The 55,057-nt window shown below is 30.3% G+C and carries 53 protein-coding genes and 1 riboswitch; of the genes, 41 read left to right on the top strand and 12 right to left on the bottom strand.

What is annotated here, in order from left to right; translation table 11 throughout:
- Positions 1-73: 73 nt before the first annotated feature.
- The 11 genes from JMO20_RS02650 to dnaA all read right to left on the bottom strand — a co-directional run bounded on the left by JMO20_RS02650 (position 74) and on the right by dnaA (position 12,006).
- Positions 74-868, bottom strand: a complete 795-nt coding sequence (locus tag JMO20_RS02650; RefSeq protein ID WP_202707925.1) for a SigB/SigF/SigG family RNA polymerase sigma factor — start codon at positions 866-868, stop codon at positions 74-76.
- Complete coding sequence (locus JMO20_RS02645) at positions 865-1,272, bottom strand: ATP-binding protein (protein ID WP_202707924.1); 408 nt, start codon at positions 1,270-1,272, stop codon at positions 865-867. The genes JMO20_RS02650 and JMO20_RS02645 overlap by 4 nt, the downstream gene beginning before the upstream one ends.
- A 10-nt stretch (positions 1,273-1,282) precedes the next feature.
- The gene (locus tag JMO20_RS02640) at positions 1,283-1,600 is read right to left on the bottom strand and encodes an STAS domain-containing protein (protein WP_202707923.1); all 318 of its coding nucleotides are present in this window, start codon (positions 1,598-1,600) and stop codon (positions 1,283-1,285) included.
- A 178-nt stretch (positions 1,601-1,778) separates the two neighbouring features.
- Entirely contained in the window at positions 1,779-2,678 is a 900-nt protein-coding gene (ablB, locus tag JMO20_RS02635; protein ID WP_202707920.1) for a putative beta-lysine N-acetyltransferase, read from the bottom strand.
- 188 nt (positions 2,679-2,866) lie between these two features.
- The gene (gene gyrA, locus JMO20_RS02630) at positions 2,867-5,332 is read right to left on the bottom strand and encodes a DNA gyrase subunit A (protein WP_202707919.1); all 2,466 of its coding nucleotides are present in this window, start codon (positions 5,330-5,332) and stop codon (positions 2,867-2,869) included.
- 163 nt (positions 5,333-5,495) lie between these two features.
- A complete protein-coding gene (gene gyrB / locus JMO20_RS02625) occupies positions 5,496-7,406 on the bottom strand; it encodes a DNA topoisomerase (ATP-hydrolyzing) subunit B (protein WP_202707917.1) in 1,911 nt (636 codons plus the stop codon).
- 14 nt (positions 7,407-7,420) lie between these two features.
- The gene (gene remB, locus JMO20_RS02620) at positions 7,421-7,711 is read right to left on the bottom strand and encodes an extracellular matrix regulator RemB (protein WP_202707915.1); all 291 of its coding nucleotides are present in this window, start codon (positions 7,709-7,711) and stop codon (positions 7,421-7,423) included.
- Positions 7,712-7,757: 46 nt separating this feature from the next.
- Positions 7,758-8,870 (bottom strand): DNA replication/repair protein RecF, encoded by a 1,113-nt coding sequence (gene recF / locus JMO20_RS02615; protein WP_202707913.1) that lies wholly within the window; start codon positions 8,868-8,870, stop codon positions 7,758-7,760.
- Between the two features lie 131 nt (positions 8,871-9,001).
- Entirely contained in the window at positions 9,002-9,223 is a 222-nt protein-coding gene (locus JMO20_RS02610; protein WP_202707912.1) for an RNA-binding S4 domain-containing protein, read from the bottom strand.
- Positions 9,224-9,320: 97 nt separating this feature from the next.
- A complete protein-coding gene (gene dnaN, locus JMO20_RS02605) occupies positions 9,321-10,427 on the bottom strand; it encodes a DNA polymerase III subunit beta (protein ID WP_202707910.1) in 1,107 nt (368 codons plus the stop codon).
- Between the two features lie 232 nt (positions 10,428-10,659).
- On the bottom strand, positions 10,660-12,006 hold the full coding sequence (gene dnaA, locus JMO20_RS02600; RefSeq protein ID WP_202707908.1) for a chromosomal replication initiator protein DnaA: 1,347 nt from the start codon (positions 12,004-12,006) through the stop codon (positions 10,660-10,662).
- A 647-nt stretch (positions 12,007-12,653) separates the two neighbouring features.
- Here dnaA and rpmH point away from each other — a divergent pair.
- From rpmH to JMO20_RS02405, 39 genes are all read left to right on the top strand, one after another.
- Complete coding sequence (gene rpmH, locus JMO20_RS02595) at positions 12,654-12,788, top strand: 50S ribosomal protein L34 (RefSeq protein ID WP_202707906.1); 135 nt, start codon at positions 12,654-12,656, stop codon at positions 12,786-12,788.
- Between the two features lie 58 nt (positions 12,789-12,846).
- Positions 12,847-13,191 (top strand): ribonuclease P protein component, encoded by a 345-nt coding sequence (gene rnpA, locus JMO20_RS02590; protein ID WP_202707904.1) that lies wholly within the window; start codon positions 12,847-12,849, stop codon positions 13,189-13,191.
- Positions 13,191-13,403, top strand: coding sequence for a membrane protein insertion efficiency factor YidD (yidD, locus tag JMO20_RS02585; RefSeq protein WP_202707930.1), 213 nt, complete (start codon positions 13,191-13,193; stop codon positions 13,401-13,403). Before rnpA ends, yidD begins: the two co-directional genes overlap by 1 nt.
- A 15-nt stretch (positions 13,404-13,418) precedes the next feature.
- Positions 13,419-14,168, top strand: a complete 750-nt coding sequence (locus tag JMO20_RS02580; protein ID WP_207753413.1) for a YidC/Oxa1 family membrane protein insertase — start codon at positions 13,419-13,421, stop codon at positions 14,166-14,168.
- Positions 14,168-14,809 (top strand): RNA-binding cell elongation regulator Jag/EloR, encoded by a 642-nt coding sequence (gene jag, locus JMO20_RS02575; RefSeq protein WP_202707902.1) that lies wholly within the window; start codon positions 14,168-14,170, stop codon positions 14,807-14,809. The genes JMO20_RS02580 and jag overlap by 1 nt, the downstream gene beginning before the upstream one ends.
- A 105-nt stretch (positions 14,810-14,914) precedes the next feature.
- Complete coding sequence (mnmE, locus tag JMO20_RS02570; protein WP_202707900.1) at positions 14,915-16,297, top strand: tRNA uridine-5-carboxymethylaminomethyl(34) synthesis GTPase MnmE; 1,383 nt, start codon at positions 14,915-14,917, stop codon at positions 16,295-16,297.
- Positions 16,298-16,321: 24 nt separating this feature from the next.
- Positions 16,322-18,232: a tRNA uridine-5-carboxymethylaminomethyl(34) synthesis enzyme MnmG gene (gene mnmG / locus JMO20_RS02565; RefSeq protein WP_202707898.1), complete on the top strand. Its 1,911-nt coding sequence runs from the start codon at positions 16,322-16,324 to the stop codon at positions 18,230-18,232.
- Positions 18,225-18,941: a 16S rRNA (guanine(527)-N(7))-methyltransferase RsmG gene (gene rsmG, locus JMO20_RS02560; protein WP_202707896.1), complete on the top strand. Its 717-nt coding sequence runs from the start codon at positions 18,225-18,227 to the stop codon at positions 18,939-18,941. Before mnmG ends, rsmG begins: the two co-directional genes overlap by 8 nt.
- A gap of 132 nt (positions 18,942-19,073) precedes the next feature.
- Positions 19,074-19,868 carry a nucleoid occlusion protein gene (noc, locus tag JMO20_RS02555; RefSeq protein ID WP_202707894.1) on the top strand — a complete coding sequence of 265 codons (795 nt, stop codon included), beginning with the start codon at positions 19,074-19,076 and terminating at the stop codon, positions 19,866-19,868.
- A gap of 442 nt (positions 19,869-20,310) precedes the next feature.
- Entirely contained in the window at positions 20,311-21,675 is a 1,365-nt protein-coding gene (hydG, locus tag JMO20_RS02550; RefSeq protein WP_202707892.1) for a [FeFe] hydrogenase H-cluster radical SAM maturase HydG, read from the top strand.
- 13 nt (positions 21,676-21,688) lie between these two features.
- Positions 21,689-23,047, top strand: a complete 1,359-nt coding sequence (hydE, locus tag JMO20_RS02545) for a [FeFe] hydrogenase H-cluster radical SAM maturase HydE (protein WP_202707891.1) — start codon at positions 21,689-21,691, stop codon at positions 23,045-23,047.
- A gap of 11 nt (positions 23,048-23,058) precedes the next feature.
- Positions 23,059-24,276: a [FeFe] hydrogenase H-cluster maturation GTPase HydF gene (hydF, locus tag JMO20_RS02540; protein ID WP_202707890.1), complete on the top strand. Its 1,218-nt coding sequence runs from the start codon at positions 23,059-23,061 to the stop codon at positions 24,274-24,276.
- A gap of 684 nt (positions 24,277-24,960) precedes the next feature.
- Positions 24,961-25,734 carry a ParA family protein gene (locus JMO20_RS02535; protein ID WP_202707889.1) on the top strand — a complete coding sequence of 258 codons (774 nt, stop codon included), beginning with the start codon at positions 24,961-24,963 and terminating at the stop codon, positions 25,732-25,734.
- Positions 25,735-26,604, top strand: a complete 870-nt coding sequence (locus JMO20_RS02530; RefSeq protein ID WP_202707888.1) for a ParB/RepB/Spo0J family partition protein — start codon at positions 25,735-25,737, stop codon at positions 26,602-26,604. It begins immediately after the preceding gene.
- A gap of 598 nt (positions 26,605-27,202) precedes the next feature.
- The gene (locus tag JMO20_RS02525) at positions 27,203-27,643 is read left to right on the top strand and encodes a hypothetical protein (protein ID WP_202707886.1); all 441 of its coding nucleotides are present in this window, start codon (positions 27,203-27,205) and stop codon (positions 27,641-27,643) included.
- 208 nt (positions 27,644-27,851) lie between these two features.
- A complete protein-coding gene (locus JMO20_RS02520; RefSeq protein WP_202707885.1) occupies positions 27,852-28,169 on the top strand; it encodes a carboxymuconolactone decarboxylase family protein in 318 nt (105 codons plus the stop codon).
- 197 nt (positions 28,170-28,366) lie between these two features.
- Positions 28,367-29,257 (top strand): PhzF family phenazine biosynthesis protein, encoded by an 891-nt coding sequence (locus JMO20_RS02515; RefSeq protein ID WP_202707883.1) that lies wholly within the window; start codon positions 28,367-28,369, stop codon positions 29,255-29,257.
- 953 nt (positions 29,258-30,210) lie between these two features.
- Positions 30,211-30,699: an NADH-quinone oxidoreductase subunit NuoE family protein gene (locus JMO20_RS02510; protein WP_202707881.1), complete on the top strand. Its 489-nt coding sequence runs from the start codon at positions 30,211-30,213 to the stop codon at positions 30,697-30,699.
- 132 nt (positions 30,700-30,831) lie between these two features.
- Entirely contained in the window at positions 30,832-31,200 is a 369-nt protein-coding gene (locus tag JMO20_RS02505) for a (2Fe-2S) ferredoxin domain-containing protein (protein ID WP_202707879.1), read from the top strand.
- 70 nt (positions 31,201-31,270) lie between these two features.
- Positions 31,271-32,896: an NADH-quinone oxidoreductase subunit NuoF gene (gene nuoF / locus JMO20_RS02500; protein ID WP_202707877.1), complete on the top strand. Its 1,626-nt coding sequence runs from the start codon at positions 31,271-31,273 to the stop codon at positions 32,894-32,896.
- 92 nt (positions 32,897-32,988) lie between these two features.
- A complete protein-coding gene (locus tag JMO20_RS02495; RefSeq protein ID WP_202707875.1) occupies positions 32,989-33,357 on the top strand; it encodes a (2Fe-2S) ferredoxin domain-containing protein in 369 nt (122 codons plus the stop codon).
- A 236-nt stretch (positions 33,358-33,593) separates the two neighbouring features.
- Positions 33,594-35,384, top strand: coding sequence for an NADH-quinone oxidoreductase subunit NuoF (nuoF, locus tag JMO20_RS02490; protein WP_202707873.1), 1,791 nt, complete (start codon positions 33,594-33,596; stop codon positions 35,382-35,384).
- Between the two features lie 12 nt (positions 35,385-35,396).
- Positions 35,397-38,078 carry a formate dehydrogenase subunit alpha gene (gene fdhF, locus JMO20_RS02485; protein ID WP_202707871.1) on the top strand — a complete coding sequence of 894 codons (2,682 nt, stop codon included), beginning with the start codon at positions 35,397-35,399 and terminating at the stop codon, positions 38,076-38,078.
- A gap of 17 nt (positions 38,079-38,095) precedes the next feature.
- Positions 38,096-38,587: a MogA/MoaB family molybdenum cofactor biosynthesis protein gene (locus JMO20_RS02480; protein ID WP_202707869.1), complete on the top strand. Its 492-nt coding sequence runs from the start codon at positions 38,096-38,098 to the stop codon at positions 38,585-38,587.
- A 10-nt stretch (positions 38,588-38,597) separates the two neighbouring features.
- A complete protein-coding gene (gene mobA / locus JMO20_RS02475) occupies positions 38,598-39,200 on the top strand; it encodes a molybdenum cofactor guanylyltransferase (RefSeq protein ID WP_202707867.1) in 603 nt (200 codons plus the stop codon).
- Positions 39,201-39,289: 89 nt separating this feature from the next.
- The gene (fdhD, locus tag JMO20_RS02470; RefSeq protein ID WP_202707865.1) at positions 39,290-40,072 is read left to right on the top strand and encodes a formate dehydrogenase accessory sulfurtransferase FdhD; all 783 of its coding nucleotides are present in this window, start codon (positions 39,290-39,292) and stop codon (positions 40,070-40,072) included.
- Positions 40,041-40,161: riboswitch (molybdenum cofactor riboswitch) on the top strand. Its footprint overlaps the gene before it by 32 nt.
- 149 nt (positions 40,162-40,310) lie before the next feature.
- On the top strand, positions 40,311-41,159 hold the full coding sequence (locus tag JMO20_RS02465; RefSeq protein WP_202707859.1) for an ABC transporter substrate-binding protein: 849 nt from the start codon (positions 40,311-40,313) through the stop codon (positions 41,157-41,159).
- A gap of 137 nt (positions 41,160-41,296) precedes the next feature.
- Positions 41,297-41,986, top strand: a complete 690-nt coding sequence (locus JMO20_RS02460) for an ABC transporter permease (protein WP_202707855.1) — start codon at positions 41,297-41,299, stop codon at positions 41,984-41,986.
- Positions 41,987-42,634: an energy-coupling factor ABC transporter ATP-binding protein gene (locus JMO20_RS02455; protein WP_202707854.1), complete on the top strand. Its 648-nt coding sequence runs from the start codon at positions 41,987-41,989 to the stop codon at positions 42,632-42,634.
- Complete coding sequence (locus JMO20_RS02450) at positions 42,621-43,847, top strand: molybdopterin molybdotransferase MoeA (RefSeq protein ID WP_202707853.1); 1,227 nt, start codon at positions 42,621-42,623, stop codon at positions 43,845-43,847. Before JMO20_RS02455 ends, JMO20_RS02450 begins: the two co-directional genes overlap by 14 nt.
- Before the next feature lie 15 nt (positions 43,848-43,862).
- Complete coding sequence (locus JMO20_RS02445) at positions 43,863-45,758, top strand: molybdopterin biosynthesis protein (protein WP_202707852.1); 1,896 nt, start codon at positions 43,863-43,865, stop codon at positions 45,756-45,758.
- 107 nt (positions 45,759-45,865) lie between these two features.
- Positions 45,866-46,822 carry a GTP 3',8-cyclase MoaA gene (moaA, locus tag JMO20_RS02440; RefSeq protein WP_202707850.1) on the top strand — a complete coding sequence of 319 codons (957 nt, stop codon included), beginning with the start codon at positions 45,866-45,868 and terminating at the stop codon, positions 46,820-46,822.
- A 4-nt stretch (positions 46,823-46,826) separates the two neighbouring features.
- Positions 46,827-47,297, top strand: a complete 471-nt coding sequence (gene moaC / locus JMO20_RS02435) for a cyclic pyranopterin monophosphate synthase MoaC (protein WP_207753412.1) — start codon at positions 46,827-46,829, stop codon at positions 47,295-47,297.
- A gap of 1 nt (position 47,298) precedes the next feature.
- On the top strand, positions 47,299-47,748 hold the full coding sequence (locus tag JMO20_RS02430) for an MOSC domain-containing protein (protein WP_202707848.1): 450 nt from the start codon (positions 47,299-47,301) through the stop codon (positions 47,746-47,748).
- Between the two features lie 65 nt (positions 47,749-47,813).
- The gene (locus JMO20_RS02425; protein ID WP_202707846.1) at positions 47,814-47,954 is read left to right on the top strand and encodes a hypothetical protein; all 141 of its coding nucleotides are present in this window, start codon (positions 47,814-47,816) and stop codon (positions 47,952-47,954) included.
- Positions 47,955-48,141: 187 nt separating this feature from the next.
- Positions 48,142-48,687: a beta-class carbonic anhydrase gene (locus JMO20_RS02420; RefSeq protein ID WP_202707844.1), complete on the top strand. Its 546-nt coding sequence runs from the start codon at positions 48,142-48,144 to the stop codon at positions 48,685-48,687.
- 18 nt (positions 48,688-48,705) lie between these two features.
- Positions 48,706-49,545: a formate/nitrite transporter family protein gene (locus JMO20_RS02415; RefSeq protein ID WP_202707842.1), complete on the top strand. Its 840-nt coding sequence runs from the start codon at positions 48,706-48,708 to the stop codon at positions 49,543-49,545.
- A gap of 362 nt (positions 49,546-49,907) precedes the next feature.
- Positions 49,908-50,543, top strand: a complete 636-nt coding sequence (locus tag JMO20_RS02410; protein WP_243414610.1) for a cyclodeaminase/cyclohydrolase family protein — start codon at positions 49,908-49,910, stop codon at positions 50,541-50,543.
- 256 nt (positions 50,544-50,799) lie between these two features.
- Entirely contained in the window at positions 50,800-52,488 is a 1,689-nt protein-coding gene (locus JMO20_RS02405) for a PucR family transcriptional regulator (protein ID WP_202707840.1), read from the top strand.
- A gap of 64 nt (positions 52,489-52,552) precedes the next feature.
- On the opposite strand, the gene JMO20_RS02400 is transcribed toward JMO20_RS02405, so the two are convergent.
- On the bottom strand, positions 52,553-53,245 hold the full coding sequence (locus JMO20_RS02400) for a cyclase family protein (protein ID WP_202707838.1): 693 nt from the start codon (positions 53,243-53,245) through the stop codon (positions 52,553-52,555).
- A gap of 637 nt (positions 53,246-53,882) precedes the next feature.
- Between JMO20_RS02400 and ftcD the strand changes: the two genes are divergently transcribed.
- Positions 53,883-54,812, top strand: coding sequence for a glutamate formimidoyltransferase (gene ftcD, locus JMO20_RS02395; protein ID WP_202707836.1), 930 nt, complete (start codon positions 53,883-53,885; stop codon positions 54,810-54,812).
- Positions 54,813-54,841: 29 nt separating this feature from the next.
- Positions 54,842-55,057, top strand: a 216-nt coding sequence (locus tag JMO20_RS02390) for a formate--tetrahydrofolate ligase (RefSeq protein WP_202707834.1), incomplete at its 3' end; no start/stop codon positions are given.

Raw genomic sequence — 55,057 nt, 5'->3', positions numbered from 1 at the left:
TTGTGACGACTCTTAATACTATAACAGCATTATTATTCTTTGTCAAATGTTTTTTTGTTTTTTTATTATATTTCTAGAGACTTTGTATTTTTTCAAGTTCACCTCTAAATTTTTTGATTATTTTCTTTTCTATTCTAGACACAGTCATTTGAGATATTCCCATTTCTTCTGCTATTGATACTTGAGTCTTTCTTTTAAAATATCTATCCTTTAATACCTTTTTTTCTCTATCTTCCAATTTGCTAATAGCTTGTTCCAGAAAATCATTGTTTTCAATTCTACTAAAATACACATCATCTTCCCCTATTAGTTGAGATAAACTAATATCTTTATCATCTCCATTGGAGTCTAAGGATAAATCTAATGACTTAGGGGTATATACTTTACTTGCTTCCATTGCTTCCAAAACTTCCTCTGATGTACAGTTTAAATATTCTGCAATATCATCAACAGTAGGAGATTTTTGTAACTTCTGACCAAGTGTCAATTTAGCATTATTGATTTTCTTAGAAAGCTCTTGTATTCTTCTAGGTACTCTAATTGACCATCCTTTATCTCTAAAATACTTTTTAATTTCTCCTATTATTGTTGGTGTAGCAAAACTTGAAAATTCATATCCTTTTTCTATATCATATCTATCTACTGCATATATAAGACCAACACAAGCAATCTGATATATATCATCATAATCTATACCTTTATTAGTATATTTTTTAGATAATATCTCTGCTATGTATAGATGTCTTTTAATTAACTCATCTCTTATTAAATTGTCTCTATCCTTAGCATATTTTGCAAATAGCTCTTTTGTATTTATATCCTTAAAAGCTACATTACCTTCTTTAACATTAGAAAGCCTTGTTGTCATTGGGCAACATCCTCTATTCTTTTAATCATTTTCAATTCTTTAATTCCAGAATCATCTTTCATTTCAACTTCATTCATTAAAGACTTTATAATAAATAAACCTAGACCTTTTTCTGCTAATTGTTCATTATCCTGCTCAGATATTTCACTTCTAACAAAAATAGTCATCTCATTATCATTAAGTATATATTCTATATCAATATTAGTATTTGTTAATTGACTTTCAAGAATAATCGTACAAGCCTCAGCTACAGCAACTTTGATATCATCAATTTCTTCAATATTAAAACCTAATCGATTTGATATTGCAGACGTGGTTAGCCTAACAACCCCTACAAATTCTGGCTTATTAGGAATACTAATTTTTATATTATCATTATCATATATTTTTAATTTTTCAGACATATACTATTTTTCACTCCTTAATTATAAATACCTTATTTAATCCTGTAATGTTAAACAACTTCTTAATATTAGCTTTGATATTTATAATCTTAATATTATGTTCATTTTCCTTAAGTTTTTTTAACGCACTTATCAGTACTCCAAGTCCTGTACTATCAATATATTCTAATTTTTCTCCATCAATAGTTATATCTGCTCTTTTTTCTTCAATTATTTCATTTAAGATTTCCTTAAAATTAGGTGAAGTATATATATCAAGTTCACCTGTAGGCTTTATTATCCAGCATTGATTTTCATCATTAAAGTTCTTTATAACTTCTAGTGCCATAAGATACCTCCTCATAAATCTAAATTGTTAGTTAAATTGTACGTTTCTTTAGTTATGATTATTATTACATTTATAACGTTAAATTTCAACAATCTAATATTCTAGTTTTAAATTTTTTTAAAATAAATTTTAAAAGGGAAAAAAGAAAATCTTTTAGATATATTAAATTTACGTACAGTTATATCTTTTTTACCCATAAGTTCATGTCTTCAAACTTTCCACATATATTACAATTATTAATTAATCTTCCTGTATATGAATATCCTTGTTTTTTAAAGACTTTATTCATCCCAAAAGATACTGATCTAGCAATAGAATACAAACACACTATATCTCTTTTTATCATTTCTTTTTCTAAATTATTAATAATAATACTCATAAGACCTTTACCTCTATGTTTGTTGTTTGTAGCACAATCAGTTATTTCTGCATTCTTATGCAAGGTATCCATATCAGCTGAAGCAGCACTTACTATTTGACCTTTATGTTCTATATACATAAAAAGAACATCATTTTCCATTAAAGTGTTTACATAGTTCATATTATTTAATGGAATGGGGTAAGTTTTAAATACTTCATCATATAGCTTTACTATCTTAGGTATATCTTCTTTCTTAGCAATCTTTATTTCATAATCTTTTTCTAATTTAACAGAGTCATTATTCGATTTAAAGTTAGTAAGCTTTTCAATTATCTCATTTTCTTTTTCTATTGTATCACTATCTCTTCTAGAGCTTGTATAAAACTTTGATAAACAATATCCATGCTCTCCATTATAATAATATTTAAAAATACCTTCTAAAATATATCCATAAGCCATAAATTCTTCCCAGTCATCTGAAGTAGCTTTAATAAAAACTTTATCAAAACTATTTTCCTTTGCTATAAAATCAATTCTTTGAGCCATACCCCTATAATTTTTACCATCATAATTTACTACCTTTAATCTTTTATTAAAGTAATCTATTACTAATTTTAGATAATAATCTTCCTCTTGTATCTCATATGTTATGCTGTATACATTACCATGTATTGTAGATTTCTTTCCTTTATTTAAAGTTAAATCAATTATTTCCATTCTTAGTACCTCCGACTTTTTATTTAAAACTTTTATTTTAATATGTTCCTTAATTAATAAAATAGGACATATAAAGTATATGTAATGTCTACACACTATATGTCCTTATGTCCTTATTTCTATTATTAAAATATGTTAATTTCATTATTAATAAATTATAGGGTACTCTAGTACCCTATATTAATTATCTATTCTTCATCACTTTCATCTAAATCGTTATCTTCTTCATTATCTTCAGTTGCTACTTTAGCTATTGAAACAACTATATCATCTTTACCTAATCTCATTAAACTAACGCCTTGAGTATGTCTTCCCATACGAGAAATTCCTTCAACTTTAAGTCTAATTACTATTCCTGAGAAGCTAATTATCATCACTTCATCTTTCTCATCTACAACTTTTGCTCCAACTAATTCTCCAGTTTGTTGCTTAACGTTATAGGTTTTAATTCCCTTTCCACCTCTAGTTTGAGTCCTATATTCATCTAGAGATGTTCTCTTTCCTTGACCTTTCTCACTAATTACTAAAAGATCTTTATTTTCTTCAACTAGACCCATACTTACTACTCTATCATCTCTATTTAACGTAATAGCTTTAACACCCATTGAATTTCTACCCATATCTCTAACATCATCTTCATTAAATCTAATAGACATCCCTTGGGAAGTAATTATCATAATGTCATTATTACCATCAGTTCTCTTAACACTAATTAATTCATCATCTTCCCTTAAATTAATAGCTATTAGACCACTTTTTCTGATAGAATTATACTGATCTAATCTGGTCTTTTTAATCAATCCGTTTTTAGTAGAAAAGACTAGATAATCCTCATCATTAAACTCTTTAATTGGAATTATCGCAGCTATTTTTTCTTTTGAATCTAATTGTAAAAGATTTACTATAGCAGTTCCTTTAGCCTGTCTTTTAGCCTCAGGAATCTCATAGGCTTTTAAAGTATAAACCTTCCCTTGATTAGTGAAGAATAATAAATCATCATGAGTTGAGGTGATAAATAAGTGCTCAACAAAATCTTCTTCTCTTGTTGTAAGAGCCGAAACTCCTTTGCCACCTCTTCTTTGGATTTTATAAGTATTTTCAGGTAATCTCTTTACGTATCCAAAATGAGTTAATGTTATTGCAACTTCTTCTTCCTTAATCATATCTGCAATATTTATGTCATCAGTAGAAGGCCTAATTTCTGTTCTTCTATCGTCACTATATTTTTCTCTTATTTCTAACATTTCTTCTTTAACGATATTATATATTAACTCATCACTTGCTAATATTTCTCTAAGTTTATTAATAAGTTTTATTAATTCTTCATATTCTTCTTCAATTTTCTCTCTTTCCAATCCAGTAAGCTTTTGAAGTCTCATATCTAAGATAGCCTGAGCTTGTTTTTCACTTAACCCAAACTCACTCATTAATCCATCTTTAGCTTCTTGAACACTTGAAGAACCTCTAATCAATTTTATTACAGCATCTATATGATCTAATGCTATTTTGAGTCCTTCTAGAATATGGGCCCTAGCCTCAGCTTTATTAAGATCATATTGTGTTCTCCTAGTTATAACCTCTTTTTGATGATCTAAATAATGTCTTAATACCTGCTTTAAATTTAATACTTTTGGCTCATCATTTACAAGGGCAATTATAATTATACTAAATGTATCCTGCATTTGAGTATGTTTATAAAGATTGTTTAAAACCACATTAGGGTTTGCATCTCTCTTTAATTCTATTACAATTCTCATTCCATTTCTGTCTGACTCATCTCTCAAATCAGAAATACCTTCAAGCTTTTTATCCCTTACTAAATCAGCTATCTTTTCAATCAATCTAGCCTTATTAACTTGATATGGTATCTCATCTACAATAATTCTATTTCTATTCTTACCATATTCTTCTATCTCAGCTTTAGCTCTAACTTTAACTTTGCCTCTACCAGTTCTATAGGCATTCTTAATATCCTCTATTCCCATTATCATAGCTCCCGTAGGAAAGTCTGGACCTTTAATAACAGTTAAAAGCTCATCAACGCTTACTTCAGGATCATCTATCATCATAATTGCTCCATCAATGACTTCTCCCAAATTATGAGGTGGTATAGAGCTGGCCATACCTACGGCTATACCAGAAGAACCATTCACTAAAAGATTAGGAAATTTACTTGGCAATACCTTAGGTTCATTTAAAGTTTCATCAAAGTTAAGTCTATAATCTACAGTTTCTTTATTAATATCTCTTAATAGCTCTGTTGATAATTTTGCCATCCTTGCTTCAGTATAACGCATGGCAGCAGCTCCATCACCATCAACTGAACCAAAGTTTCCGTGCCCATCTACTAATAAATATCTAGTTGAAAAATCCTGTGCAAGTCTAACCATAGCATCGTAAACAGCTGTATCACCATGGGGATGATACTTACCTAAAACGTCCCCAACAATACGTGCAGATTTTCTATGGGGTTTATCAGGAGCTAATCCTAAATCATTCATAGCATAAAGAATTCTTCTATGAACAGGTTTAAGCCCGTCTCTAACATCAGGCAAAGCTCTACTCACAATTACAGTCATAGCATAATCTAGATAGGACTTTTTCATCTCATCAGCTATATCGATTGGAATAATTTTTTGTGCTTCATTACTCATAAATATCCTCCTTAGCCATTTTGTTAAATAAAACATATTGATATGTTTTATTTATAGCTATTATTGGTAAAACCTAGATTATATTTCAAAGGTTAAATAGCTATTCAAAATGAAGTTCTCATGACTTTTTTGTAAACTACATTTATTACTATACTTTTTAAGGCTATATATCAAGATTCTCAACGTATTTAGCATTATCTTCAATAAATTCTCGTCTTGGTTTTACCTTATCACCCATTAAAGTAGTAAATATTTCATCTGCAGCAACTGCATCTTCTACGTTAACCTTAAGCATAATACGCTTTTCTGGATCCATAGTTGTATCCCAAAGCTGTTCAGGATTCATCTCACCAAGACCCTTATATCTTTGAATTGAATAACCTTTTTCACCGATTTCTTGTAAAACCTTTTGTAATTCTTTCTCGGTATATGCATAATATTCTGCTCTACCTTTTTTCACCTTATATAAAGGCGGTTGAGCTATATATATATGTCCTTCCTCTATCAAAGGTCGCATATATCTATAAAAAAATGTCAGTAATAGCGTTCTAATATGAGCTCCATCAACATCGGCATCGGTCATAATTACAATTTTTCCATATCTTAGCTTATCCATATCGAAGTCATCACCTATACCGCAACCAAAAGCGGTTATCATAGCTTTGATTTCAGCAAAGTTCAATATTTTATCTAATCTAGCCTTTTCCACATTCATAATTTTACCTTTTAGTGGCAAAATAGCTTGAATTTTTCTATCTCTACCTTGTTTTGCCGAACCACCGGCAGAATCACCCTCGACTAAGAAAACTTCACATTTATCTGCATCTTTTTCAGAGCAGTCTGCTAATTTCCCAGGCAATGATGAGCTTTCTAAAACATTTTTTCTTCTAGTCAATTCTCTAGCTTTTCTAGCAGCTTCTCTAGCTCTAGCTGATCTTAGGGATTTATCTATAATAATTTTTGCATCTTTAGGATTCTCTTCTAAAAATCCATCTATAGATTCTGTAACTAAACCCTCAACAATACCTCTCATCTCACTGTTTCCTAATTTAGTTTTCGTTTGTCCTTCGAATTGTGGCTCAGATAGCTTTACAGAAAGTATTGCAGTTATACCTTCTCTTATATCTTCACCGGATAGATTTTCATCTTTTTCCTTTAAGATACCATTTCTTCTTGCATAATCATTTACTGTTCTTGTTAAAGCACTCTTTAATCCACTTAAATGAGTACCTCCTTCATGCGTATTAATGTTATTAGCAAATGAATGTATATTTTCACTATATGCATCTGTATACTGGAGAGCTAGTTCTGCAGTACAATTATCTCTTTCTCCTTCAGTATATAAAATATTCTTATGAATCGCAGTCTTATTCTTATTTAAATGCTTAACAAAAGCCTTTATACCACCTTCATAATAAAATTCACTCTTCTTATCATTTCTTTTATCCTCAATAGAAATTCTTATGCCTTTATTTAAAAATGCTAATTCTCTTAATCTATGCTCTAAAGTTTCATACTTAAAGATAATTTCATCAAAAATTAATGAATCTGGTTTAAAAGATACTATAGTACCATTTTCTTTAGTCTCTCCAACAATTTCTAGAGGTGTTAGTGGTACACCTCTCTCATATTTTTGACGATGTATTTTACCTTCTCTTCTTACTTCAACAATTAACCATTCAGAAAGAGCATTAACAACTGATACACCCACTCCATGAAGTCCTCCTGATACCTTATAAGCACCGTTATCAAACTTACCTCCAGCATGAAGAACTGTTAATACAGTTTCTACAGTAGATTTCCCTGTCTTAGGATGTGTCTCCACGGGAATACCACTTCCATTGTCAGTAATAGTTACTGAGTTATCTTCATTTATAATTACTTCTATTGTATCGCAAACATCTGCTAACGCCTCATCTATACTGTTATCTACAACCTCATAAACCAAATGATGTAACCCTCTAGGTCCAGTACTTCCTATATACATACCAGGCCTTTTTCTTACTGGCTCCAATCCTTCTAAAACTTGAATTTGTTCAGCTCCATAATTTCTTGTATTCTGATTTTCAGGCATGTTTATCCTCCAATCTATATATTATTAATAAAACCTGCTCTTTTGGCTAAAGTAGTAGAAGATATATTTGAAGAATAAATGATACTTGTCCTTATATCAGCTCCATTAGCCTTATCTTTTTCTACTTTTTCAGTTATTATATAGGATTTAATTCCTTTTTCAACAATATTATATATAAAACCTTCTTCCTTAGCTATCTTAAAAAACTCTTTGGTGTCATTTGATTTAAAGGCTGTTTTAGCATCTACTATAGCAATAATATCCATAATAGGTATTACAAAATCCTTTCCTAAGTGTAAGAACATATACTATCCTCCTTTGACACTCAAATATCATTTGATTTATTGTCCACTAATAAGTCTCTATAACTTTTCCATCTTTTATGTAGTATATACTCTTGGTCAACTTATTAAATTCATTTATATCTATATCATCTGTAGAAGTTATAATAGTCTGTATATCTTTGAAGGTAGATACCAAGTATTTCCTCCTATTTAAATCTAATTCTGATAGAACATCATCTAATAATAAAACTGGATATTCTCCAACTGCTTGTTTTATAAGCTCTACTTCTGCTAGTTTTAGTGACAATGCTGATGTTCTTTGCTGTCCTTGAGAGCCAAAGGTTCTTATATCTATATTATTTACTAATATTTTAATATCGTCCCTATGGGGACCAAATCTTGTTGTGCCCCGTTCTATTTCTTTATCTATGTTTTTCTTTAATGTATTTAAAAAGTTATTTTGAATTTTCTGTTTATCATTACTCTCTATTTCAAAAGAAGACATATATTCAATATCCAATTCTTCTATACTACCTGTTATTTTTCTATGAATATCTTTAGATATTATAGAAAGCTGTTTTAAAAAACTTAGTCTCTTTAATAGTATCTCTGTACCTACATCAATTAATTGTGAATTCCAAACGTCTAAAAGCTTTTTTTTACTTTTATCATACTGAATTATTTTTAACAGATTATTTCTTTGAGTAAGAATTTTATTATATCGTCCTAGGTTATATCTATATCTTGGGCTAATTTGTGAAATCTCATTATCTAAAAACATTCTTCTTTGATTTGGTCCTTCTTTTACTAACTTTAAATCCTCTGGCGAAAATATCACCACATTAAATGCACCATATAAATCAGATATTTTATCTACCTCTACTTTATTTATTCTCGCTGTTTTTCCCTTATTACGTTCAAATTTTATTTCTAGCTTTTTATCAAACTCCTCATTAATAACATCTATGCCAATATAGGCTTTATCCCTAGAAAGATTTATTAATTCCTTATCAATACTTGTTCTATATGATTTACCTGTAGAACAAATATATATTGACTCCAATAAATTTGTCTTTCCCTGGGCATTATTCCCTATAAATAAATTTAGTCTACTATTGAGTTTAATATCAAGGTTTTTATAATTTCTAAAATTAATTAACTTGATGCTATCTACATACACATATAGCACTCCTTAAAAAGTATATTACAGCAACTATATTTAAATATACTAATTCTTTAATTTATTATTTGTAACTATATTTAATTATTTCATAAATTAAGTTATATATCTATAATACTATAGCCCATAATCTACAATTTATCAACTATTTGAAAAATACCTTGTCCCTCTATCTCTATTTTATCATTTTTGATAAGTTTTTTCCCTCTTTGAAAACATATTTCATTATTAACCTTTATTTGCCCTTCTTTTATAAGTATTTTTGCGTGTCCTCCCGTTTGAGCAACTGCTATATATTTAAGAAATTGATCTAATCTTATATAGTCAGTGTCAATTGTAACTCTCTCTATCATTTCAACATCTCCTTAATTTTAATTAATATTCTCAAATATATTACGTTTAAGTCCACTATAAAGTAAAGACACCTTAGCAAGGTGTCTAGAAAAATTCTTAATTATCACTAGCAAGTCTGACTGGTAAAATCAAATATGTATAGCTATCGTCACCAACTGGCTTAAGAATACATGGACTTATATTGCTAACAAAGTTCATCTCAATCTCTTCGCTATCTATTACCTTTATTCCTTCTAAAATATATTTTGAATTAAATGCGATTTTTATATCATTTCCTTCAAGTTCAATTGGAATATCTTCATGTATATCTCCAATTTCAGAGTTAGAAGTAATAACTAAGTTTTCATCAGTAATATCTAACTTAACAAGATTATTCTTACCTTCCCTTGCTAATAATGAAGCTCTTTCTATACTCTCTTGTATATCTTTTGTCTTTACCTTCACTTTGGATTTATATTCATTTCTAATAATATCATTGTAGTTTAAGAATTGGCCTTCTATTAATCTTGATATAATTACAGTATTCCCCAAATCAAATAAAATATGGCTGGATGTAAATCTTACATTTATGTCAGCATCATTATCATCTAATATTTTATTTAATTCATTTAAGGTTTTACTTGGTATAACAACTTTAACATCTTTTTGACAATTAATTTTAATATTTTTTAATGCAAGTCTATAGCCATCCAAGGCAACTAAAGCTGCTTCATTATTATTTACTTCTAGAAGTGCGCCTGTTAATATCGGTCTAGTTTCATCTTGAGCTGTAGCAAAAACCGTCTGTTTTATCATTGTTCTTAATAGATCCTTAGGTATATCCAGAGAAATTTCATCTAGTAACTTTGGTAATTGTGGATATTCTACTGACGACTGTCCTATTAGTTTAAATTTAGAATTTCCACAATTAATATAAACGTTATTATCGTCTCTAACTTCTATTTCCACAGGAAAATCTGGCAATTTTCTTATCATATCTCCAAAAATTCTAGATGTTATAACTATACTTCCTTCTTGAATAATCTCACAATTTATATTAGATTCTATTCCTAATTCTAAATCAGTACCTGTAAGAGTCAATTTATTATTCTTAGCCTCAATCAATATACCATTTAATATAGGTAAAGTTGTTTTTGAAGAAATTCCTTTTTGAACAATATTTATAGCTTTAGCAAGTTCTTTTTGGTTTACTTTTACTTTCAATTGTGGATAACCCCCTTCGAGTTTTAATCATAATAATATTAACTAAACTTAGTAGTAATAGTAGTAGGTCCTGTGGGTATGTGGATAAGTGTATAAAACAAAGAATACTAGTGATTAGTCTTGTTAATAAAGTGTATATTAATTTGTTCAATTTATCCACATTATTAAGATAAAAATATTTTATTAACAAGAGTCATAATTAATTAACATGATATCAACAGGACTTTGTAGATTATTTTCCTTTAATTTCACTTATTATATTTTCAATTTTTTCTTTAAAATCTGAATTATTTTTTATGTCGTTAGAAATTTTTTCATAAGCATGAATAACTGTTGTATGATCTCTTCCACCAAATTCATCACCTATCTTAGGCAAGGATAAATCCGTCAATTCTCTAGATATATACATAGCTATTTGTCTAGGATATGCAATGGCTCTAGTCCTTTTCTTTGATACTAAATCTTCAGTTTTAATACTGAATTTATTTGAAATTACTTCTTTTATGAGCTTAACATTTACTTCTTTAGGCTTATTTTCAGATATTATATCCTTTAAAGCTTCAGCTGCCAGCTCAACGGTTATTTCTTTATTAGTTAATGATGAATAAGCAGCTATTCGAATTAAAGCTCCTTCAAGCTCTCGAATATTTGATTGTATTTTAGTTGCTATATATTGAGTAACATCATTAGGAACCTCAATATTTTCAACATTTGCTTTTTTTCTTAAGATTGCTATTCTAGTTTCTAGATCCGGAGCTTGTATATCTGCAATCAAGCCCCACTCAAATCGAGATCTTAATCTGTCTTCTAGAGTAGGTATCTCTTTAGGTGGTCTATCACTTGAAATAATAATCTGTTTGCTAGCTTCATGAAGGGCATTAAAAGTATGAAAAAATTCTTCCTGTGTTCTTTCTTTACCAGCTATAAACTGAATATCATCAATAAGTAATACATCTACATTTCTATATTTAGTTCTAAATTGAATATTTTTATCATCTCTTATAGAGTTAATTAACTCATTAGTAAACTTTTCAGATGATACGTATACAACCTTTGATTCTGGGTTTTGATTTAATATATAGTGGCCAATAGCATGCATTAAGTGAGTTTTACCTAATCCTACACCCCCATATATAAATAGAGGATTATATGCTTGTGCAGGTGCTTCAGCAACAGCTAAAGATGCTGCATGTGCAAATCGGTTACTATTACCTATTACAAAGGTGTCAAAAGTATATTTAGGATTTAATTGTGACCTAGAAGTTAGATTTTCTATTACCTCTGACTTGTTGTTATTATGTGTATGTCCTGAATCCTTTGAAATCTCTTCACCAGGGATAGTAAATTTGATTTCATAATCTTTTCCTGAAACTTGCTTAATAGCATTTTTTATTAATGTCATATATCTCGCTTCTAAAATTCCCTTTGTAAACTCGTTTGGAGCTCCTAAAACAATTAGATCATCATTAACTGTTATTGGATTAATAGTTTTTAGCCAAGTGTTAAAACTCACTTCAGTTAATTCTGTTTTAATGAGGCTTAAAGAATCGCTCCAAATATCTTCTAAATTCGAACCCATGATACATCCTCCTATTCATCAGAATTATTGTCAATTTCTAAAAGATTTATAACTTATCTTAAATATCAAAAATATTTTTAGATAATATATCAACAGAGTTGTCCACAAAAAAATTTTAAAAAGAACTATTTTAATGAATAATATTTATTAACAAGGATAATATAAAAATTGTGGATAAGCAGTTAATATTAGTTTTTAATGACAAATAATAATAATATAATAAACAATATACACAATAAAGATTTATTTATAAATGTGGAAAAAAAAATTGTTAAAAACTATAAAATAACAGTTAAAAAAGTAAAAAAAGAACTAAATTTATAAAGTTATGCACAACTTTATCCACAGAATGTGTATAAAAAAAGAAATGTGAATAAATAATCCACATAGCATTCTTATATTATCAAAAAAAATATAAATTATCAACAAGAACATCAACATATCCACAAGCTTAACAGTATGTTGAAAAAATTATTAACAATAAGTTTATAATATAAATTCTTGACATCAATAGTTGATATGACTATAATCAATAGTAGTGTCTACTTTTTGCGGAGGCTTTTTAAAGCCAGATAAAAATAAAAAAAATGATATATATATACATTAAATGTTATATATAGGTGTTGTGCCGAAGGGGGTGTATTTACGTGAAAAGAACTTACCAGCCTAAAAAGAGACAAAGAAAGAAAGAGCATGGATTTAGAAAAAGAATGAAAACTAAGTCTGGAAGAAATATATTAAAGAGACGTAGACAAAAAGGCAGAAAGAAATTGTCATCATAAGGCCGCTTATTGTGGCCTTTTTGTTCAATTAGAGGAAGTTTTAAGGAGCTTTAAATATATGAACAACTATGAAAGTTTAAGAAATAATAAGGACTTTAGAAATGTATATGATAAAGGAAAGTCCTTTGCTAATAGATATTTAGTAATGTTTTACCTGAAAAATAACATGGAAATTAGCAGGGTTGGCTTTTCTGTAACCAAGAAATTAGGAAATGCCGTTGTGAGAAATAAAGTTAAAAGAAGGATGAAAGAAAGTTATAGAATAAATTCCAATAAATTTAGGAATGGCTATGATATAGTTTTTCTTTCTAGGGTTAAGGCCAAGGATGCTAATTTTAAGGAAATAGAAAGTGCTATATTACACATAGGTAAATTGGCTAAATTAATTAAAAAAGGTGAATAATTGTGAGAAAAATACCAATAATCCTAATAAAACTGTATCAAAGGTATATCTCACCTTTAAAATCCAGAAGCTGTAGATTTTATCCAACTTGTTCTGAATATTCTATACAAGCTATAAAAAAATATGGAATAATAAAAGGTGGAATAAAAAGTGTGTGGCGGATTTTAAGATGCAATCCTTTTAACCCAGGAGGATATGATCCTTTAGAATAATGAGGGGGTTAGTAAATGATTGATATTTTTGCAAAGCCATTAGGGGCTTTACTTAGAATGATATTTGACTTTGTCACGAATATTGGTTTAGAAACAGAATATATATCTGCTTATGCTATAGCAATTATATTAACGACTATTATATTTAAATTAATTCTATTGCCATTAGGTATTAAGCAATCAAAATCAATGAAAAAGATGCAGGATATACAACCAAAAGTAAAAGAAATACAGGAAAAGTATAAGAACGACCCACAGAAGCAACAAGCAAAAACTATGGAGCTATATAAAGAACATAATGCAAATCCTTTCGGTTCTTGTTTACCACTTTTAATCCAAATGCCAATACTTATTGGTTTCTTTAGAGTTTTAAGAAACCCTGCACCTATATTTGAAGCAGGCGAGATGATTTCTAAAGGATATGTATTTCAAGATGCCACACTTTACGAGCAATTAAACAAGTCTTTTTTATGGATTTCAAATCTTAAGGATCCAGATCCTGTGTTATGGGGATTACCTTTATTGGCTGCTATAACAACTTTCCTTCAAAGTAGAATTATGAGTAGTAAATCAGCTGGTGGAGATGAAAAGGCTCAACAAACTCAGAAAACAATGAATATGGTTTTCCCTGTTTTAATTTTAATTATGTCAAGAAGTTTTCCTGCAGGTTTGGCTTTATACTGGGTAATAGGTAATATATTCACTATTGTTCAGCAATTGATTACGAACAGAACAATGGGTGGAGTTAAGGAGGAATCTAGTTAATGAAGTCTGTAGTTAAAACGTCGAAAACTGTAGAAGAGGCTATAGAGGATGCTTTAGCTGAATTAGATGTCGAAAAGGAAGATACCTCTATAGAAGTACTTGAAGAGCCAAGTAAAGGATTATTTGGACTAATTGGTACTAAGGATGCTAAGGTTAGGGTTACTGTTGTTCATGACCCTATTGAAATTACTGAGAATTTTTTGAATGCCCTTTTAAATAAAATGCAAATTAAAGGTAAAATTAAAGCAGAAAAGAAAGGGAAAGATTTACATGTTGAAGTAGAAGGTGTAAATGATTCTGACATGGGAATACTTATTGGAAAAAGAGGGAATACACTGGACTCTATTCAATATCTTCTTAGTTTGGCTATTAATAGAGATAGAGAAAAGTATATTAGGGTTTTATTAGATTCTGAAAATTATAGGAAGAGAAGAGAAGAAACACTTATAAGACTTGCTAAAAAAATGGCTTCTAAGGTTAAGGCAACTAAAAGAAGAGTAAAGCTAGAGCCTATGAATCCCTATGAGAGAAGAATAATTCATTCTACTTTACAAAAGGACTATGATATTGAAACTCATAGTGAAGGTGAAGAGCCATACAGAAAAGTTGTTATTGAATATAAGAATAAAAGGAAATTTTAGTAAACCCAGTTTTTACACTGGGTTTATATTATGTTAATAATAGTTTTTTGGTATAATAATATAATATAAAAATAAATAATAAACTTAAGAAAAGAGGTGACAGAATTGGATAATGATACTATTGTTGCTATTGCAACGGCACCTGGCGAAGCTGGAATTGGAATAGTTAGATTGAGCGGTAAAAATTCCATAGGTGTAGCTGATAAGATATTTCAAGGAAAAAGAACTAATAAACTAGTTGAGGCAGAGTCAAGGAAATTAAATTACGGGCATATAGTCGATCCTAAAAATGGAGATATAATTGATGAAGTTCTATTGGTTTATATGAATGGACCACATACATATACAAGAGAAGATATTGTAGAAATTAATTGTCATGGTGGAATAGTTCCTGTAAGAAGAATTTTAGAGATTTGTTTAGAAAATGGTGCTAGAATGGCAGAGGCAGGAGAATTTACAAAGAGGGCTTTTTTAAATGGTAGAATTGACTTATCTCAAGCTGAAGCAGTGATGGATTTAATAAGTGCTAAAACTGATACTAGTTTTGATGTATCATTAAATCAATTGGAAGGTAGCTTATCATCCGAGGTAAATGACCTAAGACAAAATCTTTTGGAGATGCTTGCTCATATTGAAGCTTCTATAGATTTTCCAGAGCATGATGAAGAGTATGCAACATATAATCAATTAAAGGAGAATGGAACTAAAATCTACAATAGTATAGAAAGATTATTGGATACTGCTTATACTGGAAAAATACTTAGAGAAGGATTGAAAACAGTTATTTTAGGTAAGCCTAACGTAGGTAAATCATCATTAATGAATAGAGTTTTAAAAGAAAGTAGAGCCATAGTAACTGATATACCAGGTACTACAAGGGATATTATAGAAGAATATGTAAATATTAAAGGAATACCATTAAAGATAGTTGATACTGCTGGGATAAGAGAAACAGAGGACGTAGTAGAAAAAATAGGTGTAGATAAAGCAAAGAATTTAATAGGTAAAGCTGATTTAGTGATTGCAGTTTTTGATATTTCTGATGATTTAAATAGTGAAGATATGCAAATTATTGATTTAATTAAAAACAATAAAGCCATAGCTCTATTAAATAAAACTGATTTACCTAATAAGGTTTCTCAGGAAGAGATAAAGAAGCAATTACCTAATGTTAGGATAATAAATACTTCTATGATAACAGGAACGGGAGTTGAAGTTTTAGAAGATACAATAAAAGATATGTTCTTTAGCGGAGAAATTAAATCTAAAGATGAAACTATAGTAACAAATGTTAGACATAAGGACCAGCTTCAAAAAGCACTAGAAAATATTAAGGACGGATTAAATGCAATAGAAATGGAGCTACCCTATGATTTAATTGAAGTTGACTTGAAGAATTGCTGGGAAAACTTAGGTGAAATAACTGGAGATACTGTTGGTGAAGATCTATTAGATAAAATTTTTCAAGATTTTTGTATTGGTAAATAGTTAAAAATACGAAGGAGGATTTATATGGGAAGTTCCGCCATATATTACGGAGGAGACTATGATGTTATTGTAGTAGGAGCTGGTCATTCAGGATGTGAAGCTGCTTTGGCCCCTGCTAGAATGGGAAAGAAAACTTTAATGCTAACAATGAGTATAGATTCAGTTGCCCTTATGCCATGCAATCCAGCCATTGGAGGAACTGGTAAAGGACATTTGGTAAAGGAAATAGATGCCCTTGGTGGAGAAATGGGAAAAAATATAGATAGAACATTTATACAGAGTAGAATGTTAAATACTTCAAAAGGACCGGCTGTACATTCATTAAGAGCTCAGGCAGACAAGGAAAGATATTCATCAAATATGAAACAGCTATTAGAGAGTGAAGACAATCTTACATTAAAGCAAGGTGAAGTAGTTGATTTAGTAATCGAGGATGGTAAAGCTGTATCTGTAATAACAAGAACTGGAGCTAGATTCAATGGAAAAGCTATAATTTTCTCTACAGGAACATACCTAAGGGGGAAAATATATATTGGTGAAGTGAATTATTATGGAGGGCCAAATGGTTTGTCACCTTCGATGCAACTTACTGAACCTTTGGAAAAGCTAGGATTTAAGTTTAGAAGGTTTAAAACTGGTACACCTGCTAGAGTTCATAAAGATAGTATAGACTTTAGTAAAATGGAAATTCAGCCAGGAGATAAAGAAATAGTACCTTTTTCTTTTCTAAATGGTGAATTAGAGAAGGATCAAGTTCCTTGTTATTTAACGTATACCAATTTGGATACTCATAAAATTATTATGGATAATCTTAATAGGTCTCCTATGTATACTGGACAAATGGAAAGTGCAGGTCCTAGGTATTGTCCTTCTATTGAAGACAAAGTAGTTAGATTTGCCGATAAAAATAGACACCAAATATTCATTGAGCCAGAAGGTTTAGATACTAAGGAGATGTATGTTCAGGGAATGAGTACTACCTTGCCAGCTGAAGTTCAGTTGAATATGCTTAGAACAATTGAAGGACTAGAAAATGTAGAAATTATGAGGGAAGCCTATGCTATTGAGTATGACTGTATCGACCCTACTAAGCTTAAGAGGACTTTAGAGTATAAGGAAGTAGAAAATTTATTTTTTGCGGGTCAAATTAATGGAACTTCTGGGTATGAGGAAGCTGCAGCCCAAGGTATTATAGCGGGAATTAATGCTGCTTTAAAGGTAGATAATAAGGAACCATTAGTATTAGATAGATCCCAAGCTTATATTGGAGTATTAATAGATGACCTTGTTACAAAAGGTACTAATGAACCATATAGAATGATGACTTCAAGAGCAGAGTATAGGTTAACTTTAAGGCAGGATAATGCTGACCTTAGATTGACTGAGTTAGGATATAGAGTTGGATTAGCAAGTGAAGAAAGATACAATAAAATGATTCACAAGAAACAAGCTATAGAAGTGGAATTAGAGAGACTAAAAGAGGTAAAAATTACTCCTACAGAAGAAATAAATATTTTTATACAAGATATTGGAAGTACGCCTCTAAAAAAACCTGCTTCTCTTTATGACTTAATTAAAAGACCAGAGATTACTTATGATGCTCTAAATGATTTAGATGAGAATAGACCTAATATGTCTATAGAAATAAGTATGCAGGTAGAGATTCAAATTAAATATGAGGGTTATATTCAAAAGCAAATGCGACAGATAGAACAGTTTAAAAAGTTAGAAAGTAAAAAGCTTTCTAAGAATATTAATTATGGTGATATAAAAGGACTTAGGCTTGAAGCTAGACAAAAGCTTGATGCATTGAAGCCAGAATCAGTAGGTCAAGCATCAAGGGTTTCTGGTGTATCTCCTTCTGATATAAATGTATTATTAGTTTATCTAGAGCAGCAGAGAAGAATGGCAAATAGGGGTGAAAATAATGATTAATATGGAAACCTTTGTCGAAGGTATTAAAGAGTTGGAGCTAGAGTTTACTGAAGACCAGCTTAACAAGTTTGAAAAATATAAACAGCTTCTTAAAGAGTGGAATGAAAAAATAAATATTACAGCCATTAAGGATGATAAAGAAATAGATATTAAGCATTTTCTAGATAGCATTACAGTCTTAAAGACTGGTTACATTAAAGGAAATGAAAAAATTATTGACATAGGCACAGGAGGAGGCTTTCCTGGTTTGCCTATTAAGATATTGTATGATGATAGTCAAGTTGTATTATTAGATAGTTTAAATAAGAGAATAAAATTTTTAAATGAAGTAATAAATGAATTAGAATTAGATAATATTCGGACTATACATGGAAGAGCTGAAGATTTTGGTAAGGATGAAGAGTATAGAGAACAATTTGATGTAGTTGTTTCTAGAGCAGTAGCTTCACTAAATATATTAGCTGAGTATTGCTTACCTTTTGTTAAAGTTGGGGGAGTTTTTATTGCAATGAAAGGTCCAGAAATAAATGAGGAATATGAAGATGCTAAAAAAGCTCTTGATTTGCTTGGAGGAAAACTAGAAGAAAAGTTTGATATTATGCTACCTTTTACTGATATAACCCATACTTTATTGGTGATAAAGAAAACTAAAACAACACCGACAAAATATCCTAGGAATCCTGGGAAACCTAAGAAAAATCCATTGTAAATACAGGAAAAATGACATCAAATGTAAAAGGAAAGTATAAATATTTTTCTCTATTTAGAAGGAAGGAAAGATTATTTAGAGAATATTATAAATAAAGATATTAGGGACAAGCCTACGGAGAGGAATGATTTTATGAATAATATTTCTGAAGAAGTAAAGTATATTCCGGTTGAGAAGATAAAGCCCAATCCTTATCAACCAAGAAAAAACTTTAGTAAAAGAGCTTTAGAGGAGTTAAGTCAATCTATACAATCCTATGGTATTATTCAGCCAATTAGTGTTAGAAAAATAGGAGAAGAAAGCTATGAGTTAGTTGCCGGTGAAAGAAGATTGAGGGCAGCAAAATTGGCTAGTTTAGAAGAAGTACCTACTATTATTGTTAATATGAGGGATCAAGATTCTGCTGTATTAGCTATAATAGAAAATCTTCAAAGAGAGGATTTGAATTTTATTGAAGAGGCAGAAGGGTATAGTAACTTAATCAATGATCACGGTTTTACTCAACATGAGCTTGCTAAAAAGATAGGTAAGAATCAATCAACAGTTGCTAATAAGCTAAGAATACTTAGATTACCAGATGAGATTAAAAAACTTTTGATAGAGAATAATTTATCTGAAAGACATGCAAGAGCATTGTTAAAATTACCAGATGCAGATTTGCAAATGGCTATTTTGGAGAAGATAATAAATAATGAATTGACAGTTAAGAAAACAGAAAAATTAATTAAAGATATGCTTGAAGATATTACAAAGGAAGATGAGCCTCAAAGAAAGCAAAGCATAAAAAGTATGATAAACTTTAGAATTTACCTTAATACCATAAAAAATGCTTATACTGCTATAAAAGAAAGTGGTATTGATGCAAAATATGAACAAAAGGATATGGGTGATTTTATACAAGTATCTGTAAAAATTCCAAAGAAGTAAAATTTATATTTTATTTAATATCTAAGGGTGGGGAAGATAAGATATTTGCATGATTTACATAGAAAGTCTATTATGTAGAAAATAAATTTGATTAATTATTAACAATCATGATATCATTCATTATTTTAAATTTAGTTTTAATATATAAGTAACTTATCTAATAGTTAAATTAATTTATAACATTGAGTTATTAGATTTAGATAAGATAAATATAGATATGTATTTGATAATTAAACTTAGTATGATAGTGACATAATAAAGCTATTGTACTAAGTTTTATTGTTTTAAAATGAATTAGTAATTTACATTTTTTGTTTAATAATATAGTTACAAAATATAAAATAAATAAAATCGTTAACAAATAGTAAAATATTATCTATTGTTATTTTGTTAACAAAGGTATAAAATTATGTTATCCTATATTATAAAGGAGAGATAGAACATGATTATTAATGAAAAAGAAATATTTGACATTTTAGATGAGGCTAGAAAAGCAGATATAGATGAAATAGAAGAAATAATTGAAAAAAGTAAAGATGGTTTTGGATTATCTTTATATGAAACTTCAGTTTTACTTAACGCTGAAGATAAAGATCAAATAAACGAAATATTCCACGCAGCTAAAGAATTGAAGCAAAGAATTTATGGTAAGAGAGTAGTGCTATTTGCACCTTTATACCTAACGAATAAATGTGTTAATAATTGCTTGTATTGTGGTTTTAGAGTTGCTAATAAAGGATTAATTAGAAAGACTCTATCAATTGATGAGATAGTAGAGGAGTCAAAAGCCCTAGAGGAGCAAGGACAGAAACGTTTATTATTAGTGGCTGGAGAACATCCCGTAGAATCAAACGTAGACTATATAGTTGAAGCAATAAATGAAATATATAATAATAGTGATATGAGAAGACTTAATATTAATGCGGCTCCAATGGAAGTAGAAGATTTTAAAAAGTTAAAAGAGGCTGGTATTGGTACGTATCAATGTTTCCAGGAAACATATCATAGAGAAACTTATAAAAGGATGCACCCACAGGGTCTAAAATCAGACTATGATTATAGGGTTACGGTTATGGATAGATGTATGGAAGCAGGTATCGATGATCTAGGAATGGGTGTATTATATGGGTTATATGATTATAAGTTTGATACCCTCGCTCTTTTACAGCATGCTGAGTATTTAGAAGGTAAATACGGATGTGGGCCACATACTATATCAGTTCCTAGATTAAGACCTGCCCATGGTTCTGCTATCGAAGAGGTAGAATATCCTTTAACTGATGAAGAGTTTAAAAAATTGGTTGCAGTTTTAAGATTAGCTGTTCCATATACAGGTATAATACTATCAACAAGAGAGTCGAAGCAGTTAAGAGATGAGCTACTAGATTTAGGAGTTTCACAATTTAGTGCAGGATCTAGTACAAGTCCAGGCGGATATAAGGATAAAAAGAAAGAAGAAGCAGATCAATTCTATACAAGTGATGAAAGAAAATTAGATGAGATTGTAAATTGCATTAGTGAATCTGGCTATATACCAAGCTTCTGTACTGCTTGTTATAGGGTAGGTAGAACTGGAGAGCAATTTATGAAGCTAGTTAAAGATGGAAAAATGAAAAGTATATGTAGAGCAAATGCTCTTATGACATTGCAGGAATATATAGAAGATTATGCAAGCTCAGATTCAAGTGAAAATGCAAAAAAAGTTATAGAAACCCTTTTAAAAGAAATAGATAATGAGAAAGTAAAAGAAGAAGTATATAATAGGTTGGATAGAATACAAGACGGAGAAAGAGACTTATATTTTTAGGAAGTGATAACAGATGTCGTTATTAGATAAGTTTGTGCATACAAATATTAGCCAGCCCTATATTTTAGTGTGTTCTTCAAAGGCACAGATGCTTTTTAGTAAGGAGTTATTAGATAAAGAATCTATTTTAAATGAGTTAATACCAACTCCTAAGGGATTTGGTGGAGTATGTACCACAGCTATAAAATTTGATAAGAAATTTGAAAAGAAAGTTGAAGATATAGTAAAAGAGAATAGAATATCATATCAAGGAATTTATTCACTTGAACATAAATATAAATATGATTTAACTGAAATATATGAGTTCAAGATATCTGATAGGTTTAGAAAAATTGTTAAAAAAGTAGAAGCAAATATAGAGTTGCAAAAAGAGGAAGTAAAGTTTTTATTGGGGATTAATAATAAAAGTGAGTATAAGGCATTAATAAAAATGGCTGATATTATAAGAAAAGAATGTGTGGGAGATAGAATAGAATTAAGAGCAGCCATTGAATTTTCTAATTATTGTGGGAAAAATTGTAATTATTGTGGTGTGAGAAGAGATAATTCAACTCACAGATATAGAATGAGTGAGGAAGAAATATTACAGGAAGTTGATAAATTATATAAAATAGGAATTAAAACAGTTATATTGCAATCAGGAGAAGATCCATATTATACAACTGATATGATTTTATCAATTGTTAAGGAAATTAAAGATAGATATAAGATGGGTATTACTTTAAGTATAGGAGAAAGAAAAGAAGAAGAATATAAATTATTTAGTGAAGCTGGTGTTAATAATTATCTATTAAAAATTGAGACTGCCAATGAAAGGTTATTTAATAAAATTCATCCTGATGATAGCTATGACGATAGGGTGAGTCATCATGGTTTTATTAAGAATGCAGGAATTAGATTAGGGTCTGGAGGTATGATAGGTCTTCCAAGTCAAACTATGGATGAAATATCAGAAGACATTATTTTTCAGAGGGATTTTGGTGTTCATATGATAGGTTTTGGACCTTTTCTACCAGCAAAAGGGACTCCATATGCTGAAGAAAAAAAGGGAGATTTAGATTTAACCTTGAAAGTTGTTGCTATTACAAGAATAATCTGTCAGCATGTATTTTTACCTGCAACTACAGCCATTGCTTCACTACACCCAGATGGACAAACACTTGCTCTTAAGGCAGGAGCCAATACTATTATGTTGATAAGCACTCCTCAACATTTGAGGGAGAATTATCAAATTTATTCTAAAAAGAATATGGTAGATTTAAGCTTTGCCATAAAATCCACCGAAGAAGCAGGTAGAAAGCTACCTAAATATTTAAATTATGAATATATTAAGCAATTAGGCTATAGAATAGATGATAAACTAATAAATTAAGGGGTGAGTTTATGAATAATACACCTAGAGCTAACAGGCCCCATATTGCTATATTTGGGAGAAGAAATGCAGGAAAGTCAAGTTTAATAAATGCCATAACTAATCAAGATATAGCATTGGTAAGTGAAACGAAGGGCACTACAACGGACCCAGTATATAAATCAATGGAAATATTACCTTTAGGTCCGGTGGTATTAATTGATACAGCCGGTATTGATGATGAAGGTGAATTAGGAGAATTAAGAGTAAAGAAGACATTGACTGTTTTAGATAAAACTGATTTAGCTATATTACTAATAGATGTACATGCAGAAAATCTAGGATTCGAAGAAGAAATAATAAAGATAATAGATAAGAAAGGCATTCCATTAATAGGTGTCATTAATAAAATTGATCTTACTGAAAATGAAATAGACAAATATAATAGTACTCTAAATATTAATTTCATACCCGTTAGTGCAAAGACTGGTGAAGGAATAACAGAGTTAAAGAATAAAATTGCAAAAAAGGCAGAAAATATTGATTTTGAAGAGCCGGCAATTATTGGAGATTTAATTAATAGATTTGATGTAATCTTACATGTTGTTCCTATAGATGATGCAGCTCCTAAAGGAAGATTAATATTACCGCAAGTTCAGACTATTAGAGATGTATTAGATCATAATGGTATAAATATAGTAGTTCAAGATACAGAATTAGAAGAAACTATTAAGATGTTTAGAGATAAAATTAAAATAGTTGTAACTGATTCACAAGCCTTTGGTAAAATTAGAGATATTGTTCCTAACGATATATATCTAACAAGTTATTCAATTTTATATGCTAGATATAAAGGAGAATTAAATGAACTGGTAAGAGGAGCTAAAGCTGTTAAGTCATTGGAGGAAAATGATTTAGTATTGATTAGTGAGTCTTGTACTCATCATCGTCAAAAAGGAGATATAGGTAGAGATAAAATACCTAGATTTTTACAGGAATTATCTAATAATAAACTGAATTTCGAATGGAGTTCAGGTACTACAATTCCAAATGATCTATCTAAGTATAGCATGATAGTTCATTGTGGAGGGTGTATGATAAATAGAAAACAAATGTTAAGTAGAATAAATAAAGCTAAAGAAGGAAATATTCCCATAGTGAATTATGGTGTTTTTCTTGGCATGAAGTTTGAAGTTCTAGATAGGGCTTTAGATTTATTTCCAGAAGCTAAAGAAATCTGGAATAAGTAATGCTATTATAATATGAATTAAATAGTTAATTTTAATATGCTCCACCTTTTAGTTTTTTTATTAGAGCTGATTACTAAAAGGGGAGCATATAATTTTATATAGAAATACACTGTTTTTATTAAATTATTATTTTTTTATGGTAATATTTTTTATATTTTTCATAAAAAATAATGTTTATGTGTTATAATATATAATCGGAAACATAAATATTTAATAGTTAATGTAATTGCATATTGATATTAATTAATAGTATCTAGATATTTGTGAATTTAGCCGTATGTATTGAATATTTAGATGTAAGAATGGTTTTATTAGGATCCGTTTAGATTCAATTTTAACTGAATGTAAGAAATTAATTATGCAATTTCTTTAAATTATTTTTATGAATTACTAGAATATTTATTTTGAGTAATCTTCCCGTGGTTTATCTTATCTAAGCAGTCTTTTTAGCAATCATATCTTTAAATAATAATCCTATTCAATACTTAATAGAGTGATTTGAAAAATTTAGTGCTAATTTGGACAAACCTATAATAATTTTTATAAATAGATATAGATATTTTATAAATGAGTATTGCTTAAGAAATATAATAATTCATGTTATAGATAGATAAAATTTATTGACAATAGACACTATTAGATCATATTTAAAGAGTATTATAATAAAAAAAGTGAGGTGAAAGAATGGGGAAACTTGTTGCTGTTTTTAATCAAAAAGGTGGTGTAGGAAAGACAACTACAAATGTTAATTTGAGTGCTTGCTTAGCAAAGATGAATAAAAAAATATTAGTAATTGACATTGACCCACAAGGGAATACAACAAGTGGTTTAGGTATAAATAAAAATGAAGTTGAGCTTTCTATATACGATGCTTTAGTTGATAAGATTGATATAAGAGAGACTATTATTGAAACTAATATTGAAAATTTAGACCTAATTCCATCAAATATGAATTTAGCAGGAGCTGAGATTGAGCTTACTAAGAGCGAAAATAGAGAATCTTCTTTGAAGGAATCTGTACAAGCTATTAAAGGAAATTATGATTATATTTTTATTGACTGCCCACCATCTTTAGGGCTATTAACTATTAATTCTTTAGTTGCTGCTGATAGTGTGTTAATTCCTATTCAATGTGAATATTATGCTCTTGAAGGTGTTAGTGCCTTGATAGATACTATTAGATTAGTTAAGAAGAGCTTGAATCCAGCTATAGAAATTGAAGGTGTGGTATTGAGTATGTTTGATGGTCGAACTAATCTCTCGATTCAAGTAGTTGATGAAGTAAAGAATTACTTTAAAGGAAAGGTATATGCGACTATAATACCTAGAAATGTTAGATTAGCTGAAGCTCCCAGCTTTGGAATACCAATAATAGATTATGACTCTAACTCAAAGGGAGCACAAGCTTATATGGAATTAGCTGAAGAATTTATTGATTGTGCAGAGGGAGTGATTTAGATGGCTAAAAAAAGGACAGGTTTAGGAAAAGGTCTATCGGCTTTAATCCCAGATCAACCTATAAACAATGATAACATTGATAATAAAGCTAGTATTGAAGAAATTGATATCACTTTTATTGAACCAAATAAAGAACAGCCTAGACGAGAATTCAATTCTGTAAAACTAAATGAATTAGCAGAATCAATTAAAATACATGGAGTTATTCAACCAATAATTGTTCGAAAGAAAGAAGAAGGCTATGAATTGATAGCTGGTGAGAGAAGATGGCGAGCATCAAAGCAAGCTGGACTAAAAAGAATACCTTGTATAATTAGAGAGATAGAGCAGCTAGATTCTACTAAAATAGCTTTGATTGAGAATATACAGAGGGAAAATTTAAATCCTATTGAAGAAGCTTTAGCATATAAGTCTCTAGTGGAGAAACACGAGTTAACTCAAGAAAAGATATCTGAGATAGTTGGAAAGAGTAGATCATACATAACAAACTTACTTCGATTATTGAATTTGGATAAAAGAGTTATAGGTTTAATTATGAAAGGTGAAATCACAAGTGGCCATGGAAGAACCTTGCTAGCAGTGGAAAATAAAGAAGTCCAATATAAGCTAGCTAAGTCTATTATTGAAAAATCTTTGAGTGTCAGGGAGACTGAAAAATTAGTCAAGAATTTAAGTGAAAATAAAAAAAATAAAAACAAAAAAGATAATAGTGTAGATGACCCAATTATTTCGGGAATAGAGGAGTCACTGAGAAAAACTTTAGGAACAAAAGTAAAAATAGTTAAAGGTAGAAAGAAGAGCAAGATAGAAATAGAGTATTATTCTGAAGAAGATTTGGATAGAATATTAGATGTTTTATCAATAAACTAATGTTTCACGTGAAACATTAGTTTTTTTTATCAGTAATAATATTACTGATTTATTATATTAGATATAATTATAGTTATATAATTAATGTATTTTAAAGAAAATGCTAATTATGAGATTTTTAAATATTAACTTTTCTTCTATTTACTTTATGAAAATTATAGTCCAATAATAATCTAACAAGTAGTAATTCAGTTAAAATTTCTTGTAGATTTATCAATGAAATTTTTCATGAATAATAAGGTTTTATAATAAAAAATCCGATATTTTTCTAATGGTTTTCATAAATTGTAACATTTTAAATTTGTTTTTTATTAGATACGTTGCAATCTATTCTTGAGTAAAATTTAAATATACAATTTTTTTAAAATAAAGAATTTGCATATTTAAATTTTATGCAAGATTATATTTCTGCGACTTCGCTATTCAGCTACTCTACTATTTAATTTAAGGAACAAATGACTAAATAGGCTTCACCTAGGATGAGAGCTTGTAAAAACATATTAGATTTTGCCAATATACAACTTTCTCGAATAATAATTTATCTCATAGTGAGAGATAATATAATTAAATTTTAAATAATATTTAGGGAGATGTTACTTTGGTATGGTTAATTTTTGCCTTTATTGTATATTCAGCAATGTTTCTACTTGTTCCTCTAAAAAAAATTAAAAGGACTTGGTTTTGTGGTCTAATATCTCTAATTATTTTACTAATAATTGATAATACATTTATTAATCTTGGAGCTTTTGAATATATAAATATGAAATGGATTATATGGCACATACCATTATTTTATTGGCTAAGTGGATTCCCAGCAGGAATTATTCTTTTTCATTTTTATCCTAAAAAAGTTTTTTGGCAATTACCGTATATTGTTTTTATGACTTTGATTTTTTTAGCAATTGAATTTTTAATGATATGGTTAGGATACTTTGAACATATCAATTGGAGTGGAATTAATTCTTTTGTTCTAAATATATGTGGATTTATTATTACTATATGGAATACTCAATGGATCATGAATCAATTGAAAAAATAAGGTGTTTATCTAGTGTTTAATTTCTCCAGTTGTATGGATATCTAAAGTTTCAGTAATTGATAAATACTTATTAATTAATTTAAGCTTAAGTGAAAAAAAACTATATTGATACATTAGTATTTGATTTTATAGCATCAGAATTTATTGTTATTAGTTAAAAAAAACGGATATATATTATAAAAGTGAGAATATAAAAAGGAGTTTATATATGGATACTATCGAAGAAAACCTCAAGTATTTTATGAGCAAATACGAGGATGTCTATACTGCATATGAGAATTATGGGAAAAAAGTGCATTATGATGGAGGTCCTTTGGAAGAAAAGATAAGATGGTTAATAAAAGTTGCTATATCTGCCTCTTGTCAACATCATTACTCAATAAAAACTCATATAAGAAAAGCGTTTAAAAGTGGATGTACTAGAGAAGAAATAGAGCATGCAATTTTGTTAACTGCTCCCACAGCAGGATTTCCAACAATGATGGAAAGTATGTTAGCCCTTAGGCAAGAACTTGATAATAAGTAATATGATTTTTAGTTATACTAGATAAATGTTTCACGTGAAACATTATAAGATATATCACTATAATCTATACAACGGATAATAGAATATATAATAATACAATAAATACCATATGGAATTTTTTAGTCTTTTGATATAATATAAATGAATATATAACAAATTACCATCCCTTATTTTCATAAAAAAGGAGAGAGAAATGAATGGATGTGATTATATATCAAGTAGATGCATTTACGGACAAGCCTTTTGGGGGAAATCCTGCTGGTGTTGTTCCTGATGCCAGAGGACTTTCTGAAAATGATATGCAGAATATTGCTATGGAAATGAATCTTTCTGAAACAGCTTTTGTTATTGCTAAAGATCCTATGAACTTTGATATTAGGTTTTTTACACCAAAATGTGAAGTTGATTTATGTGGACATGCTACTATTGCTACCTTTTACACTTTAGCATATAAAGGCTATATTGAAGGAATAGAAAATGGAGTAGTAAAAGTATATCAGAACACAAAATTAGGTAAGTTACCAGTAGAGATTTATTATAGTGGTGGTGCAGTAGAAAGTATTTTAATGCATCAAGATAAACCTAGGTTTTTAGGTGCAATAGAAGATATTAATTCTATATGTGAATCTCTAAATATCAGTAGAGAACAATTAGGGATAGAAAATAACGACTTAGATTGCCAAATCATATCTACAGGTCTAGCTGACATAATGATACCAGTTAAAAATAAGGAAATATTAATGAATTTAAATATTAATTATGATAAGGTTTCAAAATTGTCTAGAGATAATGAGTCTATAGGTATTCATGTTTTTGCAATAGAAGATGAGTCGAAAATTTGGTGCAGAAACTTTGCTCCATTGGTAGGAATTAATGAAGAAGCTGCAACTGGTACTGCAAATGGCGCTTTGCTTTATTATCTTAAAAGAAATAATATATTGAAAGAAAACAAGATTAGAGTTTATCAAGGATATTCTTTAGGACGTCCTAGTATAATTGACTGTGAATTTGAAGAGAGAAATTCTGATAAAATCATTAAAGTGGGTGGAAAGGCTTCTATTGTAATAGAAGGAGTTATCAATATTTAAATAAGAATTTCATTATAAATTGAAATTTTATGGCTTAATGCTTAGTTTCTATTACAATTAGTTAGAAAGATAGCTAGTGATTACTAGCCTAGGTACTATAAAACGTACCTTAAAAATGAAGTGCGGGGTTCTATTATTATATAGTACGAGTTTGATTAATTGAGATATTAGTCAAGCTCTTTTTCTTTTTATTTAAAGGTAATAACTCAAAATACTTATTAAGATTGACAGCAAGGGGTTCCTAAAATTGCTTAGGATAAGTTTAATGATACTTTTAAGTGTAAGGACGTTTTTGTAAACATTCGTTAAAAATCGTACATTCTTATATATCAATAAAAATATAGTTATTTTAATATTAAATTAACAAAAATAGTACAAAATTTGTTGACATATATTGTTTAGCACTATATAATAAATATAGACTTTTCTTAGTTAATAAATTAACAAAATAAGAAAAGAACAATAATTTAATAATTATAGACAATCCAATGACACAAAAGTTTTGCTACCAAATTTAATGAGTTTGCAAGACTTTTTTTGTTTCTAAAAGAAAGTAATTCCAATACTAGAAAATTAATGCTTATTAAAAAGGGGGTTATCTATGTTATCTATTTAATTAGTTCGAATAAATAATTATGATGTTAATTTATACAAAGGACAATATTTTAACAAAGAAAGCGGGAAAATCTATTATTTATATAGGTTTTTAAAATTTTATATAGAAAAAAACTATATAAATAAATATAAAATAGAAAAATCTACTTTAAACATGATTAGTTTTAGCCTTGAAATTTACACAATTTAGCAAATGGTTTGAAGTTTTTGTAATAGTTTCAAATAAGATTGACATATTTTAAACAATTAATATATAATTTAAGCAAGAAAAGTTAAAACAATAGACATTATAAGCGTTAAAAAAATGACAATATGAAAGGTCTAAAGGAGGGTTATTAATGGGATTTAAGTTCGATTGGGAAGAAAACAAAGAAAAAATTGAAACACTTAAAGAAGTAATTGAAGAGAATAGAAGTAAAAAAGGTTCTCTAATGCCTGTACTACACAGAGCACAAAAAATATTTGGATATTTACCAATAGAGGTTCAATCAATTATTTCTGAAGAATTAAACGTTCCACTTGCTGAAATCTATGGAGTAGCAACATTTTATTCGCAGTTCTCACTAATACCAAAGGGGAAATATCAAATAGGAGTATGTTTAGGTACTGCTTGCTATGTAAAAGGATCACAATCTTTAGTTGATAAAGTTAAGAAAGAACTGAACTTAGAAGTAGATGGAACAACAGCTGATGGTAAATTCTCGTTACAAGCAACAAGATGTATAGGAGCCTGTGGATTGGCACCAGTTATGACAGTTAATGAAGATGTATATGGTAAATTAAAATCAGATGAAATTCCTAAGATATTAAAGAAATACATGGATTAATTAATATTAATATTTAAGTTAAATATATAAACTGGAAATGAAGAAAACAATGTTAGAAATAATTTATTAAAGACTAAAATTTGTGATGGAATAAATAAAAAATAAAAGTATTTTATTCTTGGAGGTGTAATAATGAAATCCTTAGAAGAATTAAAGAAAATTAGAGAAGAATCTCTTAAAAAAATAAATCTAAGAAAAGACAGAGGCGAAGGAACAAGAATAGTAGTAGGTATGGCTACATGTGGAATATCTGCAGGAGCAAGACCAGTTCTTATGTCCTTATTAGAAGAAGCAGATAAAAGAAATCTAGGAGATGTTCAAGTAACTCAGACAGGATGTATTGGAGTATGTAGATTAGAGCCGATATTCGAGGTGTACAAGCCTGGGGAAGAGAAAGTAACTTACGTTAATATGACACCTGAAAAAGCTAGAAAAGTTATGGCAGAGCATATTGTAAATGGAAATGTAGTTACAGAATATACAATAGGTGCAGCAGAATAAATATATAGATAAAATTTTTAGAGAGAAAAATTATAATTAATGCCTTAGAATGTAAAGGAGGGTAAGTGAAATGAATATCTATAGATCGCATGTATTAATATGTGGAGGTACGGGGTGTACTTCGTCTAAGTCAGATAAATTACAAGAAAAATTTGAGAAGCTATTAGTAGAGAAGGAATTAGATAAAGAAGTTAAAGTAGTAAGGACTGGATGTTTTGGTTTATGTGAAGCAGGTCCAATTATAATAGTTTACCCAGAGGGTTCCTTCTATAGTCAAGTTAAAATAGATGATGTAGAAGAAATAATTGAAGAGCACTTACTAAAGGGAAGAATTGTTAAGAGATTATTATTTAAAGATGCAATAGTTGAAGACATCGTGAAATCAGTTGATGAAGTAGACTTCTATAAAAAACAAAAAAGAATCGCACTTAAGAACTGTGGTGTTATTAACCCAGAGGACATAGATGAATATATAGCTTTAGATGGTTATCTAGCATTAGGTAAAGCCTTAACTGAAATGACTCCAGAAGAAGTAATAGAAACAGTTAAAGATTCTGGACTAAGAGGAAGAGGTGGTGGTGGATTCCCAACAGGATTAAAGTGGGGATTTACTGCAAAAGCAGAAGGGAATCAAAAATATGTACTATGTAATGCTGATGAGGGAGACCCTGGTGCATTCATGGACAGAAGTATCCTGGAAGGAGATCCACACTCAGTGATTGAAGCAATGGCATTAGCAGGATATGCAATTGGATCAAATCAAGGATATGTATATATAAGAGCTGAGTATCCAATAGCAGTAGAGAGACTTCAAATTGCTATAAACCAAGCAAGAGAAAAGGGATTATTAGGTAAAAACATATTTGGATCAGATTTTGACTTTGATATGGAAATTAGACTTGGAGCCGGAGCATTTGTTTGTGGAGAAGAAACAGCATTAATCGCATCTATCGAAGGTGAAAGAGGAATGCCAAGAAATAAACCTCCTTATCCAGCTAATAAAGGATTATGGCAAAAACCAACATTAATAAATAATGTTGAGACTTATGCAAATGTAGCGCAAATAATATTACACGGTGCAGATTGGTTTAAAGAGATGGGAACTGAAAAATCTCCAGGAACTAAGGTGTTTGCACTAGGTGGTAAGATAAACAATACAGGACTAATAGAAATTCCAATGGGAACTACTTTAAGAGAAGTAATATATGAAGTAGGTGGTGGAATTCCAAATGGCAAGAAGTTTAAAGCCGTTCAAACAGGTGGTCCATCAGGAGGATGTATTACATCTGAGTCATTAGATACACCAATAGATTTTGATTCCTTAACTTCTATAGGTTCAATGATGGGATCTGGTGGAATGATTGTTATGGATGAAGATGACTGTATGGTTGATATTGCAAGGTTCTTCTTAGATTTCACAGTTGAAGAGTCATGTGGTAAATGTCCTCCATGTAGAATTGGTACTAAAAGAATGCTTGAAATTTTAGAGAAAATAACTAGTGGTAAAGGCGAACCAGAAGATTTAGATAGATTAGAAAGATTAGCAGAAAACATTAAGGTATCTTCATTATGTGGACTTGGTCAGACAGCTCCAAATCCAGTATTATCAACGTTGAAGCACTTTAGACATGAGTATGAAGCCCACGTTAATGAAAAGAGATGTCCATTTCCTCATTTAAGAATAAATAGTATTTGAATATAATAATAATTAAATATAAAAACTAAAGAAAATATAGTGGGATTTTTAGATATATGTTTATAATAATTATACAAAAATGGGGTGTATAAATGAAATCAATAGAAGAATTAAGAAAGGTAAAAGAAGAATCACTTAAAAGAATTAATTTGAGGAAAGATCGTGAAGAAGGAACTAGAATAGTAGTGTCAATGGATACCTGTGGTATAGCTGCTGGAGCTAGGTCTATTTTAATGTCCTTATTGGATGAAGTAAATAAAAGAGATTTGAAAGATGTTACTGTAACTCAAACAGGATGTATAGGAGCATGCAACTTAGAGCCTGTTTTTGAAGTATATAAACCTGGGGAAGAAAAGGTAACTTATGTACATATGACTCTAGAAAAAGCTAAGCAAGTCATGGAAGAACATATTATCAATGGGAAGATAGTACAAGAGTATACAATCGGCTCAAATCAATAAATGATGAAATTTCATATTGAAATTTTATGCAAGATTATATACTCGTGACTCCAGTATTCAGTCACTTTACTATTTGATTTAAGGAAAAAGTGACTGAATAAGTCGTAGTGCTGATGAAATCTTGCAAAAATATAATTAATTTGTAAATATGCCATTTTTTCAAATATACAAATATTTTTTTCAAAGGATAAAATATAGTAATAATTACAGTAGGAATATGGGGGAGGGTAAACGGAATGAATATCTATAGATCACATGTACTAATATGTGGAGGTACGGGATGTACCTCCTCAAAGTCCGATAAGTTACAAAAGGAATTTCAAAATCTTATACAGAAGAAGGATCTGGATAAAGAAGTTAAGGTAGTAAGAACGGGGTGCTTTGGATTATGTGAAGCAGGTCCAATAGTAATTGTTTATCCAGAAGGTTCTTTTTATAGTCAGATAAAACTAGAGGATGTAGAGGAAATAGTAGAAGAACATCTACTTAAAGGTGTAGTTGTTAAGAGATTATTATATAAAGGAGCAATTAGCGAAGAAGCAATAAAATCAATATATGAAGTAGACTTTTATAAAAAGCAAGAGAGAATTGCCTTAAAGAATTGTGGTGTGATTAGTCCAGAGGATATATATGAATATATTGCATTCGATGGCTATATGGGACTAGCAAAGGCACTTACAGAAATGTCACCTGAAGAAGTTATAAAAGTTGTAACAGAATCAGGGTTAAGGGGTAGAGGGGGAGCAGGGTTTCCCACTGGTTTAAAATGGAACTTTGCTGCTAAAGCTACAGGAAATGAAAAGTATGTATTATGTAATGCCGATGAAGGAGACCCTGGAGCTTTTATGGATAGAAGTATACTAGAAGGAGACCCACATTCTGTGATTGAAGCAATGTCATTAGCTGGATACGCTATAGGATCAAACCAAGGGTATGTATATGTGAGAGCCGAGTATCCAATAGCTGTCCAAAGATTACAAATAGCGATAAATCAAGCTAGAGAAAAGGGATTATTAGGCAAGAATATATTAGGGACAGGCTTTGATTTTGATATGGAAATAAGACTTGGTGCTGGGGCATTTGTTTGTGGAGAAGAGACAGCATTAATTGCATCTATTGAAGGAGAAAGGGGAATGCCTAGAAATAAGCCTCCTTTTCCAGCAAATAAAGGATTATGGCAGAAACCATCATTAATTAATAATGTTGAAACCTATGCCAACATACCACAGATAATGCTAAAGGGTGTAGATTGGTTTAAAAGTATTGGTACAGAAAAATCTTCAGGAACTAAGGTTTTTGCATTAGGTGGAAAAATTGAAAACACAGGATTAGTTGAGATTCCAATGGGGACACCCCTTAGAAAAGTAATTTATGATATAGGTGGAGGAATACCAAATGGTAAAGAGTTCAAAGCAGTTCAAACTGGGGGACCATCTGGTGGATGTATTACTGCAGATCATTTAGATACTCCAATAGATTTTGATTCATTAGTAGCCTTGGGCTCAATGATGGGATCTGGTGGAATGATAGTTATGGATGAAGATAATTGCATGGTAGATATCGCTAGATTTTTTCTAGACTTCACAGTAGAAGAATCCTGTGGGAAATGTAATCCATGCAGAGAAGGTACTCAACGAATGCTAGAAATATTAGAGAGGATTACAGAAGGAAAAGGTGAAGTTGAAGATATTGATAAATTAGAAAGGTTAGCTAAAACAATAAAAGATACTTCATTATGTGGACTTGGTCAAACTGCACCGAATCCCGTTTTATCAACCCTAAAGTACTTCAGGCATGAATATGAGGCCCATGTGATTGATAAGACCTGTCCAGCAGGTCAGTGTAAGGCTTTATTAGATTACTTTATAACAGATAAGTGTAAAGGATGTACAAAATGTGCTAGAGTATGTCCAAGCAGTTGTATAACTGGAAAAGTCAAAGAAATACATTCTATTAATAATAAATTATGTATTAAGTGTGGGGCCTGTATGGAAGCATGCCCATTTGATGCAATAATTCTGAAGTAAAGGGGGATAAGTATGGATACAGTTATAATTAAAATAAATGATGAAAGAGTAGAAGTACCTAATGACTTTACAATACTTCAAGCGGCAAAAAAAATGGGGATAGATATCCCCACATTATGCTATGATGAAAGATTGGAGTCCCATGCGGCCTGTAGAATGTGTGTAGTAGAAGTAGAGGGAGCTAGAAATCTACAAACATCCTGTTCTTTAAAAGTTGCAGATGGAATGGAAATAAAAACCCATAGTGAAAGAGTCATTCAGGCTAGGAAGGATATCTTAGATTTATTATGGGCGAATCATCCAAATGATTGCTTAACATGTGAGAAGTCAGGAGAGTGTAAGTTACAGGAGTATTGCTATAAATATGATGTTAAGGAAACAACATTTGAAGGAAAGAGAAAAAATTATGAAATAGATGATAGTAGTCCATTCTTTTATAATAACCAAAATAAATGTATAAACTGTGGAAAGTGTGTAAGGGTATGTTCAGAGTTACAACATACAAATGCTATAGGCTTTAGTGAAAGAGGATTCAATACCCATGTATCTACACCATTTGAAATTGGCATAGATAATTCAGTATGCGTATCGTGCGGAAATTGTGTGTCAGTCTGTCCAGTAGGTGCATTAATGCCCAAATCTAAGGAGAAGTTTAGACTATGGGAGACAAAAAAAGTAAGAACAACTTGCTCCTATTGTGGAGTTGGATGTCAGATGGATCTACTAGTAAAAGATAACAAGGTCGTTGGTGTACAACCAGCAAACGGTCCTTCAAATAATGGACTACTTTGTGTTAAAGGTAAATTTGGATTTAATTTCATTAATCATCCAGATAGGCTAAATAAGCCCCTTATTAAGAAGGATGGGCAATTTGTTGAATCAAGTTGGGAAGAAGCATATGGATTAATAGTAGAAAAAGTTAATAATATAAAATCAGAAAAAGGTTCTGAAGTATTTGCAGGATTTACTTCTGCAAGATGTACAAATGAAGAGAATTATTTATTTCAAAAATTATTTAGAGCAGGAATAGGAACTAACAGTGTCGATCACTGTGCTCGACTCTGACATAGCTCTACAGTTGCAGGTCTTGCAACTACATTAGGAAGTGGAGCTATGACAAACAGTATTGCAGAAGTAAAAGATGCAGACGTAATCTTTGTAATAGGATCAAACACTACAGAGAATCACCCTGTAATTGGGGCACAGATGAAGCAAGCAAAGGCACAAGGAGCTAAATTAATAGTAGCTGATCCTAGAAAAATAGATCTAGCTAATGACTCTGATGTGTTTCTTCAAATAAAGCCTGGAACAAATATTGCTTTATTAAATAGCATGATGAATGTAATAATTGAAGAAGGATTAGAAGATAAGAAGTATATAGCAGAAAGAACTGAGGACTATGAGGAACTAGTAAAATTAGTAAAGGCATACACTCCAGAGAAGATAGGAGAGATTTGTGAAATAGACCCAGAAGACATAAGAAAAGCTGCGAGAATATATGCAAAGGGTGATAAGTCTGGAATTTACTATGCAATGGGAATAACACAACATAAAAAAGGAACCCATGGAGTTATGGCTGTCTCAAATCTTGCATTACTTTGTGGGAATATTGGTAAAGAGTCAGCAGGAGTGAACCCATTAAGAGGTCAGAATAATGTTCAAGGCGCATGTGATATGGGTGGGCTTCCAGCTGATTATCCTGGATATCAAAAGGTATTTAAACCAGAGATTCAAGAAAAATTTGAAAAGACTTGGAATACTAAATTGTCTCCTAAAGTAGGTTTAACTATACCTGAGGTCATACATGGAGCAGAGGAAGGTAGTGTTAACTTCTTATATATCATGGGAGAAAATCCAATGATATCAGATCCTGATATAAACCATGTAAAAAAGGCATTAGATAATGTAGATTTCTTAGTAGTACAGGATATATTTTTAACTGAAACTGCTGAAAGAGCTGATGTTGTATTGCCAGCAGCTTCCTTTGCAGAAAAAGAAGGTACTTTTACCAATAGTGAAAGAAGAATACAAAGAGTTAGAAAAGCTGTAGAAGCTCCAGGAGAAGCAAAGCCTGATTGGGTAATATTAATGGATATAATGAATCGACTAGGCTATGATAAAAAATATTCATCACCATCAGAAATAATGGATGAAATTGCGTCTGTTACACCTCAGTATGGTGGAATCAGCTATGATAGAATTTCTAAAATAGGATTGCAATGGCCATGTCCATCTAAGAGTCATCCAGGTACAAAATACCTTCATAAAGGTGTTTTTGCAAGGGGTAAAGGGTTATTTATGCCTCAAGAATATGTGGGAAGTGTTGAGAGTGTAGACTCTGAATATCCTTATATTATGACTACGGGAAGAGTATTATATCACTATCATTCAAGGTCTATGACAGGAAGGGTAGAAGGTTTAAATAAAAAAGCACCTGTATCATTTATAGAGATTAATCCTGCTACAGCCAATAGGTTAAATATAGAAGACGGAGAAAAAGTTAAAGTTACATCTAGACGAGGTACTATAACAACGATGGCAAAAATCACAGATATAATTGGAGAAGACACTGTATTTATTCCCTTCCATTATGCTGATGGAGCTGCCAATGTACTAACTGGTACTGAGCTTGACCCTATAGCAAAGATTCCAGAGCTTAAGGTGACTGCAGTAAGGATAGAAAAAATATTATAGGTCTTAGGAGGATTGTCATGTTTAATGTTGGAATAATTACAGCAAGTGATAAAGGATATAAGAATGAAAGAGAGGACAAAAGTGGCGAAGTAATAGAAGAAATCCTAAGAAAGAATAACTATAAGGTTATCAAGAAAATCATTTTGCCTGATGATAAAAAGATGTTATCAGAAGAAATGATTAACATGAGTGATAATTTAAAAGTAGATTTAATACTAACAACTGGAGGAACAGGATTTAGTAAAAGAGATGTTACCCCTGAGGCTACAAGGGAAATAGTTCATAGACTTGCACCAGGAATAAGTGAGGCAATAAGATATTATAGTCTTCAAATAACACCTAGAGCAATGTTATCTAGGGCAGTATCGGGAATTAGAAATGAAACATTAATAGTAAATCTTCCTGGCAGTCCTAAAGCTGTTAGAGAATCATTAGATTATATAATTGGAAGTCTAAAACATGGATTAGAGATATTAACTGGAAAAGCCACTGAATGTGCTAGAGAATGAGGGGAAAGTGATGAAAAACTTTGGAACAGCAGTAATATTAGCTGGGGGTAAAAGTAGTAGAATGGGTTTTGACAAGCAATTTCTAGAAGTTAATAAGACAAAGTTAGTAGATATTATTACTAGGAAGTTGGAAAATCAATTCGAAGAAATAATAATGGTCACTAATAAGCCTGAGTATTATAAGGACTTTCCTCATAAGATTGTTGAAGATGAAATTAAAGAGAAAGGTCCTTTAAGTGGAATTCATACAGCTTTAAAGAAGGCATCAAGTAAGTATGTTTATTTTCTAGCTTGCGATATGCCCAATATTAATTTAAAGTTTATCCAATATATGAAAGATAAACTTAATGAAGTGGGAGGTGATGGATGTTTATCTAGAAAAGGTAATTGGATAGAGCCATTTAATAGCTTCTATTCGAAAGATATAGTTCCCAAAATAGAGGAACACTTATTTAATGATAAACGGTCTATACATTCCTTAGTAAGAAAGCTAAATTTCTATTATGTAGAGGAAGAAATTGCTTTGAGGTATAGTCCTAATTGGGATATGTTCATGAATCTTAATACAACCCATGATTTAGAATTATATTTATCTGGGAAAAGAGTAAATTAAGGCTTTCCTCATTTATAAAAAGTAGACAAACTATAAAAATACTAAAGCTCATAAATGATTTTATTTTTAAATAAGAAGAGAGGTCTTATATGAAAAATATAAAGTCATATAATATATTAAAAATAAAAGGTGATGAAGTTAATGAAATAGAGGATAAAGTTGTAGTGGAATATCCATTTACGATTTATTTAGATAATGAGGAATTCATAACTTTACTATGTACGCCTAAGTCATTAAGATACTTAGCAATAGGATTTTTACAATCAGAAGGAATAATTGATAAAAAAGAAGATATTGAAAAAATAGATATTGATGAAGAGAGAGGATTAGCTTTTGTAAATACTACGAGAACTAATTCATTAAGTAAAAATCTTTCTAGAAAAAGAACTATTACCACAGGCTGTGGTAAAGGAACAATCTTCTACAATGTAATTGATTCATTTAAAACGAAGAAGATTTCCAAGAGGTTAGATATTGACAAAGATAATATATACAAACTAATGACTAAATTCAATGAAAAATCTAAGATGTTTTTAGAAACTGGTGGAGTTCATAGCTGTGCATTATGTAAGAATAATCAAATATTAATATTTGAAGAAGATATAGGAAGACATAATGCTTTGGACAAGATTTTAGGAAGAATATTATTAGAAGAGATTAAGCTAGAGGACAAGTTTATTGTCACTAGTGGACGAATAACATCAGAGATTCTAATAAAGGCAAGTATGAGAAGTATATCCACTATAATTTCTAGATCAGCACCTACTAATCTTTCAATAGATATGGCTAAGGAGTTGAATATTACTTTAATTGGATTTGCGAGGGGTAAAAAAATGAATATGTATACGAATTTTCCGAGCTTGAATTCCTAAGGTTGTTTTAACTACGGATTAGAGCCGATGGGTATAAGAAGAAAGATTTATGCCTCCCGTATTTGGAAAGGAGAGTTTGAATTATTAAATCAGTTTATATTTATCTATTATAAGCTTTAGGGTGTAATATGCCCAAAATTAGATTTAATACTTCAATAGTCCTTTCAAGGACTATTTTTTATTTTAATAAAAAGCTCTCTTATTTAGATTTTTAAAAAATGAGAGGAGTTGTAATGAAATGAAAAAAAATTTATTAATTGTAGCTTTATTAATAATAAGTCTTATTACAGGATGTAGTTCAGTACAGAATGCTCAGGATACTAGTGTTGGTGATAATGGCAGTATAATCTTGGCTACAACAACAAGTACAAGAGATAGTGGATTATTAGATTATATATTACCTGATTTTGAAGAGAAAACAGGAATAGAAGTAAAGGTTGTAGCAGTAGGAACAGGTGCAGCTTTACAAAAGGGTAGAGATGGAGATGCAGATGTACTTTTAGTTCACGCAAAACCTTCTGAAGAGCAATTTGTTGAAGAGGGTCACGGACTAAAAAGATATGATGTTATGTATAATGACTTTGTTATTGTAGGTCCTAAGGAAGATAGTGCTAATATACATGCTGAAGCTGCTAACGATGTAGTAAAAGGGTTTCAGACTATAGCAGAATCAGAATCCACTTTTGTATCTAGAGGAGATGATTCAGGAACCCATAAAAAAGAGAAGAGTATATGGGAAAATGCTGGGATTCAGCCAGAAGGAAGTTGGTACTTATCAAGCGGAAGTGGAATGGGAGATACTTTGAAAATTGCTGATGAAAAGCAAGCTTATACAATGACAGATAGAGCAACGTACTTAAATCTTAAAGATAAACTTAATTTAGATATTTTAGTAGAAAAGGATGAAATGTTATTCAATCAATACGGAGTGATACCAGTAAATCCAGATAAAAATGAAAATATAAATAATGGAGGAGCACAGGAATTTATAGATTGGTTACTTTCAGAGGACATACAAAAGATGATAGGGGAATATGGTAAAGATAAGTTTGGAATGCCATTATTTACACCTAACTACAATAAATAGGTAGTTTCTTCATCTAAGAACTAAATATATTTTGGTTTGAATTTATTATAGAACTTGATTTCTGATATAGGATTTATACTAAAGTATAAATCCTATATCAGAATGCTTTATTAAGTAAAAGATAAAGGAGAGCAGTTATGGACTATATATTACAAGGATTGAAGGAAGGGATTTTATTACTATTTAAGTTAGATAAAGAGTTATATAGAATAATATTTTTATCAGTGGCTGTATCATCAACAGCCACTGCATTATCTTCATTCCTTGCAATACCAATAGGGGTTTATCTAGGAATTAAGAGATTCAGATTAAAAGGTTTATTCTCTAGAATATTATATACTTTTATGAGTATACCATCAGTAGTGGTAGGACTTTTAGTGGCAATCAGTCTTTCGAGGAGAGGACCACTTGGGTCATTACAGCTTTTGTATACGCCTACAGCTATGATAATTGCACAAACAATATTGGTATTTCCATTAGCCTTAGGTTTAGTCTATAATCTTTCAAAAAATAGAGGGAAAGAGATTGAAAAGATAGGATTGACATTAGGAGCTAGAAGATTTGATGTAATTATACTAATAGTTAGAGAGCTGAAAATATATCTATTTATAAATGTAATAACTGTATTTTCAAGGGCTATATCTGAGGTTGGGGCAGTTATGATAGTAGGTGGAAATATAAAAGGACATACAAGGGTTATAACTACATCTATTGCAATGTTTAATTCCATGGGTAGTTATTCTAGAGCTATAGCCTTAGGACTAGTATTATTATTAATATCTTTTCTTATAAATAGTATTATTTACAGCTATAATAAGGAGGATTAAATGGATATAGAAATAAAAAACTTAAAGAAATATTTCGGAACTAAAATGATATTAGATATTGAGGAGCTTAAATTTAAGAAGAATATAATAACAGGTATAATAGGCCCAAATGGAGCAGGTAAAAGCACCTTAATTAATATATTGGCGGGACTTGATAAGGAATATCAAGGAAGCATAACTTATAATAAAGAAAAATTTAACGATAGTATGTATTTAGATATTACTTTGGTTTTTCAAAAACCATATCTATTGAATAGAAAAGTCTATGAAGACGTAGCATATCCTTTGAAAATTAGAAAACTCAAGAAATCCGTAGTAAAAGAGAAGACTAATGAGATATTAAAAGAATTAGGTATATACCATTTAAGAGATCAGAAGAGTACACAACTTTCAGGGGGAGAAGCACAGAAGGTTTCATTAGCTAGGGCAGTTATAATCGAGCCAGAATTAATATTATTAGATGAACCAACTTCAAGTATAGATGAGGATTCAATTAGTACATTAGAAAGAGTATTAAAAGAATATAATAAAGAATACAATACAACTATAATAATTATTACCCACGATATAGAGCAAGCATATAGACTATGTGATGAAATTATATTTCTTAAGAATGGAAGGGTGGAAGACAAAGATGGACTTTTTTAATGTTATTTCCGTGGGAGAGGCAAAAGAACGACTACTTAAGAGAGTAAAAAATAAATATTTAAAAATAGAAACAATCAATCTTGTTCAGGCTTTAAATAGAGTCTTGGCAGAGGATATAGTTTCAGATATAAATGTTCCAGAATTTAATAGGTCAACTGTTGATGGATATGCAATACAAAGTAAAGATAGTTATGGGGCAACTGAAACAGTACCAAGCTTATTAAACTATAAAGGTGAAGTTTCCATGGGAACTAAAACAGATCTAGAAGTTAATCCTGGAGAAGCAGTTTATGTTCCTACGGGAGGCATGATTCCCAATGGAGCAGATTCAGTTGTAATGATTGAAAATGCAGAAAATATGGCTGGCGAGAGTATATTTGTGTACAAGCCTATATCTAATGGAGAAAACTTAATTTTAAAAGGGGATGACATCAAGAAAAATCAAACTATATTGTCAGTAGGAAAGAAATTAACTCCCCAAGATATTGGAGTTTTAGCTGCTATAGGAAAAAAAGAAATAAAAGTATATAAGAAGCCAAGGTTCTATGTAATATCTACTGGTGATGAAATTATTGATTTAGATGAAGAATTGGGAATGGGGGAAATTAGGGATATTAATGGATACGCCCTATATTCACTTATAAAAAGCATTGGTGGAGAAGTTGTAGCTAAATCTATTGTTAGAGATGAGTTTGACCTCCTAAGAGATGAAGTGGAGAAAGGTATTGACAATTCAGATGTAGTTTTAATATCTGGAGGAAGCTCAGTAGGTGTGAGAGATTATACTTATGATGTGATTAACTCCTTTGATGGAGAAGGAGTATTTATTCATGGGATTTCAATAAAACCTGGTAAACCAACTTTAGTTGGTGAAGCTAATGGGAAAATTGTTTTTGGATTACCGGGACATCCAGTATCTTCAATAATAGTATTTAAGGTATTAGTTGAACACCTAATAGAGGGAGTAATGAATACTAGAAGACAGAGAAAAAAAACAAAGGCCATACTAGACTTTAATGTTCACTCCAATCCAGGTAAGGAAACATATCACATGGTAAAATTAGAAGAGAGAAAGGGAAATCTTTATGCAATTCCTAATTGGGGGAAATCGGGAATGATAACTCTATTATCTGAATCCAATGGTTATATAATAATATCCTCTGAAGAAGAAGGAATAAATAAAGGCGACGAGAGACAAGTATATTTTCTATAGAAGGGAGGACAAAAGTTGAAAAAAGAAGATAGAAATATCTATATTAAGAATACACCCATAGAAGAAGCTCAAGAGATATTTTTTAATAGATTAGGGTTTAAAAACAAACATGAAAAAATAGATGTGTTAGATACTATTGGGAGGATAACCTTTAATGCAATATATGCTAAAAATTCATCTCCCCATTATAATGCTGCTGCAATGGATGGAATATTAGTTAAGGCAGAATCTACATATGAGGCTAGTGAAGTAAACCCTATAATTTTAAAAGAAGGAAAAGGCTTTATATATATAAATACAGGAAACTTAATACAAGATGGTTTTGATGCAGTCATAATGATAGAAGATGTAATAGAGTTAGAAGAAGGAAAAGTGAAGATTTTAAAGGCGGCTTACCCTTGGCAGCATATCAGACCAATTGGAGAAGATATAGTTGCTACAGAAATGATACTCCCCTCCAAACACAAAATCAGGCCCATTGATTTATCAGCTTTATTATCTGGAGGAATAGAGGAAATAGAAGTATATAAAAAGCCTCAGATTGGAATTATTCCTACAGGCTCAGAAATCATAGAGAATAATAGGGATTTGAAACCAGGGAAAATTATTGATTCAAACTCTAGGGTTTTTCAAGGTTTAATAGAAGAATATGGTGCTATTGCTAATAGATATTCTCCTGTAGCTGACCAATATAACCTTCTTAAAAATGCAATTTCTAAAGGTATAGAAAATAATGATATTTTGATAATTAATGCAGGTTCATCGGCTGGAACAAAAGACTATACAGCTAAAATAATTAAAGAACTGGGTGAGGTAATTGTACATGGTATTGCAATAAAGCCAGGTAAGCCTACCATACTAGGTATAATAAATGAGAAGCCTGTGATAGGATTGCCAGGATATCCTGTGTCTTCATATTTAGCTTTTGAATCCTTTGTAAAGCCTTTAATATACCGCTATACTGGTCAAATATTATATAATGAGGATTTATTATCTGCAACTTTATCTAAGAGAATCGTGTCATCTGTTAAGAATAAAGAGCTAGTTAGGGTAAATGTTGGATATGTGAATGATAAGTATATTGCAACACCTATATCCAGTGGAGCAGGTGTAACTATGAGTTTAGTTAAAGCAGATGGTATACTTGAGGTCCCTCAGAATAGTGAAGGATTGGAAGCAGGTTCAAAGGTTAATATAAAGCTATTAAAACCTTTAAATAAAATCAAAAACACAATGGTTTCCATCGGGAGTCATGATTTGATTATGGATATCATAGGTGATCTGATGCCATTATCATCTGGACATGTGGGAAGCATGGGAGGAATTATGGCAATGTTAAGAGGAGAATGTCATATTGCACCTATACATCTATTAGATCCAATCTCAGGGAAATATAACATTTCGTATATTAAGAAATATTTCCGAGGAAATAAAATGGCACTAATAAAAGGTGTCAAGCGATATCAAGGTTTTATTATAAAGAAAGGAAATCCACAAAATATTAAGAGCTTTGAAGATTTAGTTAATGAAGATGTTATTTATATAAATAGACAAAGAGGTGCAGGCACAAGAGTGTTATTAGATTATGAATTAAATAATAGAAAAATTAAGTCTAGTGATATTAAAGGATATGAAAGGGAAATGAGCACTCACATGTCTGTAGCAATGGCTGTGAAATCAGGACTAGCAACTACAGGCTTGGGAATAATGTCAGCGGCAAAGGCCATGGACTTAGATTTTATTAAGGTTGCTGAAGAAGAATATGATTTCTTGATTCCATATGATAATTTATCTGATAGAAAAACACAATTATTTATAGAGACAATTAAATCTCAAGAGTTTATAAATAGAGTAAACAGTTTAGATGGATATAAAACTGAAGGTATAGGCCAAGTAATTACCATTTTATAAAAATTCAATATATGATAAAAAGACATATTATAATAATATTAATATAAAGCCGACTTAATATAATATCACTATGATTATAAAATGAAATCAAAAAAGCAGGTGAAATAATGAAGGATTTATATGGAAGAAAAATCAATTATCTTAGATTATCAGTAACAGATTTATGCAATTTAAGGTGTAAATATTGTATGCCAGAAAAGGGAATAAAAAAAACTAGTCATAGTGATATCTTGAGAATAGAAGAAATTTCATACATAGCTAAAGTTTTTACATCATTAGGCGTAGATAAAATTAGATTAACTGGCGGAGAACCTTTAGTTAGAAATGGAATTTTAGATCTAGTAAGAGATATCGGTAAGATTGATGGAATAAAAGATTTTGCTATGACAACAAATGGAGTGCTTTTGAATCGGTATGCCAAGGAACTGAAAAAAAGGGGACTAAATAGGGTTAATATTAGTCTTGATACACTTGATGATACTAAGTATAGAGAGATTACAAGGCTTGGAAGCTTGAAGGATGTAATTAGTGGAGTAGAGGAAGCAAAAAAGATTGGTTTAACTCCTATAAAGATAAATATAGTTCTTATAGGTGGGTTTAATGATAATGAAGTTCCATCCTTTATAAATTTTGCAAAAGAGTTTGAAGTAGATATAAGGTTTATTGAGCTAATGCCTATAGGAGAGGCAGCCAACTGGGCAGTCGACAGGTTTATGTCTAACCAAACTATATTAGATAATTTAGGAGAACTGACTCCTGTTAAGAATGAAGATATTTCTTCACCAGCCAATTATTATAAAATACCAGGTTCAAATAGTAGAATTGGTATAATTAATCCAATTTCATGTAAGTTTTGTGATTATTGCAATAGAGTTAGAGTTACAGCAACAGGAAAGTTAAAGCTTTGTCTTCACTCAGATGATGAGATTGATATAAGAAGTATTATTAGAGAGGGCAAGGATTTGAAACAGTTTATATTACAAGAAATATTAAAAAAGCCTAAGTCACATAAATTAGAAGAAGGTCAGTACATAAAAAGAAATATGCACGAAATAGGAGGGTAGAATTATGAAGTTAACTCACTTTAATGAAAGTGGCAGAGCTCATATGGTAGAGGTTACAGATAAGAAAGTAACTAAAAGAATAGCAATAGCTAGAGGAAGTATTAAAGTGAAAGAGGACACCATTGAAAAGATTAGAGAAGGTTTAATAAATAAAGGTGATGTCCTTTCAGTTGCACAAGTTGCTGGTATTATGGGAGCAAAGAAGACAAGTGATATTATTCCAATGTGCCATAATATTTTTCTTTCAGGAGCAGATATAAGTTTTAATATATTAGATAATAAAATTGAAATTGAAGCGGAAGTAAAAACCACAGGTAAAACAGGTGTAGAGATGGAGGCTTTAACAGCAGTATCTATTACAGCTTTAACTATATATGATATGTGTAAGGCAATAGATAAGGATATGGTGATTGAGGAGATTAAATTGATTAAAAAAACAGGGGGAAAATCGGGGACCTATGAAAGGAGTGAATAATATGAAAATAAGTGGTAAAGTAGTAGCGGTAAATATAAGTAAAAAAAAGGGAGTTATAAAAAAACCTATTAAAGAGGGTATATTTAAAGAAAATCATGGATTAGTAGGGGATGCTCATGCAGGGAATTGGCATAGACAGGTAAGTCTGTTGGGTGTAGAAAGTGTTGATAAGATGCGAAAACAAGGGATAGAAGGTTTATGTAGTGGTAAATTTGCAGAAAATATAACCACAAAAGGAATAGAATTATATACTTTACCAGTAGGAACAAAACTTAAGATTGGTGAAACTGTTCAAGAAGTTACTCAAATCGGAAAGAAATGTCATAGTGGGTGTGAAATTGCCAAGGAAGTAGGACAATGTGTTATGCCTAAGGAAGGAATTTTTACAAAAGTGGTAAAGGGTGGTACTGTGCGAGAAGGAGATATTATTGGGATATTGATAGATGAATAAGGGCACACTTTAATTTTATTTAGGTATAATTAATAAAATAATTATATTATGTGGAGTTTTATGAGGTGAAAAAAAGTCCTATAGACAGAGAAAATAGTCGATCTAATAACACAAATGTAATGATATTCTACATTTGGAATAATATAGCAAGAGTTAATATATATGTATTATTAAGAAAAATGGGGAAAATCGGATTTTATCCGTAAAGAAAAAATCAAACTTTCAATGGTATTAAGTTATAAAAACAATACTATTTGAGGGTTGTTTTTTTGTAAAATCACTACAAAATACTACAAAAACTGTTAAATTAATTACATATTGATTGATATGGAATTATAACTCTAGTATAATATGGACGATGGCATCATCTCGTTATATTTAGGAGGTTAAAAATTGAGCTTACTTAAAGAAGTACTAGAAAAGAATAAATTATATATTAATGAGAGAAAAGGTGAGGGTAGAAAAATTGATTCTCATGCTAAAAAGAAAGCTCTAATATTTACTTGTATGGATACAAGACTTGTAAATCTTGTAGAAGAGTCTATGGGTTTTAGACAAGGAGATGTTAAAGTATTGAAGAATGCAGGAAACTCAATTAGGACAGCTTGTGATGATGTTATAAGGTCTATCTCTCTAGGGACAATTATGATGGGGTTAGAAGAAGTTTTTGTAGTTGGACATAAGGATTGCGGGATGGCTAAGCAAGATTTAGAAAAGATTAAAGAAGCTATGTTATATAGAGGAATTTCTGAAGAAATAATTAATTCTATTGATTTAGAAGAATGGACTGGAATTATCAGCGACGAAAAAGAAAATATAATTGAAGTTGTAAACAAAATAGAAAAATCTCCTTTTATACCTTTAGACGTTAAGGTACATGGTTTATCAATAGATCCATATTCAGGAGAATTAGAAGTAATAGTTGATGGTAATGCTTAGAATTTAAAGGAGGTCATTATGGATAAAAGGATATTAAGCCCATCAGAAGTAGCACGAGCAACTATTAAAGGTGGTATAAAAAAGGCAAATTTATCGACATTACAAATGATATTATTAGGGATTTTTGCTGGTGTATTTATAGGCTTTGGTGCTCATGCTGATATAACCGTGATTCAAACTTTAGGAGGCATTGATATTGGAATAGCGAAATTCTTAGGAGCGGCAGTATTCCCTGTTGGACTTATGCTTGTACTTATGGCAGGTGCAGAGCTGTTCACTGGTAATAATTTAATGACTTTAGCACTTATGGATAGAAAAATAACCTTTAATAAAATGATGAAGAACTGGGTGATAGTCTATATAGGTAATTTTATAGGATCAATTTTATTAGCAATTATACTGGTTAAAACAGGATTATATAAATCTGATGCTGCTATAACTACAAAAGCAATAGGAATTGCTGAGGCAAAGGTGGCATTACCTTTTGGAGAAGCTTTTTTAAGAGCTATACTTTGTAATACAATTGTTGTATTAGCTGTATGGTTTGCTACAGCAGCAAGAGACATTATTGGCAAGATATTTGCGATTTGGTTTCCAATAATGTTATTTGTATTGTCAGGCTTCGAGCATAGTGTTGCAAACATGTTCTTTATTTCTCTAGGTAAGATGTTAGGTGGAAACTTTACATGGATGCAAATGTGGATAAGCAATATAATACCAGTCACTTTAGGTAATGTTTTAGGCGGTGCAGTAATAGTTCCTGTGGTGTATTATTTGGCATATGTTAAGCCATCAGGTGATAAGAATAAAGGTATAGTAAAAGGATTCATGGCAAATAATAAGAAGAAAACTGCTTAATACGATAAAGCTCCCCTTGTAATAAATTGTTTATTATAAGGGGAATTTATATTGGAATAAAAATTTAATATTTTAATGGTAAATTACTAAAGATAATATATACGATTATGATTAAGAAATTTCTTGTATGTGGTAGATTCATGGTAGAACTTCATATGAGAGTATGTCTTACTTGTAAATATGCAATTTCCTCATACACTTCTTATCTTCAATAAATAGACATAAAAGATTATAATATTAAGGTATTGTAAAAAATACACATAGACTATGAAAAAAGTCTATGTTAGACTATGATTGGAATATAATGAATGATAAATTTAATAATAAGTTATAAATTAAGTTACATAATGGGAGGGATTAGATTGTTAATTGAAAAAACAGTTAAGGATTTTGTAGAAGCAGTTGCAAGTAAAGCACCAGCACCAGGAGGAGGAAGTGTTGCAGCACTAACAGGTAGTTTAGGTTCAGCTCTTACTGCAATGGTAGGTAATCTTACTATTGGCAGAAAGGCATATGAAGCTTTGGATGCTGAACAAAAAGCTAGTGTAGATAAGAATTTTGATGAAGCAATGAAGCTTGTAGAAAGACTAAATGAGTTAGTTGATGAAGACACTAAATCATTTAATGGTGTTATGGCTGCTTTTAAGATGCCAAAGGATACTGAAGAGCAAAAGGCAGAGAGAAGTAAAGCTATCCAAGAAGCTACAAAAGAAGCGTTAGAGGTACCTTTAGAAACAGCAGAAAAATGTTTAGAGGTTTTAAGACTTCAAAAAGTATTCGCTGAATATGGAAATCAAAATGCTATAACTGATATTGGAGTTGGTGCATTATTAGGATGTTCTGGATTAGAAGGAGCCTTATTCAACGTAAAAATAAATCTATCAAGCATTAAAGATAAAGAATATGTAGAAAAGATAAATAATGAATGTGAAAAAATAATGGATGAAGGAAATTCATTAAAAGAAGAAGTTCTTAAAATAGTATATAGTAAATTATAAATAGAACTAAATTATTTCTACGCGTATACAGAAGGGGTTCCTAAAAATTCAAGGAATCCTTTCTTTTATTATGATAAGATTCGTGTTAATATAATATTAAGGAAAATTAATAAAATGTCGAAATTTTAGTTTTAAAAAGATAAGTGAAGAAATTGCTAGAAATGTAATATTTAATTACCTTTAGAGTAAAAAAGCACAATGAAATTCAAATTATTCTTAAGAGCTAATTTAAACCTTTGCAAGGGAGTAGATTAATATGCCTAGACAAAACGGAATAACAATTGATGACATTATGAAAATGGATTTTATGGAAAAATGTAAGGTTATAGCGGGATTCAAAGGAGTTAAAAATGTAGTTTCTAAGGTAAATATCATGGCAGACCCAGATATCTTAAATTGGGTTGATGAAGGGGAACTTTTGCTTACTACAGCGTATTCATTTAAGAAAGATAATATAGAAGAGCAAAAAAAGCTAATAAAGGAATGCTCAAAGAAGAAGTTAGCAGGAATTGGAATTAAAATATATCCATATCTAGAGAGTTTATCTCAAGAGGTACTAGACCTTGCAGATAGACTGAATTTTCCTATAATAGACTTATATTATGCTATACCTTTTTCGGATATTATGACGCCTATTCTTAAGGAAATATTTAATAAACAAGCTAGACTTTTGCAGAGAGTTGAACATGTTCATGAAGAACTTATGAATGCAATGTTATCAAATTCTAGTCTTAAAAAGATAGCTGAGGTGATTAGTCATAATATTAAAAATCCTATTTTAATAAAGCTCCAATCACCAAATGAATCAATTGAAGAGTTTGATTTTATAGATAAAGATATAAAGAAAATTTTATTAGAAAATTCTAGAACGTTTTATGATCCAGAACTTAGAAAGAGAATAGAAAAGAAACTATATGAGAGTAAAGTTTTAATAAATGGCAAGTATATTCAGCGAATGGTAATGCCTATAGTTGTTAAGAACAAAGTATTTGGACATATATTTGCTTGGGGTATTAATACTCCATTGGGTGGCTTTGATTATTCAGTTGTTGAGACAGCATCAACTACTATAGCTTTAGAGATTTTTAAAGAACTATCAATTAAAGAGGTAGAAAATAGATACAGATCTGAGTTCCTTGAGGACTTATTTTCATTAGATAAGAGTAGGAAAGAAAAAGCAATCCAAAGATCTCACTTGTTTAATTTAGGGATAGATGATGAGTATGTAATTATAGTTTCTGAATTTAACAATAAAATAAGTCAAGAGCCAGAAAATGAAAAGTATATGGAATTAACTCAGCAAAGTGCTCAAAGTATATTAAACTTAATAGAGGACTTACTAAATGAGTTAGGTCTTGTTGGGATAGCTGCAAGTAGAACTGATAGTGTACAAGTTTTAATATCATTTAAAAATGATGCAAAAACTAAGAAGAAATTAACACAATTTAAAATGAAAATGGAAGCATTACTTCTGGATAAATTTAAGAATATAGACTTCAGAATGGGAATCGGACGACCATCTAAAGGATTAGAAAATGTTAATAAAAGTTTGATGGATGGTGTAAGAGCAATAAGAGCAGGGAGAATACTAAATAAGGGAAGAGTTGTTAGCTTTGAAAATTTAGGTATCTATAAAATACTATGCCAAGATAAATTAGAGGATGAGTTAAAGAAGTTTTATGATACAACGTTAAAATCTTTAGTCGAATACGATAGAAAAAAGTCAACTGAACTAGTCAAAACACTAGAAGCCTATTTTTATAGCAATGGCAATTTAAAAAGAATGTCAGATATTCTATTTACACATTACAATACTGTATTATATAGGGTCCAAAGAATAAATGAAATAACGGGAATGTCCTTAGAAAATCCTGATGATAGATTGAATTTAGAAATAGCACTAAAAATTAAGAATTTACTAAAAAAGCATATAGAAGATAACTAAATAAAAGCTAATTTTAAAAGAGTCTTAATCCTCAGTTTTACCTTAGGATAAAGACTCTTTAATATTAATCTTCAACAAGTGCAACTGCTCTTATAGGAGAACCTGAACCGTCTCTAATCTTAAGTGGTAATCCTATGTACAGAAATCTTTTGTTTACAATTTTATCAAGATTGCATAAATTTTCAGTATTAGTAATATCATATTCACCACAAACTAAGTGACCTGAAAAATCTAAATCGTCTGGATGATCTATAGCTGGTGCATCGACTCCAATATTTACGACGCCCTTTTCTGCTAGCCATTTAGCGCCATTATAGCTTAAGCCTGAATATGTGGTTTGCCATTTATCAGTCCCAAAATTTCTATCAAAGTGACCTGTGTACATTAATAGGATATCTCCTTTTTGTATTTCTTGACCAGATTTCCTAACCGCTTCTTCCAAATCTCTAGGTTCAATATACCTAGTTGGAGGTATGTGAGATAAATCAATACAAATAGCACTACCCCAGAAATACTCTAAAGGCATGTTATCGATAGTTTCACCTGATGGTTTGTACTCCCATACACCATCACTATGAGTTCCACAATGCTCACTAAGGAGCAAATTTCTAGCAGAAAAACCTAGTTTTTTGCTTCCGGTATCCTGCATATTTTGTTCATGAGACATATTAGACATTATAAATGTCTTTTGATGCATAGGAAAAACTGACATACCTTGAAAAATCTCTTGTGATAAATCAATTAAACGTAATCCCATATAATCTCTCCCTTCGTTAATTATATTAAATATATATCAGGTTATTGATATATTTAAAACTCAAAAATAGTACTATAGTTTAAATATGTATATACAAACTTCAGAAAAAAACATAATCAATTCTATTGTTCCCCAAAACAGGAATAATATTGTATAATACTAATTGAGCATATTAAATACTATAGTATATCTTGTATTATATAAGAAATAATAAATTGCTCCAAATAGTTTAAAGAATAATTAAATACATTAAAGGTAAAACAAGTTATTAATGTAGTTAACTTACCTATATATATAATTATAGTAATTGAATACATAAATTGCTTTATAAATATTTTACAAAACACTATAAGATAAATTATAAGAACTTAAAAAATTAATTACTACATGTATCCCTTATTTTAAGGGAATTATAATTTAAATAAAATAAGTTATTTACAATCCCCATTAAAAATTTAGAAAATTATAAACATTTGACAAAATAATTCCGTATATTTCTTTAAAGAATAGTGTGTTTTTTATAAACTAATAATAAAGGTGAATTTGTTATTTTGTGTTATCATCAAAATAGGATAAAAAAACAATGAAAAACAAACAATAAAAAAAGCAAATTAATAACTTTAAAGGAGGTTTTTGAATGTCAGAGCAAAAACAGTACATACTTGCAGTTCCTAACTTTAGTAATGGTAGGGATGAAGATGTTATTAAGGCAATTGTAGAAGAAGTAAGAAAGGTAGAAGGGGTCACTCTAGTTAGTTATGAACCAGAGCATGATTTTAACAGAACTGTGGTAACTGCTATAGGGGAACCACAGCCATTAAAGGAAGCATTACTTAATATGGCAGAAAAATCAATTGAGCTTATTAACATGGAAGAGCAAGAAGGGTCTCACCCAAGAATCGGTGCGCAGGATACTATTCCTCTATTCCCATTTAAAAATATTACTCTTGATGAGTGTAAGGATTTAGCTGAAGAAATAGGTAAAGAGCTTCATGAGAGAACAAAAGTACCAATCTTCTTCTCGGGAGTAAATGCAAGAGATGAAAGAAGAAAATCTCTTGGATTTATTAGAAAAGGACAATATGAGGGATTAAGAGACTTACTTAAAGATAAATCCCATCCAGATTATGAAGATAGAAAACCAGAGCTTAGTGTTGATGGCATGCTTAGTGATAGATCTGGTGCAACAATTGTGAGTGCTGACCAAGAAGGTCTAACTGCTTATAATGTATTCTTAGATACAGAAGATGTAAGTATTGCTAAGAAAATTGGTAAGGCTGTTAGAGGACCAAGTGGTGGATTCTCCACAATAAGAGCCGTAGGTATTAAATTCCCAGAAAGAAGTGGAGTAGTTGTATCTATGAATATGTTTGACTGTACAAAAACTCCATTATATAGAGCATTTAAATTTGTTAAGCAAGAAGCAGAAAGATATGGTGTGAATGTTACTGGATCAGAGATTGTAGGACCAGTAAAACTAGAGCACTTACTTAATTCATTAGAATATTTCTTAGGACTAGAAAACTTTAGAACAGAGCAAATATTAGAAACACATTTAATGGAGTAGCTTTTATAAACAAAAGGGAGGGAAGTTTTTTGAAAACAGATGTTCAAATAGCACAAGAAGCTAAGATGCTTCCAATAGTCGAAGTAGCTAAAGGATTAGGAATCGAAGAAAATGAAGTTGAGCTTTATGGTAATTATAAGGCTAAGATTTCTTTAGACGTATTCAAGCGTTTAAAGGCTAAGGAAGATGGAAAGTTAATATTAGTTACTGCAATTAACCCAACTCCAGCAGGTGAGGGAAAAACT

The organism is Sporosalibacterium faouarense, from assembly GCF_016765695.1.
Classification (GTDB): Bacteria; Bacillota; Clostridia; order Tissierellales; family VENL01; genus Sporosalibacterium; species Sporosalibacterium faouarense.
Note: the sequence above shows the minus strand (reverse complement) of the source record. Positions and strands in the feature narration are given on the sequence as shown.

Coding starts and splice junctions, on each gene's coding strand:
- dnaA (WP_202707908.1), bottom strand. CDS start 12,006: ATGGGTTCGAATTTAGAAGATATTTGGAGCGATTCTTTAAGCCTCATT.
- JMO20_RS02455 (WP_202707854.1), top strand. CDS start 41,987: ATGGATATAGAAATAAAAAACTTAAAGAAATATTTCGGAACTAAAATG.
- JMO20_RS02645 (WP_202707924.1), bottom strand. CDS start 1,272: ATGTCTGAAAAATTAAAAATATATGATAATGATAATATAAAAATTAGT.
- mobA (WP_202707867.1), top strand. CDS start 38,598: ATGAAAAACTTTGGAACAGCAGTAATATTAGCTGGGGGTAAAAGTAGT.
- gyrB (WP_202707917.1), bottom strand. CDS start 7,406: ATGCCTGAAAATCAGAATACAAGAAATTATGGAGCTGAACAAATTCAA.
- mnmG (WP_202707898.1), top strand. CDS start 16,322: ATGGGAAGTTCCGCCATATATTACGGAGGAGACTATGATGTTATTGTA.
- JMO20_RS02650 (WP_202707925.1), bottom strand. CDS start 868: ATGACAACAAGGCTTTCTAATGTTAAAGAAGGTAATGTAGCTTTTAAG.
- rnpA (WP_202707904.1), top strand. CDS start 12,847: ATGAACAACTATGAAAGTTTAAGAAATAATAAGGACTTTAGAAATGTA.
- JMO20_RS02480 (WP_202707869.1), top strand. CDS start 38,096: ATGTTTAATGTTGGAATAATTACAGCAAGTGATAAAGGATATAAGAAT.
- hydF (WP_202707890.1), top strand. CDS start 23,059: ATGAATAATACACCTAGAGCTAACAGGCCCCATATTGCTATATTTGGG.
- JMO20_RS02460 (WP_202707855.1), top strand. CDS start 41,297: ATGGACTATATATTACAAGGATTGAAGGAAGGGATTTTATTACTATTT.
- ftcD (WP_202707836.1), top strand. CDS start 53,883: ATGTCAGAGCAAAAACAGTACATACTTGCAGTTCCTAACTTTAGTAAT.
- JMO20_RS02430 (WP_202707848.1), top strand. CDS start 47,299: ATGAAAATAAGTGGTAAAGTAGTAGCGGTAAATATAAGTAAAAAAAAG.
- JMO20_RS02510 (WP_202707881.1), top strand. CDS start 30,211: ATGGGATTTAAGTTCGATTGGGAAGAAAACAAAGAAAAAATTGAAACA.
- remB (WP_202707915.1), bottom strand. CDS start 7,711: ATGTTCTTACACTTAGGAAAGGATTTTGTAATACCTATTATGGATATT.
- JMO20_RS02495 (WP_202707875.1), top strand. CDS start 32,989: ATGAAATCAATAGAAGAATTAAGAAAGGTAAAAGAAGAATCACTTAAA.
- JMO20_RS02640 (WP_202707923.1), bottom strand. CDS start 1,600: ATGGCACTAGAAGTTATAAAGAACTTTAATGATGAAAATCAATGCTGG.
- JMO20_RS02400 (WP_202707838.1), bottom strand. CDS start 53,245: ATGGGATTACGTTTAATTGATTTATCACAAGAGATTTTTCAAGGTATG.
- JMO20_RS02450 (WP_202707853.1), top strand. CDS start 42,621: ATGGACTTTTTTAATGTTATTTCCGTGGGAGAGGCAAAAGAACGACTA.
- hydG (WP_202707892.1), top strand. CDS start 20,311: ATGATTATTAATGAAAAAGAAATATTTGACATTTTAGATGAGGCTAGA.
- JMO20_RS02535 (WP_202707889.1), top strand. CDS start 24,961: ATGGGGAAACTTGTTGCTGTTTTTAATCAAAAAGGTGGTGTAGGAAAG.
- JMO20_RS02405 (WP_202707840.1), top strand. CDS start 50,800: ATGCCTAGACAAAACGGAATAACAATTGATGACATTATGAAAATGGAT.
- hydE (WP_202707891.1), top strand. CDS start 21,689: ATGTCGTTATTAGATAAGTTTGTGCATACAAATATTAGCCAGCCCTAT.
- noc (WP_202707894.1), top strand. CDS start 19,074: ATGAATAATATTTCTGAAGAAGTAAAGTATATTCCGGTTGAGAAGATA.
- JMO20_RS02465 (WP_202707859.1), top strand. CDS start 40,311: ATGAAAAAAAATTTATTAATTGTAGCTTTATTAATAATAAGTCTTATT.
- ablB (WP_202707920.1), bottom strand. CDS start 2,678: ATGGAAATAATTGATTTAACTTTAAATAAAGGAAAGAAATCTACAATA.
- JMO20_RS02415 (WP_202707842.1), top strand. CDS start 48,706: ATGGATAAAAGGATATTAAGCCCATCAGAAGTAGCACGAGCAACTATT.
- nuoF (WP_202707873.1), top strand. CDS start 33,594: ATGAATATCTATAGATCACATGTACTAATATGTGGAGGTACGGGATGT.
- JMO20_RS02610 (WP_202707912.1), bottom strand. CDS start 9,223: ATGATAGAGAGAGTTACAATTGACACTGACTATATAAGATTAGATCAA.
- moaC (WP_207753412.1), top strand. CDS start 46,827: ATGAAGTTAACTCACTTTAATGAAAGTGGCAGAGCTCATATGGTAGAG.
- rsmG (WP_202707896.1), top strand. CDS start 18,225: ATGATTAATATGGAAACCTTTGTCGAAGGTATTAAAGAGTTGGAGCTA.
- nuoF (WP_202707877.1), top strand. CDS start 31,271: ATGAATATCTATAGATCGCATGTATTAATATGTGGAGGTACGGGGTGT.
- gyrA (WP_202707919.1), bottom strand. CDS start 5,332: ATGAGTAATGAAGCACAAAAAATTATTCCAATCGATATAGCTGATGAG.
- JMO20_RS02530 (WP_202707888.1), top strand. CDS start 25,735: ATGGCTAAAAAAAGGACAGGTTTAGGAAAAGGTCTATCGGCTTTAATC.
- JMO20_RS02505 (WP_202707879.1), top strand. CDS start 30,832: ATGAAATCCTTAGAAGAATTAAAGAAAATTAGAGAAGAATCTCTTAAA.
- moaA (WP_202707850.1), top strand. CDS start 45,866: ATGAAGGATTTATATGGAAGAAAAATCAATTATCTTAGATTATCAGTA.
- JMO20_RS02580 (WP_207753413.1), top strand. CDS start 13,419: ATGATTGATATTTTTGCAAAGCCATTAGGGGCTTTACTTAGAATGATA.
- JMO20_RS02515 (WP_202707883.1), top strand. CDS start 28,367: ATGGATGTGATTATATATCAAGTAGATGCATTTACGGACAAGCCTTTT.
- JMO20_RS02520 (WP_202707885.1), top strand. CDS start 27,852: ATGGATACTATCGAAGAAAACCTCAAGTATTTTATGAGCAAATACGAG.
- fdhD (WP_202707865.1), top strand. CDS start 39,290: ATGAAAAATATAAAGTCATATAATATATTAAAAATAAAAGGTGATGAA.
- jag (WP_202707902.1), top strand. CDS start 14,168: ATGAAGTCTGTAGTTAAAACGTCGAAAACTGTAGAAGAGGCTATAGAG.